General features: G+C 70.2%; 44 protein-coding genes. 18 read left to right on the forward strand and 26 right to left on the reverse strand.

Annotated features, from left to right (window positions below; all coding sequences use genetic code 11):
* Positions 1–147 precede the first annotated feature (147 nt).
* Positions 148–714, reverse strand: a complete 567-nt coding sequence (locus tag U9J66_RS25395; RefSeq protein ID WP_326338980.1) for a GNAT family N-acetyltransferase — start codon at positions 712–714, stop codon at positions 148–150.
* A gap of 149 nt (positions 715–863) precedes the next feature.
* Between U9J66_RS25395 and U9J66_RS25400 the strand changes: the two genes are divergently transcribed.
* Together U9J66_RS25400 and U9J66_RS25405 are read left to right on the forward strand one after the other, a co-directional pair.
* Complete coding sequence (locus U9J66_RS25400) at positions 864–2,501, forward strand: serine hydrolase domain-containing protein (RefSeq protein WP_326338981.1); 1,638 nt, start codon at positions 864–866, stop codon at positions 2,499–2,501.
* 124 nt (positions 2,502–2,625) lie between these two features.
* Positions 2,626–4,230 carry a serine hydrolase domain-containing protein gene (locus U9J66_RS25405; RefSeq protein ID WP_326338983.1) on the forward strand — a complete coding sequence of 535 codons (1,605 nt, stop codon included), beginning with the start codon at positions 2,626–2,628 and terminating at the stop codon, positions 4,228–4,230.
* Between the two features lie 15 nt (positions 4,231–4,245).
* On the opposite strand, the gene U9J66_RS25410 is transcribed toward U9J66_RS25405, so the two are convergent.
* Both U9J66_RS25410 and U9J66_RS25415 read right to left on the reverse strand, forming a co-directional pair.
* The gene (locus tag U9J66_RS25410) at positions 4,246–4,923 is read right to left on the reverse strand and encodes a response regulator transcription factor (RefSeq protein WP_326338985.1); all 678 of its coding nucleotides are present in this window, start codon (positions 4,921–4,923) and stop codon (positions 4,246–4,248) included.
* Complete coding sequence (locus U9J66_RS25415) at positions 4,920–6,206, reverse strand: sensor histidine kinase (RefSeq protein WP_326338987.1); 1,287 nt, start codon at positions 6,204–6,206, stop codon at positions 4,920–4,922. Before U9J66_RS25415 ends, U9J66_RS25410 begins: the two co-directional genes overlap by 4 nt.
* 135 nt (positions 6,207–6,341) lie before the next feature.
* Between U9J66_RS25415 and U9J66_RS25420 the strand changes: the two genes are divergently transcribed.
* Positions 6,342–6,749, forward strand: a complete 408-nt coding sequence (locus U9J66_RS25420) for a thiol-disulfide oxidoreductase DCC family protein (RefSeq protein ID WP_014912584.1) — start codon at positions 6,342–6,344, stop codon at positions 6,747–6,749.
* A gap of 17 nt (positions 6,750–6,766) precedes the next feature.
* Entirely contained in the window at positions 6,767–7,159 is a 393-nt protein-coding gene (locus U9J66_RS25425) for an SdpI family protein (protein WP_042282948.1), read from the forward strand.
* Between the two features lie 4 nt (positions 7,160–7,163).
* On the opposite strand, the gene U9J66_RS25430 is transcribed toward U9J66_RS25425, so the two are convergent.
* Positions 7,164–8,099, reverse strand: a complete 936-nt coding sequence (locus tag U9J66_RS25430; RefSeq protein WP_237450105.1) for a 3-methyladenine DNA glycosylase — start codon at positions 8,097–8,099, stop codon at positions 7,164–7,166.
* A 59-nt stretch (positions 8,100–8,158) separates the two neighbouring features.
* Here U9J66_RS25430 and U9J66_RS25435 point away from each other — a divergent pair, with 59 nt between their 5' ends.
* Positions 8,159–8,755, forward strand: a complete 597-nt coding sequence (locus U9J66_RS25435; protein ID WP_042282945.1) for an HD domain-containing protein — start codon at positions 8,159–8,161, stop codon at positions 8,753–8,755.
* A 7-nt stretch (positions 8,756–8,762) separates the two neighbouring features.
* Here U9J66_RS25435 and U9J66_RS25440 read toward each other — a convergent pair whose 3' ends face one another.
* Positions 8,763–10,535, reverse strand: coding sequence for a hypothetical protein (locus tag U9J66_RS25440; RefSeq protein ID WP_326338988.1), 1,773 nt, complete (start codon positions 10,533–10,535; stop codon positions 8,763–8,765).
* Between the two features lie 136 nt (positions 10,536–10,671).
* Positions 10,672–11,091 carry a hypothetical protein gene (locus tag U9J66_RS25445; RefSeq protein WP_326338990.1) on the reverse strand — a complete coding sequence of 140 codons (420 nt, stop codon included), beginning with the start codon at positions 11,089–11,091 and terminating at the stop codon, positions 10,672–10,674.
* Between the two features lie 161 nt (positions 11,092–11,252).
* Here U9J66_RS25445 and U9J66_RS25450 point away from each other — a divergent pair, with 161 nt between their 5' ends.
* Positions 11,253–12,677: an aldehyde dehydrogenase family protein gene (locus U9J66_RS25450; protein WP_326338992.1), complete on the forward strand. Its 1,425-nt coding sequence runs from the start codon at positions 11,253–11,255 to the stop codon at positions 12,675–12,677.
* A 100-nt stretch (positions 12,678–12,777) separates the two neighbouring features.
* Here U9J66_RS25450 and U9J66_RS25455 read toward each other — a convergent pair whose 3' ends face one another.
* Complete coding sequence (locus U9J66_RS25455; protein WP_326338993.1) at positions 12,778–13,857, reverse strand: trypsin-like serine peptidase; 1,080 nt, start codon at positions 13,855–13,857, stop codon at positions 12,778–12,780.
* A 1,215-nt stretch (positions 13,858–15,072) separates the two neighbouring features.
* Positions 15,073–16,710, reverse strand: coding sequence for a CocE/NonD family hydrolase (locus tag U9J66_RS25460; protein WP_017533613.1), 1,638 nt, complete (start codon positions 16,708–16,710; stop codon positions 15,073–15,075).
* A 274-nt stretch (positions 16,711–16,984) separates the two neighbouring features.
* On the opposite strand from U9J66_RS25460, the gene dxr reads away from it, so the two are divergent.
* The 4 genes from dxr (at position 16,985) to U9J66_RS25480 (ending at position 22,871) form a co-directional block, all read left to right on the forward strand.
* On the forward strand, positions 16,985–18,187 hold the full coding sequence (gene dxr, locus U9J66_RS25465) for a 1-deoxy-D-xylulose-5-phosphate reductoisomerase (RefSeq protein WP_326339009.1): 1,203 nt from the start codon (positions 16,985–16,987) through the stop codon (positions 18,185–18,187).
* Positions 18,188–18,215: 28 nt separating this feature from the next.
* The gene (locus U9J66_RS25470) at positions 18,216–19,574 is read left to right on the forward strand and encodes a M50 family metallopeptidase (RefSeq protein WP_017533615.1); all 1,359 of its coding nucleotides are present in this window, start codon (positions 18,216–18,218) and stop codon (positions 19,572–19,574) included.
* Positions 19,575–19,875: 301 nt separating this feature from the next.
* Complete coding sequence (gene ispG / locus U9J66_RS25475; protein ID WP_014910877.1) at positions 19,876–21,030, forward strand: flavodoxin-dependent (E)-4-hydroxy-3-methylbut-2-enyl-diphosphate synthase; 1,155 nt, start codon at positions 19,876–19,878, stop codon at positions 21,028–21,030.
* 380 nt (positions 21,031–21,410) lie between these two features.
* On the forward strand, positions 21,411–22,871 hold the full coding sequence (locus U9J66_RS25480; RefSeq protein WP_042285008.1) for an amino acid permease: 1,461 nt from the start codon (positions 21,411–21,413) through the stop codon (positions 22,869–22,871).
* A 60-nt stretch (positions 22,872–22,931) separates the two neighbouring features.
* On the opposite strand, the gene U9J66_RS25485 is transcribed toward U9J66_RS25480, so the two are convergent.
* Positions 22,932–24,140, reverse strand: a complete 1,209-nt coding sequence (locus tag U9J66_RS25485; RefSeq protein ID WP_014912946.1) for an FAD-dependent monooxygenase — start codon at positions 24,138–24,140, stop codon at positions 22,932–22,934.
* Positions 24,141–24,218: 78 nt separating this feature from the next.
* On the opposite strand from U9J66_RS25485, the gene U9J66_RS25490 reads away from it, so the two are divergent.
* The 4 genes from U9J66_RS25490 (at position 24,219) to U9J66_RS25505 (ending at position 28,329) form a co-directional block, all read left to right on the forward strand.
* Positions 24,219–24,734, forward strand: a complete 516-nt coding sequence (locus U9J66_RS25490) for a MarR family transcriptional regulator (protein WP_014909924.1) — start codon at positions 24,219–24,221, stop codon at positions 24,732–24,734.
* A gap of 225 nt (positions 24,735–24,959) precedes the next feature.
* Complete coding sequence (locus U9J66_RS25495; protein WP_326338996.1) at positions 24,960–25,757, forward strand: carbon-nitrogen hydrolase family protein; 798 nt, start codon at positions 24,960–24,962, stop codon at positions 25,755–25,757.
* A 62-nt stretch (positions 25,758–25,819) separates the two neighbouring features.
* Positions 25,820–27,529, forward strand: coding sequence for a flavin monoamine oxidase family protein (locus U9J66_RS25500; protein ID WP_014908855.1), 1,710 nt, complete (start codon positions 25,820–25,822; stop codon positions 27,527–27,529).
* Positions 27,530–27,747: 218 nt separating this feature from the next.
* The gene (locus tag U9J66_RS25505; RefSeq protein WP_237449920.1) at positions 27,748–28,329 is read left to right on the forward strand and encodes a hypothetical protein; all 582 of its coding nucleotides are present in this window, start codon (positions 27,748–27,750) and stop codon (positions 28,327–28,329) included.
* A 21-nt stretch (positions 28,330–28,350) separates the two neighbouring features.
* On the opposite strand, the gene U9J66_RS25510 is transcribed toward U9J66_RS25505, so the two are convergent.
* On the reverse strand, positions 28,351–28,815 hold the full coding sequence (locus U9J66_RS25510) for an Lrp/AsnC family transcriptional regulator (protein WP_014910969.1): 465 nt from the start codon (positions 28,813–28,815) through the stop codon (positions 28,351–28,353).
* Positions 28,816–28,961: 146 nt separating this feature from the next.
* Here U9J66_RS25510 and U9J66_RS25515 point away from each other — a divergent pair, with 146 nt between their 5' ends.
* The 3 genes from U9J66_RS25515 to U9J66_RS25525 all read left to right on the forward strand — a co-directional run bounded on the left by U9J66_RS25515 (position 28,962) and on the right by U9J66_RS25525 (position 32,908).
* Positions 28,962–30,635 (forward strand): alpha/beta hydrolase, encoded by a 1,674-nt coding sequence (locus tag U9J66_RS25515; RefSeq protein ID WP_014913121.1) that lies wholly within the window; start codon positions 28,962–28,964, stop codon positions 30,633–30,635.
* Positions 30,636–30,720: 85 nt separating this feature from the next.
* Complete coding sequence (locus U9J66_RS25520; protein ID WP_014909790.1) at positions 30,721–31,560, forward strand: GNAT family N-acetyltransferase; 840 nt, start codon at positions 30,721–30,723, stop codon at positions 31,558–31,560.
* Positions 31,561–31,681: 121 nt separating this feature from the next.
* Positions 31,682–32,908, forward strand: a complete 1,227-nt coding sequence (locus U9J66_RS25525; RefSeq protein WP_326338998.1) for a multidrug effflux MFS transporter — start codon at positions 31,682–31,684, stop codon at positions 32,906–32,908.
* Here U9J66_RS25525 and U9J66_RS25530 read toward each other — a convergent pair.
* From U9J66_RS25530 to U9J66_RS25585, 12 genes are all read right to left on the reverse strand, one after another.
* On the reverse strand, positions 32,875–33,402 hold the full coding sequence (locus U9J66_RS25530) for a Pycsar system effector family protein (RefSeq protein ID WP_326338999.1): 528 nt from the start codon (positions 33,400–33,402) through the stop codon (positions 32,875–32,877). The genes U9J66_RS25525 and U9J66_RS25530 overlap by 34 nt on opposite strands.
* 32 nt (positions 33,403–33,434) lie before the next feature.
* A complete protein-coding gene (locus U9J66_RS25535; protein ID WP_161110486.1) occupies positions 33,435–34,535 on the reverse strand; it encodes a hypothetical protein in 1,101 nt (366 codons plus the stop codon).
* Positions 34,532–35,989: a hypothetical protein gene (locus tag U9J66_RS25540; RefSeq protein WP_161110485.1), complete on the reverse strand. Its 1,458-nt coding sequence runs from the start codon at positions 35,987–35,989 to the stop codon at positions 34,532–34,534. Before U9J66_RS25540 ends, U9J66_RS25535 begins: the two co-directional genes overlap by 4 nt.
* A gap of 7 nt (positions 35,990–35,996) precedes the next feature.
* Positions 35,997–37,298, reverse strand: coding sequence for an OmpA family protein (locus U9J66_RS25545; protein ID WP_326339000.1), 1,302 nt, complete (start codon positions 37,296–37,298; stop codon positions 35,997–35,999).
* A gap of 112 nt (positions 37,299–37,410) precedes the next feature.
* Positions 37,411–38,361 (reverse strand): hypothetical protein, encoded by a 951-nt coding sequence (locus tag U9J66_RS25550; protein ID WP_326339001.1) that lies wholly within the window; start codon positions 38,359–38,361, stop codon positions 37,411–37,413.
* Between the two features lie 101 nt (positions 38,362–38,462).
* Positions 38,463–41,102, reverse strand: a complete 2,640-nt coding sequence (locus tag U9J66_RS25555; protein WP_326339002.1) for a hypothetical protein — start codon at positions 41,100–41,102, stop codon at positions 38,463–38,465.
* Between the two features lie 24 nt (positions 41,103–41,126).
* The gene (locus tag U9J66_RS25560; protein ID WP_161110481.1) at positions 41,127–41,855 is read right to left on the reverse strand and encodes a hypothetical protein; all 729 of its coding nucleotides are present in this window, start codon (positions 41,853–41,855) and stop codon (positions 41,127–41,129) included.
* Positions 41,856–41,950: 95 nt separating this feature from the next.
* Positions 41,951–42,664, reverse strand: coding sequence for a Crp/Fnr family transcriptional regulator (locus U9J66_RS25565; protein WP_161110480.1), 714 nt, complete (start codon positions 42,662–42,664; stop codon positions 41,951–41,953).
* A gap of 282 nt (positions 42,665–42,946) precedes the next feature.
* The gene (locus tag U9J66_RS25570) at positions 42,947–44,614 is read right to left on the reverse strand and encodes an ABC transporter ATP-binding protein (protein ID WP_014913413.1); all 1,668 of its coding nucleotides are present in this window, start codon (positions 44,612–44,614) and stop codon (positions 42,947–42,949) included.
* Positions 44,611–45,495: an ABC transporter permease gene (locus tag U9J66_RS25575; protein ID WP_014910384.1), complete on the reverse strand. Its 885-nt coding sequence runs from the start codon at positions 45,493–45,495 to the stop codon at positions 44,611–44,613. The genes U9J66_RS25570 and U9J66_RS25575 overlap by 4 nt, the downstream gene beginning before the upstream one ends.
* Positions 45,492–46,427: an ABC transporter permease gene (locus U9J66_RS25580; RefSeq protein ID WP_014913593.1), complete on the reverse strand. Its 936-nt coding sequence runs from the start codon at positions 46,425–46,427 to the stop codon at positions 45,492–45,494. Before U9J66_RS25580 ends, U9J66_RS25575 begins: the two co-directional genes overlap by 4 nt.
* A gap of 192 nt (positions 46,428–46,619) precedes the next feature.
* On the reverse strand, positions 46,620–48,227 hold the full coding sequence (locus U9J66_RS25585) for an ABC transporter substrate-binding protein (protein WP_014912561.1): 1,608 nt from the start codon (positions 48,225–48,227) through the stop codon (positions 46,620–46,622).
* A gap of 709 nt (positions 48,228–48,936) precedes the next feature.
* Here U9J66_RS25585 and U9J66_RS25590 point away from each other — a divergent pair.
* Entirely contained in the window at positions 48,937–49,464 is a 528-nt protein-coding gene (locus tag U9J66_RS25590) for an ATP-binding protein (protein ID WP_014912178.1), read from the forward strand.
* Positions 49,465–49,525: 61 nt separating this feature from the next.
* Here U9J66_RS25590 and U9J66_RS25595 read toward each other — a convergent pair whose 3' ends face one another.
* The 4 genes from U9J66_RS25595 to hisS form a co-directional block, all read right to left on the reverse strand.
* Positions 49,526–50,368, reverse strand: a complete 843-nt coding sequence (locus U9J66_RS25595) for an AMP-binding protein (RefSeq protein WP_014909407.1) — start codon at positions 50,366–50,368, stop codon at positions 49,526–49,528.
* 408 nt (positions 50,369–50,776) lie between these two features.
* Positions 50,777–53,305 carry a LuxR C-terminal-related transcriptional regulator gene (locus U9J66_RS25600; protein WP_161112334.1) on the reverse strand — a complete coding sequence of 843 codons (2,529 nt, stop codon included), beginning with the start codon at positions 53,303–53,305 and terminating at the stop codon, positions 50,777–50,779.
* Between the two features lie 165 nt (positions 53,306–53,470).
* Complete coding sequence (locus tag U9J66_RS25605) at positions 53,471–55,927, reverse strand: ATP-binding protein (RefSeq protein WP_326339005.1); 2,457 nt, start codon at positions 55,925–55,927, stop codon at positions 53,471–53,473.
* A 209-nt stretch (positions 55,928–56,136) separates the two neighbouring features.
* Positions 56,137–57,453, reverse strand: a complete 1,317-nt coding sequence (gene hisS, locus U9J66_RS25610; protein ID WP_017533625.1) for a histidine--tRNA ligase — start codon at positions 57,451–57,453, stop codon at positions 56,137–56,139.
* Positions 57,454–57,671: the final 218 nt, after the last annotated feature.

Genomic DNA, 57,671 nt, shown 5'->3' on the forward strand with positions numbered 1-57,671 from the left:
CATATCGGGTCGCGGCTCCTTGGGTGTCTTCTCCGCACGCGCGGGTACGGCCTCTACCGGATTTTGAAGTGTCGGGGTTGGGGGGGTGGGGGGGGGGGGGGGGGGGGGGGGGCCCCCCGCGCCCCCGTCGTTCCCGGGCCACCCCGCTCAGGAGGGCGGGTCGACCGGGCGGGTGAACCGACGGCATACGTGGACCCGGCGGAACCTCGCGCGCATCCGTGCCTCGTCGGCCAGGTCGGCGTGCACGAGGGCCCCGGCCACCGAGAACCCCACCGACGGGCTCGCCGCGTGTCCGGCCTCCTCACGGTCGGCGATCACGTGCAGGTAGTGGTCGTGGTCGGTGAAGCCCATCGCCCGGTACCAGGCCAGGGTGCCGGGATCGTCCCGGGTCCAGGCGTCGATCGTGTGCGCCCCGGCCTCACGCGACCGGTCCCGCAGGGCCTGGAACAGGAGGCGGCCCACACCGCGCCCCTGGTGATCGGGGTGGACGGCGATGGTGTCGATCGTGGCGACGCCGCTCTCGATCTCCGCGCCGAGAACACCCACCAGGACGTCGTCGACGGTGGCGACCAGTTCCACGGAGGGCTCGCGCAACGTCGGCCTGACCGGATCCACGTCGTCGAAATAGGCGGTGTAGAGGAAGGACAGGGCTCGGCAGCGCAGCCACGGGTCCTCGTCCTCGGGACGGTAGGGGCGGATCTCGATAGGGTCCATCGGGCCATTCTCCGCACCGGCACTCGCGCCCACCACCGGTTTCTCCGGGGATATGACGGTTGTCATCGTGGAGGTGGGGAGGAACGCACGGCGTCGTCGATGACAGCGGCGACTGGCCCGGGGCGGCGCCTCTCCACCACCCTGGGAGCATGACGTCCTCCGACACCCTCACCGCGCCACCATCGCCCCCTTCGGGCTCTCCCCGGAGCCGGGGCAAGAGCCCGGCCGCACCCGGACGGATCTGGCTGCTCGCCCTGGTCGTGGGTGTGATCGCCGCGGTCCTCGCCCACCTGTTCGCCCCCGCCCGGGCCACCCCGGCCACCGGGATCGAGGGTGACGAGACGCTGGCCGCCGACGTCGAACGGATCCTCGGCGACCGGATCGTCGAGGTGCAGGGGCTGTCCGTGGCCCGCTTCGACCTCGACGACCCCGAAGCGGTCGAATGGGCCTCCGGCGGCACCGCCGACGGATCCACCCCGGTGGGCCCCGACACCCCCTTCGAGACGGGGTCGGTGATGAAGGTGATCACCGGGATGCTGCTGGCCGAGATGGTCGAGCGGGGCGACACCTCCCTGGATCGCACCCTCGCCGAGATCTTCCCCGACATCGACTTCGACGACCCCGAGGTCGCCTCCATCACCCTGGAGGAGATGGCCACCCACCACTCCGGGCTGGGAGCCGTCCCCACCGGGGACGAGAACACCGTGCTCCTCGACTCCCTGCTCCTGATCGGCCCCTACGAGAGCGCCACCCCGCCGGTGGAGGGGCTGGTCCACAGCACGGCCGGTTCCAAGGAGCACTACCTCTACTCCAACCACGCCTTCGCGGTCCTGGGCCACGCCCTGGCCGCGGAGGCCGACAGCACCTACCCCGAACTGGTGCGCGAACGGATCCTCGACCCGCTGGGCATGGACGACACCGAGGTATCCGCCGAGCGTCCCGAGGGCGGGGTCCTGCCCTACTTCGAACCGGGTGTGCGGGTGGCCCCCTGGACCGCCGTCGACTACGCCCCGGCGGGTGTCGCCACCTGGAGTACCGTCTCCGACCTGGTCACCCTGGCCGCGGCCGTCGACGACGGCACCGCCCCGGGAGCCTCGTCGGTCGAGGTTCTGCGGGAGGCGGTGACCACGGCCGGGGAGGTCTCCGAGGAGGAGCCGGCCGGAGGCGGGGACGAGGAGACGGTCATGTCCCTCGGGATGGCCTGGCATCACCTGCGGTTCCCCGACGGCCGTGAGGTCACCTTCCACAACGGCAAGGTCTACGGCTCCTCCACGACGGTGATGTTCGACGACGAACACGCCGTGGTCCTCATGGGCAACTCCTACACGCTCCAGGAGACCGGACTGGCCCTGGGCCTGCTCGAGGGAGAGTCGGGAGAGCCCCTGACCGAACCCTCGACCGCCGTACCGTTCGTCCTCGGCATGACCGTGTTCCTCCTGGTCGTCCCGCCGGTCCTGCTGCTCGCCCTGATGATCGGCCGCCGTACCCTCATCACCCGGCGTCCCCTGGACCGGATGCGGATCGTCTCGTTGAGCCTGGGCAACCTGGCCTGGATGGTCTACCTCCAGCGCGGCGGGGTCTGGACCGATCTGCCCTCGGTGGCGTTCCCGCTCGCCTTCGGCGCGGTGGCCGCCGCCATCACCGTCGGGGTCTGGCACTGGCGCCGGGTCCCGGTGGAGGCGGGCCGGTTCCGGTGGCTGCACGTCACGGTGTTCGTGCTCTCGACACTGTTCTCGCTGACCCTGCTCGGCACGATGGCCTACGCCCTGGCCGTCGCCTACGTCTGACGATCGTTCCCCGGCCGTGGACGGGTCGGGGAACGACACGTGACATCGGGCATCGTCGAAGACGTGACACCGGCATGACGTCCGTGACTGGTGGGGGAGGGGCACGCCTCGGAAGGATCGAGGCATGTCCTTCCCCGCATCGCCCCCGGTACCGGCCGATACCCCGCCGACCTCCGCGCCCCGGCGGCGCCCCCGTGCCCCCGCCGCCCCCCGACGTGTACTGCTCATCGCCCTGGCGGCGGGGGTGGCCGTCGCCCTCCTGACACTTCTGCTCCTGCCCCTCCTGCCCCACCGCTCCGCGACCGGTGCCTCGGTCGAGGGGGATCCGGGGCTCGCGGCGGACGTCGAGGCCGCCCTCGATCCCGCCCAGGTCCAAGGGCTGGCCGTGGCCCGCTTCGACAACGACGATCCCGACGCGGCGGAGTGGGTCTTCGCGGGGACCGCCGACGGGTCGACCCAGGTCGGCCCCGACACCCCCTTCGAGACCGCGTCCGTGGTCAAGGTCCTCACCGGGATGCTGCTGGCCGACATGGTCGAACGGGGCGAGACGTCCCCGGACCGGACCCTGGCCGAGGTCTTCCCCGACATGGACTTCGCCGACCCCGAGGTCGCCTCGATCACCCTGGAGGAGCTGGCGACCCACCACGCGGGCCTGGTCACCGAGACCGAGACGGGGGCGGGTTCTCTCCTGGCCGTGGTGCAGGCCGACATGTACCGGTGGGCCCGGGACCCGCTGGAGTTCGTCGCCGGTACGACCTCGTTCGGGCGGGGCTCCTACCAGTACAGCAACGCCGGATACGCGGTGCTCGGCGAGGCGCTGGCCGCCGAGGCCGGGATCGACCGCGCGGATCTGCTCCGGGAGCGGATCCTGGAACCGCTGGGCATGGACTCCACCGTCGCCCTCGCCGACGGGGTCCCCGAGGGCGGCGCGGGACCGCACGGCGAGGCGGGCGCCCGTATCCAGGACTGGCGCAACACCGACTACGCCGCCGCCGGGATCGCGGTGTGGTCCACCCCCGAGGACCTGACCCGGCTCATGGCCGCCGTCGCCCGCGAGGAGGCGCCCGGTCTCGCCTCCCTCGATCCGGTCCGTGAGCGGGTCGACTCCGCCCTGCCCGGCGCGGCCCCCGAGGGCCTCGGTATGGGGCTGGGCTGGCACCTTCTGGAGGTGCCCGACGTCGGCGAGGTGTCCTGGCACAGCGGGGGCACCCTGGGCAGCCGCTCCATGATCGCCACCGACGGCGAACGCTCCGTCGTGATCATGGCCAACAGCTTCGGAGTGGAGGCCCCGGCGCTCGGCTTCGCGCTGCTGGGCGAGGACCCGGAACCCGTTCCCTCGGTCCGGACGGCGCCCGTGCAGCTCGTGCTCACGGTGTCCTTGTCCCTGCTCGCCCCCACCCTGCTGTTCGCCTTGGCCCTGCGTCGCCGCACCCTGATCACGCAGCGTCCCCTGGACCGGTTGCGGATCGTCTCGCTGGGGCTGGGCTCCCTGGCCTGGCTCCTGTACATCCTGCGCAACGGCGCCTGGAGCGCGGTACCTCCGGCGGTGTGGGCCGCGGGGGTCGCCTTGGCCGTCGCCGGACTCGCGCTGGGCGTGTGGCACTGGCGTCGGGTCCCGGTGGAGGCGGGCCGGTTCCGGTGGCTGCACGTGACGGTCTTCGTGTTCTCGACGCTGTTCTCGCTGACCCTGGCCGGCCTCTCCGGCTGGTCGCTCCTGACCACTTGGTGACCGGAGCCGTCGGGCTCAGGAGCGTTCGGCGTGCCAGAGCGCGAGGGCGGTGCGGTCGCGCAGGTCGAGTTTGCGCAGGATGTTCGTGACGTGGTTGCGGACCGTGCCCTCGGACAGGTGCAGCGTTCGGGCGATCTCCCGATTGGTGGAGCCCCCGCCGACGAGACGGGCCACGTCCGTCTCCCGTTCGGTGAGCCCGTGGCGGGCCGGAGGCGAAAGAGCGGCCTCCGGCCCCGCCGACGGGGAGGACGGGGACGGCGCCAGGGTGGCGATCAGCCGTTCGGCGGCGTGCCCGAAGAGCACGCTCTCCCCACGGGCCGCGCGCCGGACGGACTCCGCGACCTCCTCCGGCTCGGCGTCCTTGAGCAGGTAGCCCCGGGCGCCGGCGCCCAGACAGGCCAGAAGGTGTTCGTCCTCGGCCAGCCCGGTCAGGACCACGACGGACGTCCCCGGGTACTCGACGGCCAGCCGCCGGACCAGCTCGGTGCCGTCCATCCGGGGCATGTGCACGTCCACCAGGGCCACGTCGGGGAGACCCTCGGGCGCGGTGTCGGCGAGCAGTTCCAGGGCCTCCACGCCGTCGGCGGCCTCACCGACCACCTCGATGTCGCCCTCCGCCGCCAACAGCCGGGCCAGGCCGCGCCGCACGATCCGATGGTCGTCCACCAACAGGACCCGTACCCGCTCGCTCACCGCGCCGCCTCCGTCCGTCGTTCGTGTGCCGCGGTCGGGATCCGGGCCCGCAGCCGGAACCCGCCCTCCTCGCCCGGGCCGACCTCCAGTGTCCCCTCCAAGGCGCCGATCCGTTCACGCAGGGCGGTCAGCCCGAACCCGGGAACCCGGTCGCCGGGCCCCCGCCCGTCGTCCGAGACGGTGATGTCGAGCTCTTCAGGGAGGGCGCGCACCAGGACCTCGGCCCGATCGGCGTCGGAGTGGCGCAGCACGTTGGTCAGGGCCTCCTGCACACACCGGAAGGCGATCAGGTCGGCCTCCCCGTCCGTCCCCTCGGGCCAGACGCCGGTGGTGGTGAAGGAGGTCGCCACACCCAGCAGGCCGAACGACTCGGTGAGCGAGCGCAGCGCCTCGGGGCCCGAACGTTCGGTGAGGGAGAGCGGTTTGAGCGCCCGGACCCAACGGCGGGTGTCGGCCAGCGCCTCCTTGGTGAGCCCACGTGCCTGCGAGACGTCGGTGCGCAGCTCCTCACGCAGCTCGTGGGGGACCTGATCGGGCAGTTCCTCCAAGGCCCGTTCGGCGTTGGCCAGGCACAGATGGACGGCGCTGAGGTGGTGTCCGGTGCTGTCGTGCATCTCGCGGGCCATACGGGCGCGCTCGTCGTCGATGGCGCGTTCCCGATCCCGAGCGGCGTGCCGGCGCAGCAGTTCGTGCGCGTGTTCCAGTTCGGAGAGGAGTTCGCGGGTGCGACGCGCCCGCTCGGCGGAGCGCACGAGCAGCACGACCGCGGCGACCGCGCAGAGGCCGTAACCCATCATGATGGCGCCGTTGACCAGCGCGTACCCGTTGGGCAGGGCGGGGTGGGACAGTCCGAACAGGGCGTTGACCGCGCCCACGAGCGCGGCCTGGAACAGTCCTCCGCGCACCCCGAAGGCACAGGCCGCCATGGCCACGGAGATCGCCACGAGCGCGTTGCCGCCGAAGCCCATGATCGGAAAGACCGGGATCGCCAGGACGAGGAAGAACGCGGTGGCGGCCCGGCGCCGGGCGGGGGCCTCGGGACTCCACCCCGTGAACGGCCACAGAAGGCACAGGGGTACCACGCAGAGCATCATGCCCACGTAGAACGCGTCGGGGTAGGGCAGGCCCGGTGGGACCACCACCCCGATGAAGAGGGAGTCCAACACGCGGACCAGGGCGGAGAGGAACACCGTGACGACGAACGCCACGTGCGCCACCGGGTGGGGGCGAGGGCCCCGGGGGTCGAGCCCGGGCCCGGTGAGCCGTCGGAGGAGGGCAGCCATACCGTCCACTCTCCCAAATCCGACGGAACGCGCGTCCCGCCCATGACGGAGGTCCCATGACATCCGTGACCTACCCCTCGTTCCCGTTCGGCGGGAGAATGGGCGACGGACCCCGGCCCCGGGTAGGAAGGGGGTATGGGACATTCTCGCGAGACACCCCACATCCCCTCCGCCGGCCTGTTCCTCTACGACGAGGACTGCGGGTTCTGCCGGCGTTCGGTGGACTTCGCCCGTGAGCGGGTGCGCACCCGCACCGCGTTCGCGGCCTGGCAGGACGTCGACCTCTCGGCCTTCGGGCTCACCCCCGAACAGGCGGACGAGCAGGCCTGGCTGATCCGGAGCGACGGAGACCCGGTCGCCGGGGGAGACGCGATCGCCGGCGTGCTGGCGCACGGTCGGTTCCCCTACCGGACGTTGGGCCGTCTCCTCGCGCTGCCCGGGGTCCGCGTGGTCACCCGCCTCGCCTATCGGGCGGTGGCCGCCAACCGGTACCGCCTGCCCGGCGGCACCGCCGCCTGCGCCCTGCCTCCCAGAGGCGCCTGAACACGGAAGGGGACCGCGTGATCGCGAGCCTCCCGCTCCGGGCCGCCGAAGAGACCATCCCCCTCGGCCCGCTCGTCCTGTTGACGCTGACCACGGCGGGCGGAGCGCTCCTGCTGATCGTGATGGGGGTCATGGGGGCACGCCGGAGGATCCGGCCCAACGATTTCTTCGGGATCCGGACCGCCTACACCAGGTCGAGCGAGGACGCCTGGTACGCGGTCCACGAGGCCTCCGCGCGCTGGACGGTCGTGGCGGGTCTGCTCTTCCTGCCCGCCGCGATCCTGCCCCCGCTGATCCCCGACCCGAGAGGTCAGATCGCCGCCGTCCTGGTGCCGATGGGCGTGGGCGTCGTCCTGCTGCTGGTGGGCTCCTGGCGGGGACACCGCGTCGCCCGGCGGCGTCGGCCCTGAGGGGTCAGACGGAGGCGTGGGCGCGCAGGGAACGGCACACGTCGAGCAGCCGTTCCCGCAGCACCGCGCCGCGCTCGGCGAAGTCGCGCTGGTACTCCATGTAGGCGGCCTTGCCCTCGGCGGTCTCGATCCGCACCGGCTCGTATCCCCACGCGAGAAGGTCGTAGGGGGAGGCCCGCATGTCCAGCTCTCGGATCTCCCGGGACAGGTCGAAACAGTCCATGACCAGCTCGGAGGGGACCGCCGGGGCGAGCTTGTACGCCCACTTGTACAGGTCCATGTTGGCGTGCAGACAGCCCGGCTGGTCCAGATCGGCCTGGGCCTCCCTGGTGGGTCGGAGCGTGTTGAGGGGGCGCGCCGGTTCGGTGAAGAACCGGAAGGCGTCGAAGTGCGAGCACCGGATCCGGTGCGACTCCACCACCCGGTCGGTGCCCTCGTGCCCCAACCGCAGCGGCACCTGGCCGTGCCGCACCTCGGAGGTGCGGTAGACCATCGCCCACTCGTGCAACCCGAAACAGCCCAGATGCGCCGGGCGGGAGGCCACCGACGACAGCAGCCGTTCCACGAAGTCCAGGATCGGACGGGCCGCCAGGAAGGCGGGCACGTCCAGCCCCACACCGCCGTCGGCGCCGCGCGGTTCGGTGTAGAAGCGCTCCGAGAGCCGATCCCGGGCGGCCTCGCCGGCCAGGAGCGTGCCCGCACCCGGATGCCACTGGCGCAGCCGGGCGGGCTTGAGGTTGTAGTAGGTGAACAGGAAGTCCTCGACCGGATGGCGCTCGCCCGCGCTCCGGCGTCGCAGATGCTCGGAGGTGGCCGCGTCCACGCGCGCGGCGTGGCGTTCGGCGCGTTCCCGCCACTCCGCCTCGGCCAGCACGGTCGTGGCGGTGGCGTTCTCGGTCGGCACGGTCTCCGTCCCGGTGGTCGCGGTCGTCGTTCCCATCACGGCCCCAGGGTACGCGCGGTCGCCGGAGCCGCGGCCGTGCGTCTAGGCTTCCGAGAGTGCTGATCCCCACCGATGACCAGATCCGGGCCCTCCACGAGAAGTACGCCCCCACCGCCGAGGCCTTCGAGCGCGTGTACACGCACTGCCGTGCGGTGTGCGCGGTGGCCGAACGGCTCCTGGACCGCCCCGACCCGGGGGTCGACGTCGCCCTGGTCCGGGCCGGCTGCCTCCTGCACGACATCGGCGTCTACCGGCTGATCGACGCCTCCGGGAACATCGACTCCTCCCGCTACGTCGCCCACGGGGTGCTCGGTCACGAACTCCTGGCCGGCGAGGGGCTGCCCGAGACCCTGTGCCGGTTCTGTTCGCATCACACGGGTGTCGGGGTCACCAGCGGCGACGTCCGCGAACAGGGGCTCCCCGTCCCGGTCGCCGACTACCTCGCCGAGACCGCCGAGGAGGAGCTGGTCATGTACGCCGACAAGTTCCACAGCAAGACCGACCCGCCGACCTTCCTCACCGTCGACACCTACGCGGCCAAGGTCCGCCGGTTCGGCGCCGACAAGGAGATCCGCTTCAAGGAGATGGTGGAACGCCACGGGGCGCCCGACCTGGACCCGATCGCCCGCCTCTTCGGCCACGAGGTGATCTGACCGGCGCTCAGTTGGACTGCTGGACCGGCAGATGCCGGCCCAGGTAGCCGACGTAGACCCGGTTGGTGGTGTCCGGACCCAGGTCGGGATAGAAGTACAGCCTGGGGCAGATCCCGTACTCGATGTCCAGCTTGATGTGCGCGTACATCGGGACCCGACCGGTCGGATCCACCTCGGTCGGCACCCGGAAGAGACGTTTCTCGTTGAGCTTGCCCCGATTGCGCACGTGGTCCGACTCCTGCGAGGCCAACCGCTTGACCGGGATCACCCGATAGCCGTCGGGCTGATCGCGCAGGTAGGAGTGGAAGCCCAGACCGCTCCCCGGGTTGTCGAACTGGTAGCGGGCGTAGTCGTTCAGGGCGGTCAGGGCCTCCCAGGCCCGGGTCACCCACAGACTCTCCTTACGGCTGTCGGCCAGCTCGTACACCGTGTGGTCCTCGATGGTGAAGAACAGGTGCGGCAGCGCCGTGTCGTCGGTGATCCGCTCCAACAACTCGGGCACGCCCGTGGGCGGTCGCCGCTCGGGGTCGCGCGGCGCGGGCGAGGCCGCCAACCGGAACAGCCCCTCCTCCCGGATCCGCTCGCGCAGCCACCGCGCCTCGTAGCGGGCCAGCCGCGCGTTCTCGCGTTCGGTGTCCAGCTCCTCGGTCAGGTCGGCGGTCTCGGCGAGCAGATGGTGGTGCTCCTCCGCCAGCTCGGCGAGCCGCGCGTTGAGTCTGCGGACCTCCTCGCGCAGTCTTCGCGCCTGTCTCTCCCGGGCCACCGCCTCGGCCTGCTCCGGCACCGGCGGAGACTCCGTATCCGGGCTCTGGAGTCGGACGGGGGAGGGGGCGGGCGGAAGCGAGGCACGGGATCGACGCAGATCGTCGGTCTCCTCGCTCAACAGGGCGTCGATCGCCCGGAGCGGCCCCGGAAGCCGTTGGGACAGGGCGCTGTCGCGCACGCCTCGGGCCAGGGTCGCCCCCACCCAGTTGCGGACCCGGGGCCCCTGCCGGGCGGTGTCCAGCGTGGCCGGACCCATCCGAGGGTGGCGTGAGGCGTCCTCCTCGTCGTCGGGGTCCACCCCCGGCAGGAAGGTGCGCATCCCGCCGTCCGGGATGTCCAGCCCGGGAGGGAGCAGCCGCTCCATCCGTTCCAGGGCGGCCGCGTCCAGCACGTATCCGGCGCACATACCGGTACATCGGGCCAGGGCCCCGGCCATGGAGTCGCGCCAGTCGGCGACGGTCACGTCCGGGGGAGCCCCGGTCGCCACGATCGCCGCCCGCCGAAGGGGATCGAGCACGGAGGCGTGCAGCGCGGCCACGTCGGCCTCGTCACGACCGCGCACGATGCGCGGCACGGACGGCATCGGGCACGCGCCGTCGTGGGCGTCGACCGCGTCCAACAGCATGCGCGCCGCCTCGGGAGGCATCACGTCCAACCGGGAGATCTCCGAGGGCGTGCCGGGGTCCGGGTCGACCGTCATGTCCAGCCACAGGTGCCGTTTCGGGGACAGGGCCGGGTCGACCACCACGGTGATCAGGGTGCGCCACAGCCCGTCGGGTTTCTCGGATTCGGTGGTCAGACGCAGGAAGGTGAGGCCTTCGTCGGCGTTGTCGTGCCGTACCACCAGAGCGCGGGAACGGTTGCTGAGATCGTGCCGCCCCGAGACGTCGAAACCCACGCGCGCGCCGGAACTACCGCGCTTGCTCAACCACCGTGAGAGGACGGAGGAGGTGACGGCGACCAGGTCTCCGTCGTCCCCCGGGACGGTGACGAGCGTGCGGTGGACCAGCGGCAATGGGCACTCCCGGGTTTCCCGTCGACTGCGGTGGACCCGAGGGTCCGACCGAACACCTCGACGGGACCCTCACCCACCACTGTCCACCAAGGATCGCCCGGACGCCAGCGGTTGACCGAAGATCATCGCCCGACGCTCACATCTTCGCCTCCAGGACGTAGCGTCCCTCGACCCAGGGGACGTCCAGGTCGTCGACGTGCACCCGCCACTCCGCGTCGGGCAGGGCCTCGCGGAGCCGGGTGAGGGCGGCCAGGTAGTGGCGGACCTGCGCCATCAGCGTCTCGAACCCCGCGCGTGGCGAGGAGAGTCTGCTCGACCCGGCGAACAGCTCGCGAGGACGCTCACCGATCGAGTACGGGGCCAGGGGTTCGAAGATCTCCCCGGGGTCGACGAGGTCCTCGGGGACCTCACCGCTCTCCCGCCACTCCGCGAGCCTGTGGCGGGCCTCCTCCAACAGGGCCCGTTCTCCCTCGTCCACGATCCTCGTCAGGACGGCGTGCTCGTCGTCGGACAGCGGGGTGTCGCGATGGGCGGTGTAGTAGAGGCCGACGCTCATCCTGTGGGTCCCTCCCCGGGTCGTGGACGGCCATCATGCCGCCGAGCACCGACGATCCGGCCTCGGAGACCGGCCACTACTCCACTGTGGCCAAGAGCGGGCCCTCGTTTGGCAAGGGTGGACAAGGCGGGCCGGCCTGAGCGGCGGTTAGCGTCGCCGACATGACCACGCACCCGTTCTGGCTGGCCGGCACCGCCGCGACCGGCGACACCGAGATGACCGTTCTCAACCCCTACACCGGCGAGGCCGCGGGCACCGTCTCCGTGCCCACCCCGGAGCAGGTCGAGGAGGCCGTGGCCGCCGCCCACGCGGTCGCCGCCGAGGCCGCGGCCCTGCCCGCGCACGTGCGGGCCTCCGCCCTGGACCACATCCAGCGGCGGATCGGCGAACGCGCCGAGGAGATCGCCCAGGTGATCACCGCCGAGAGCGGCAAGCCCATCAAGTGGGCCCGCGCCGAGGCCGGACGCGCCGTGTCGGTCTTCCGCTGGGCCGCCGAGGAGGCCCGCCGGGACAGTGGAGAGCTCCAGCGTCTGGACACCGACGCCGGCGGCGTCGGCCGCATGGCCCTGATCCGGCGCGTGCCCAAGGGCCCGATCCTGGGCATCTCGCCGTTCAACTTCCCGATCAACCTGGTCGCGCACAAGATCGCCCCCGCCATCGCCGTGGGCGCCCCCATCATCCTCAAGCCGGCGCCCGCCACCCCGATGACCGCGCTCATCCTCGGCGAGATCATCGCCGAGACCGACCTGCCCCGCGGCATGGTCTCGGTGCTGCCCATGCCCAACGAGTCGGCCGCCTCCCTGATCGTCGACGAGCGGCTGCCCGTGGTCTCCTTCACCGGTGGCGCCTTCGGGTGGGAGATCCAGCGACGCGCCCCGCACAAGCACGTCACCCTCGAACTGGGCGGTAACGCCGCCGCCGTGGTGCTGGACGACGCCGACCTGGAGCACGCCGCCAAGCGCATCGCGCTGTTCGGCAACAACCAGGCCGGGCAGGTGTGCATCGGCGTACAGCGCGTCGTGGTCACCGACGCCGTCCACGACGACTTCGTGGCGCGCCTGGTCGCCGAGGTGGAGACGCTCGGGACCGGCGACCCCGCCGACCCCAAGACCGACGTCGGCCCGCTGATCGACGAGGCCTCCGCCGAGCGCGTCGTCTCCTGGGTCGAGGAGGCGGTCGCCGGAGGCGCCCGCGTGCTCACCGGAGGTGCCCGCGACGGGGTGACCGTCGCCCCCACCGTCGTGGCCGACGCCCCCGCCGACGCCAAGGTGGTGCGTCAGGAGGTCTTCGGGCCGGTCCTGGTCGTCCAGCGCGTCGCCGACACCGACGCCGCCTTCGCCGCCGTCAACGACAGCGACTACGGCCTCCAGGCCGGGGTGTTCACCCGCGACCTGCCCACCGCCTTCCGGGCCCACCGCGAGCTGGAGGTGGGCGGCGTGGTCATCGGCGACGTGCCGACCTTCCGCGCCGACCAGATGCCCTACGGCGGCATCAAGGGTTCGGGCGTGGGCAAGGAGGGCGTGCGCTCCGCGATGACCGACCTCACCGACGAGCGCGTCATGGTCCTCACCGGTATCGACCTGTAGGGGCGATCCGGCCCGCGGGGGCGGACGACGAACGGCCGGCGGTCACCCGGGAGAACGGGTGGCCGCCGGCCGTGTTCGCGAGGTTCGGGAGGAGGGCGGTTCAGACCCCGCTCGCGTGCTCGAACAGCTGCCGGGCCTCCGCTCCCAGACGGGGACCGTACTGGGTGTTGCGGTCGTCGGCGTACTTGAAGCTCACCACCGAGGAGATGGTGCCCTGCCCGGTGGCCGGGTCGAAGTCGGAGAACCAGGGGCCGCCGCTGGAACCCTGCGTCATGGTGCAGCGCACGCCGTTGGCGGTGGTGCCGCCGGTGTCCGGCACGGTCCGGCCCGAGCAGTAGTGCAGCGAGCTGCCGTCGAACGGAGAGGCCGAGGGGTATCCGAAGGTGTACACCTGGACCCCCTGTCGGGCGCGCTCGTCGGTCCAGGTGTCGAAGGAGATCCGCTGCGCGCCGACCTCGTCCTGCACCGCTGTGGAACCGTTCTTGTTCAGCACGACCATCGCGAAGTCGTAGCTGTCGTCGGCCTTGTCGGCCCACCGCGGCGGGACCATCAGGTCACGGGCGGTGTACTTGCCGTAGGGGCTCTCCCCGTCGGCGTAGCCGGGCACGAAGGTCCAGTTGCGGGCCCAGGATCCGCGGCCGTCCTTGGCGCAGTGGCCGGCGGTGACCAGCGTGCTCTTGTTGGCCGAGTCCACCACCGAGGCCGAACACGTGAAGTCGCGTCCGTCCATGGTCAGGTACACCTTGCCGGTGGTGCGGGTGACCAGACCGCCGTCGTTCCAGCGCTCGCCGTCGCTGTCGGGGCGGGAGGCCTGCGGTTCGGTCTCGGTGGCGCCGCCCGGAGAGGCCAGGTCGAGGGTGGAGTCGAGCAGGCTGGTGATCGGCTGGGCCGACGCCATCCGCTCGCTGGTCCAGTAGTCGAGGACGCGGGTGTTCTGGGCCTCGGTGAGGGCCCCGGTCTGGTGGGCGACCCCGTCCACACGAGTGGCGGCGGCCTGGGGGGAACGGGCCGGATCGTCGGAGGGGTCCGAGGATTCGGTCGGGGTTTCGGACGAGGTGTAGAGGGCCTGTGTGACGGCCGATGCGGGCTCGGGGAGCCGGTCGATCATCGCCAGCCCCCCGAGGGCCACCGCGGCCGCGGCCAACGGGGCGAGGATCTTGTATGTGGTGGACGAGGTCATGCCCACGATCTTTCCATACCCGGAGTAACCCTTTAGCTACTTCGGGTTTGTGTCGCAGGTTTTTCGGGCACCCGAGTGTCCGGTTTTGGCCCGGCCGTGTTCGTTCTGGCTCTTCCCTTGAACGAGGGCCCTCGAGGGGGTGAGGTAGGAGGGCAGGTACCCCGTCACCCCCTGTGGTCGGGGTGGGAGGGCGTGTCACCCTTACACCCTGCTGGGGTCGGGGCCCGAGAGTGTTTGCTTTGGCCCTCCGCCGGCGCTTCGGGCACTCCCTGGAGTTGGTGTAGGAGGACACGTACCGGTTGCACCCCCCGTGTCTGAGGCAGGAGACCGTGTGCCGGTTACACCCTGCTTCGGTTGATGCCCGAAAGTGTTTGCTTTGGCCCTCCGCTGGCGCTTCGGGCCGTGTTCGGGCGCCCTAGGAGGGAGCGTTCTTCATCCTCGTCTACGCCTGGCTCGTTCCTCGCGGGCGGCTTGACTCGTCTTGCAGAACACTCCCGGCGCCCGAACGGGCAACCCCCTATGGCCGTTGTGGGAGACCGCGTGTACCGACCCCCTGGGGTGTCGGAGGGTGCGGGGTCCTACCTTCACCCCTGGGGTGTGACCCGCCGCTCGATCTCCTACCCCGACCACAGGGGGTGTGACGGCCACCCGATCTCCTACCTTCACCCCTGGGGTGTGACCCGCCGCTCGATCTCCTACCCCGACCACAGGGGGTGTGACGGCCACCCGATCTCCTACCTTCACCCCTGGGGTGGGACCGACACTCGGTCTCCTACATCGGCCCCGGGGGGTTGCCCGTTCGGGCGCCGGCGGGGTTCTGGAGGTGCCGCAGGTGGGGTCGCGAGGAACGAGTGACCACACCGAAGGTGCCGAAGGTTCCCGCCTCCCCTGGCGCCCGAACACGGCCCGAAGCGCCAGCGGAGGGCCAAAGCAAACACTTTCGGACCCTGACCCAGGCAGGGTGTAAGGGTGACACGCCTTCCTACCTCAACCTCCTGGGGTGTAACGGCCACACACCCTCCCACCTCTACCCCCTGGGGTGTCACGGTCACGTGCTCTCCTACCTCGACCCCCTGTGGTGACCGGTGCACGGTCTCCTACAGCAACCCCAGGGGGTGTGACGGCCACCCGCTCTCCTATCTCAACCCCCCAGGGGGTGTGACGGCCACCCACCCTCCTACCTCACCACGAGGGGGTGGGTGGCCGAAGCGAACACTAAAGAGACAGGGGAATGGAGACGCGGGTGGGGTTCTCCTCGGGGGAGGTCACCTCGACGCGGTGGCCGACGGTGCTCTCGGAGAGGTAGCGGGCGTCGCGGCTGTCGACCACGACCGCCAGCCGGTGTCCGGCGGGGACGTCCCACACCACCGACGACAGTTCGGTCTCCACCGTCACGGGGGTGCCGGGGGTGCCGTCGCGCAGGGTGTAGGGGGCGTGGCTCAGCAGCGAGCCCACTCCCCGGGAGTCGATCGCGTACAGGTACACGAACACCGACTGGTCCACGGCGGTCGGGGTGAACGTGAACGTCACCTCGGGGGTGCCGGCGACCCGGGCGCCGTCCGGATAGGCGGGGCTGGTCCACACGGCCGCCCGGTACCGGTCCACGGTGGGCAGCAGGACCCCGGTGGGCACGTCGAAGAACTGCTGGAGCGCGCCCGACAGGATCACCGTGCCGCTGCGCGCGGTCGTGCCGATCCCGGTCCGGAAGTCGTAGTCCCAGCCGGTCGCCGGTTCCGTCTCCATGGCGCCGGAGCTCTGCCAGCGCAGCCAGTCCTTGCTCGGCTCGCCGAGGTAGTACTCGTCGGTCCCGGTGGTCACCGAAGCCCAGTCGGGGTGCGAGGTCCATCCGCCGCGACCGTTGTTGGGCTTGACGCGCACGGGGTCCTCGGAGCCGATCCCGTTGTCCTCGCCCTTGAGGTGGTGGTCGAACCAGCGGGCCAGGTCCTCCCAGACCTCGTTGGGCAGCCCCACGGCGCCGAAGGCCTCGGGGGTGGCGTGGTCTCCGGGGGTGAGCATCAGCCGTTTGGGGCCCGAGAGTCGTTCGTAGAAGTCGGTGATGTGCCCGACCGGGAACATCCCGTCGTTCCAGCCGTGCGCGATCATCACGGCGGTCCCGTTCTCGTTGATCCGGTCCACCTTGGTGGCGGCGGAACGGTCCGGGGACAGGTCGAGGGCGGGCTGGATGTTGCCGCGCCGGTATTCGCGTTCGATCTCCTCCAAAGCCGCCCCGGGGCGCCCGAGCAGGTTGCCGGCCAGGAGCAGGAGTTCGGCGGACTGCACGTCGACGGTCTCGCCGGGGTAGAGGGAGGCGCCCAGGTCGGCCCAGCCGCTCATGGAGGCGACCGCTCCGATCCGGTCGTCCTCGGCGGCGGTCAGCAGACTGATGCCGCCGCCGTAGGAGATGCCGGCCATGCCGATCCGCTCGGGGTCGGCCTCGGTGTGCTCCAGGGCCCAGTCGATGACGGCGCTCGCGTCGGCGCGGTCCTCGGGGCCGGCGACCTCGATGCCGCCCTCGGAGTCCCAGAAGCCCCGGGAGGTGTAGGCGACCACCTGGTAGCCGGACTCCTCGGCCAGCTTCTTGGCGGCGCCGACGTAGAGGATGTGCGGGGTGCCCCAGGCGGAGGGCATGACCAGGAGCGGGTGCGGGCCCTCGACACCGGTCGGGGTGATGACCTTGGCCCTCAGCTCGGTGCCGCCGTGGCCGGCGATGGTCTCGTAGGTGATGGTGGAGCCCACGCTCTGGGCGGCGGCGGGGGCCGGGGACAGGAACGCGGCGACGAGTACGGTCGTCACCGCCAGGGCGAGTACACGGGGGAGCGTGCCGACGCGGGCACGGGTTCTGACGGGGATCATGGCGAAACCTCGTTCGGGGCGGGGGAGAGGTTCCGATGGGTCGTCGCGCCTCACCATCGGGGGGAGGGCCGGCGTTCGGTCGGACCGGCCGTGTTCGGCGTCTCACTTTACTGTGAGGTAACTTACTCAGTGGTCAAGTTAAGCGATACGCGCCCGCCTGTAAACCTCCCGTGACGCCACGATGTCGCCCGGGTCGAGGAACCCCGAAGCACGGCGGAGCCCCGTGCCGGTGGGCGACAATGGGACGGTGCGAGAAGAACAGCAGCGAACAGTAGTGATCCTCGGGTCCACCGGATCCATCGGGACCCAGGCCATCGACATCGTCCTGCGCAACCCCGGACGTTTCCGGGTGGTGGGGCTGGCCGCGGGCGGCGGACGCGTGGATCTGCTCGCCGAGCAGGCGGCACGGCTCGGCGTCGAGCGGGTGGCGGTGGCCGACCCCGAACGGGCGGCCGATCTCGCCCGTCCGCTGAAGGAGCGGGGGGCCTCACCGGAGGTGCTGACCGGGGCCGAGGGCGTGGCCGAGCTGGCCGGCTCCCCCTGCGACGTCGTCCTCAACGGGATCACCGGGGCCCTGGGACTGGAGTCCACCCTCGCCACGCTGCGCGCCGGGACCACCCTGGCCCTGGCGAACAAGGAGTCCCTCATCATCGGCGGCCCGCTGGTGCGCGACCTGGCCGCCCCCGGGCAGATCGTCCCGGTCGACTCCGAGCACTACGCCCTCGCCCAGTGCTTCCCGTATCTGCCCGAGGGCGAGCTGGCCAGCCCGGCCCAGGGGCTGGTGCACGCCCGCCGCGACGAGGTGCGCCGTCTCGTCATCACCGCCAGCGGCGGCCCCTTCCGCGGCCGTAAGCGCGAGGACCTGGCCGAGGTCACCCCGGCCGAGGCGCTCGACCACCCGACCTGGAGCATGGGCCCGGTCATCACCGTCAACTCCGCGACCCTGGTCAACAAGGGTCTGGAGGTCATCGAGGCCAGCCTGCTGTTCGACATCCCCTTCGAGCGGATCGACGTGGTCGTCCACCCCCAGTCGATCGTCCACTCCATGGTCGAGTACGTGGACGGCACCACCCTGGCCAAGGCCAGCCCGCCGAGCATGATGATCCCGATCTCCTACGGCCTCGGCGCGCCCGAACGGGTGCCGGACGCCGCCCCGGGCATGGACTGGACCAAGGCCCAGAGCTGGACCTTCGAGCCCCTGGACGAGGAGGCCTTCCCCGCCGTGCGGATCGCCGCCGAGGTCGGCGCCGAGGGCGGCACCGCCCCGGCCGTCTACAACGCGGCCAACGAAGAGGCCGTCGACGCCTTTCTCGGTGGAAGGCTCGCGTTCCCGGCGATCATGGACACCGTCTCCCAGGTAGTCTCTGAACACCAGCGGACGGACCGCCCGGGAGCCTCGACCCTGACCCTGGACGACGTGTACGCCGCCGACACCTGGGCCCGAACCCGCGCGCGCGAGCTGCTGGCGCGCGGCTGAGGACCGATTCTGGCTTGAGGAGAGATACATGGTCGTGCTGCTGACCGTGGTCGGGATCATCCTGCTCGTCCTGGGACTGCTGCTCTCGATCGCCTGGCACGAACTCGGCCACATGGCCACGGCCAAGATGTTCGGCATCAAGTGCACCGAGTTCATGGTCGGCTTCGGCAAGACCCTGTGGTCGACGAAGCGCGGCGAGACCGAGTACGGCGTCAAGGCGGTGCCGTTGGGCGGTTTCGTGCGGATGGTGGGCATGCTCCCGCCGTCCCGTCGCGAGGCGGATCAGAGCGCGAAGAAGATGTCCCGGTGGCGGGCCATGGCCGAGGACGCCCGTGAGGCCTCCTACGTCGAGTTGAGCCCCGAGGACGAGGACCGGCAGTTCTATCAGCGCTCCCCCTGGAAGCGTCTGATCGTCATGTTCGCCGGTCCCGCGATGAACCTGATCCTGGGCGTCGCCCTGCTGGGCGTGCTCTTCATGGGCATCGGCGTCTACAAGGACACCACCGAGATCGGCCTGGTCACCGAGTGTGTGGCCCCCATGGGCAGTACCGCCACCGAGTGCACCGACGACCTGCCGCCGACCCCGTCGGCGGAGGCGGGGCTGCTGCCCGGCGACGTGATCGTCTCCGTGGGCGGCACCGAGACCCCCGAGTGGGTCGACGCCAACCGGGAGATCCGGGCGGCCGACGGCCCGACCGAGTTCGGTGTCGAGCGGGACGGGGAGCGTTTCACCACCACCGTCGACATCATCCAGAGCGAACTGCCCGCCCGTGACGCCCAGGGCGATTTCATCTACGAGACCGATGAGAAGGGCGACCACGTCTACGACGAGCAGGGCCGTCGTGTCCTGGAGAGCGAGACGGTCGGCTTCCTGGGCATCGTCTTCGCCAAGGAGCGGGAGACCCTCACGGTCGCCGAGTCCGCCTCCGAGACGGGCGACATGCTGGTCAACGTCGGCCAGGCGATCATCGCCCTGCCGAGCAAGGTGCCCGAGGTGTTCGGCGCCGCCTTCCTGGGGGAACAGCGCACCGAGGACTCACCGGTCGGGATCGTCGGCATCTCCCGCATCGGCGGCGAGATCATGTCGCAGGGGCTGCCGGTCGCGGACACCGCCGCGCTGATGATCAGCATCCTGGCGGGCGTCAACCTCTTCCTGTTCGCCTTCAACCTGGTGCCGATCCTGCCGCTGGACGGCGGGCACATGGCCGGGGCGATCTGGGAGTCGATCAAGCGCGGGGCCGCGCGCCTGTTCCGACGCCCCGACCCGGGGCCGGTGGACATCGCGATGCTCACCCCCGTGGCCTATGTGGTGGTGGCCTGCTTCCTGGTGTTCAGCGTCATCCTGCTCGTGGCCGATCTGTTCAACCCGGTCCTGTTGTTCGGCTGATCGATCCGGCCGGGCCGAAAGACCACCGAGGGGCACGGAACATCCGTGCCCCTCGGCGCGTCTCGGGGCGGATGCGGGGGTGAACAGGGGACGAACCGGTGTGAGTGCCGCCACGAGGGGCGGAGCGGTGCTTCGGAGGCGGGTAACCTTGGGTGCGCGTTCCGGGAACGACGGCACGGCCCATCGGCCGACCGAACGGTGCACCCGAACGCGGAGCCGGCGCCGCTTCGGCGCCCCTCGCTCCCACGAACCGCGACATCAAGTGCCGCCCCCCTCCGGCGGCAGACGAGGTGAATCAAGCGTGACCGTCGATCTCGGTATCCCCGAAACTCCGCCGCGCCCGCTGGCGACCCGGCGCAAGACGCGGCAGATCATGGTCGGGAACGTTCCCGTGGGCGGTGACGCCCCGGTGTCCGTGCAGTCGATGACGACGACCCGCACCTCCGACATCAACGCGACCCTCCAGCAGATCGCCGAGCTCACGGCCACGGGGTGTCAGATCGTCCGGGTGGCCGTGCCCACCAACGACGACGCCGACGCGCTGCCGATCATCGCGAAGAAGTCGCAGATCCCGGTGATCGCCGACATCCACTTCCAGCCCAAGTACGTGTTCGCGGCCATCGAGGCCGGTTGCGCGGCCGTGCGCGTCAACCCGGGCAACATCAAGAAGTTCGACGACAAGGTCGCCGAGATCGCCAAGGCCGCGGGTGAGGCGGGCACCCCGATCCGGATCGGCGTCAACGCCGGTTCTCTCGACAAGCGTCTGCTGGCCAAGTACGGCAAGGCCACCCCCGAGGCGCTGGTGGAGTCCGCGCTGTGGGAGTGCTCGCTGTTCGAGGAGCACGGCTTCCGGGACATCAAGATCTCGGTCAAGCACAACGACCCGGTCGTGATGGTCAACGCCTACCGTCTGCTGTCGCAGGCCTGCGACTACCCGCTGCACCTGGGCGTCACCGAGGCGGGCCCGGCCTTCCAGGGCACGATCAAGTCCTCGGTGGCCTTCGGCGCCCTGCTCTCGGAGGGCATCGGCGACACCATCCGCGTCTCCCTGTCGGCCCCGCCGGCGGAGGAGGTCAAGGTCGGCGCCCAGATCCTGGAGTCGCTGGGCATGCGCGAGCGCGGCCTGGAGATCGTCTCCTGCCCGAGCTGCGGCCGCGCCCAGGTGGACGTCTACACGCTCGCCGAGGAGGTCACCGCCGGTCTGGAGGGCCTGGAGGTGCCGCTGCGCGTGGCCGTCATGGGTTGCGTCGTCAACGGTCCCGGTGAGGCGCGTGACGCCGACCTGGGTGTGGCCTCGGGTAACGGCAAGGGTCAGATCTTCGTCAAGGGCGAGGTCATCAAGACCGTGCCCGAGTCCAAGATCGTCGAGACCCTCATCGAGGAGGCCATGCGCATCGCCGAGGAGATGGGCGAGGCCGGGGCCGAGGGTGAGCCCAGTGTCTCGGTGACCGGTTGATCCCACGCTCGGCCCCGCGGGGATCGAGCGTTCGTGAGGGGGAGTGCGGCGTGGGCCGTGCTCCCCCTCACTCGTTTCCGGGGGAGGGAACAGCCCGCACGGTGGCGCTTACAGGTGCCGGTGGGTGTCGAGTGGTGTCGTCGCAGGTCAGAAAAGCGCTGTTACCCAGGGTATCCATCTGTGGCAAGTGTCACGTTCGGTGACGTTTTCTTGCGCGGATACGCACGAACAAGGCGACTGAACACGACAAACGCAACGAATGTGGGTCATGTTACTCAGGCAACAGCATTAATGTTGCCTGGGGCACATTTGGGATTCCGTTGGTCTGATGCGGCGTTATCCCCTCCGTGTCCACCCGCAGAACATCGAGGAGTCGATTCGTGGTTGACCAGAAGACACCCGCCAAGGGGGACACGGTCGCGCCCACACTCGGTCGGCGTCTGAGCAGACGCAAGCCGGTCGAGAAGCTGGTGGCCGAGACCGAGAGCGACAGCGGTCTACGCCGCACCATGGGATTCTGGCAACTGTCGATGATTGGTATCGGGGCCACCCTGGGCACCGGTGTCTTCGTGGTCCTGGGCGAGGCCGTGCCCATCGCCGGCCCCGCCGTCATCGTGGCGTTCGTCCTGGCCGGCATCACCGCCCTGTTCTCCGCGCTGGCCTACGCCGAGATGGCCGGGATGATCCCCGCCTCCGGTTCGGCCTACTCCTACTCCTACGCCACCATGGGCGAGTTCATGGCCTGGGTGTGCGGATGGTGTCTGATGCTCACCTACGGCGTCTCCATCGCCGCGGTCGGTGTCGGCTGGGGGCAGTACATCAACGAGCTGCTCCACCTGACCACCGGACTGGCGCTTCCCCCCGCGCTGCTGGCCGGCCCCCTGGAGGGCGGCGTGGTCAACGTGCCCGCCGCGGTCGTCATCCTCCTGTCGATGTTCGCCCTGCTCGCCGGGGTGCGCGAGAGCACCCGGGTCAACGCCGTCATGGTCGCGATCAAGGTCCTCATCCTGGTCATGTTCGTGGCCATCGCGATCACCGCCGTCCAGCGGGGCAACTTCGCGCCCTTCATGCCGATGGGCATGGCCGGGGTCTCCGCGGCCGGAGCCACCCTGTTCTTCTCCTACATCGGCTTCGACTCGGCCTCCACCGCCAGCGAGGAGGCCAAGAACCCGCAGCGCGACCTTCCGCGCGCGATCATGTTCTCCATGATCCTGGTGACGGCGATCTACTGCCTGGTGGCCTTCAGCGCCGTGGGCGCCCTCGACTGGAACGACTTCGCGGACGGCGAGACCACGCTGGCCGGGATCCTGACCATGGTCACCGGAACCCCGATCTGGGCGGTCGTCTTCGCCGCCGGCGCCGTCCTGGCGCTGGCCAGCGTGGTTCTGGTCGTCCTCTACAGCCAGACCCGCATCCTCTACGCGATGTCGCGCGACGGCCTCATCCCGAAGGCCTTCTCCAAGGTCGACGCCAAGGGCACCCCGCGCGCCAACACCGTCATCACCTCGGTGTTCATCGCCGCCCTGGCCGCCTTCATCCCGCTCGGCCCGCTCGCCGACGCCACCGCGATCGGCACGCTGTTCGCCTTCGCCCTGGTCAACGTCGCCGTCCTGGTGCTGCGCAGGACCCGCTCCGACCTCGAGCGCTCCTTCCGTATGCCGGGCGCCCCGGTCACCCCGGTCCTGGGCGTGCTCTCCTGCGCCTACCTGATGTTCAGCATGTCGCTGAGCGTATGGATCGCCTTCGGCGCCTGGCTCGTGGTCGGTCTGATCATCTACTTCGGCTACAGCATGCGCCGTTCGGCGCTGGAGGACGAGCCCGAGGTGGACGTCCGCGTCTGACGCGGACCGCTCGAACGGGTACGGGGCGGCGGGGAGAGGAGATCTCCCCGCCGCCCCGTCTCATGTGGCCACGGGCGCGTCGAAGTCGACCCTGTGGTCGAAGATCGGGGAGTGGCCGCCGGCCCCGGCCGCCCGGCGGAACACCAGGGGCAGCAGCAACCGGTCGCGGAGGAAGACCCCCACGGGATGGGTGACGAGCTTCAGGTCGCCCCTCCGGGTGCCCTCCTCGATGATCGCCTCCACCCGCCCCCGGCGGATCCGCTCGTAGGCGGCCAGACCGCGCTCCGGGGTGTCGGAGTCCCGTAGGCACATGGCCAGGACCAGCGCGTCCTCCATCGCCATCGACGCCCCCTGGCCGCTGGAGTTGGGCAGCGCGTGGGCGGCGTCGCCCAGGAGCGCGACCCGGCCTCGGTGCCAGTGCGGCAGGGTGGGGATGGTGTACACACCGCGCGGTCGGAACAGGCGCGGTTCGGAGGCCCGCAGCACGGTGTCGAGGTCGCCGGTCCGGTCGATCGCCAGGTCGAGGGCGAAACGTTTCCACTCCGAGTCCGGGCGTGCGGCGATCTCCTCCCGGGTGAGCTCGGGATGCGGAACGTTGACGAACCAGTAGGCGTCCCCGTCCGGCGCGGTCTGGTAGCCGGCGAAGGCGCGACGTCCCCAGATCAGCCGGGAGGTGTCCGACGGGGTGGGCGGGGCGCCCGCGTTCGGGGTCCGTCCGCCCAGGTCGAGGAGGCCGGTGTAGGTCGGCGCGGGGGCGTCGGGGAACAGGGAGCGGCGCACGACGGAGTGGATCCCGTCGGCCCCGACGAGGACGTCGCCCCTCTCGACGGACCCGTCGGCGAACTCCGCGATCACCTCGCTCCCGGTGTCGGTGTGGCGGACCAGGCGGCGACCGTACTCGACGGTGGTGCCCAGGTCGGCGGCGGTCTCGGCCAGGACCGTCTGGAGCACGCCCCGTCGTGCGCTCACACTGCGCAGTTCCGGTTCGAGTTCGGTGGATCCGTCGGACAGGCGTCCCATGATCCGTCCCCGGCCGTCGCGGAACTCGATCCTGGAGGAGGGCAGGGTCCCGGGTGCCTCCAGGACCGGGCGCAGCAGATCGAGTGAGCGCAGCACCGCCAGGCCGTTGGGGGCCAGCCCGAGGTGGGCGCCGAGGTTCGTGCCGGGGCCGTCGTGGGCCTCGAAGACGGTGGCGTCGATCCCCGCGCGGCGCAGGGCGGTCGCCGCCACCGGGCCGCCGATTCCGGAGCCGATGATCAGAACACGCATGAGAACCACCTCGGGTAGTCTGGTGTCGCCCAGTTATTTCTTTCGCTCGAACGAAATATTAAGAAGGAGTGGCGATCGATGTCAACACCCGACGAGGAGAACGTCGAACACGAGCGCCTCGAGCGGGCGCGGGCCCGGGTCTCGGAGGCCGGGCGGCACCAGAGCAACGCGGCCGTCATGTTCCACACCGCGCTGGGCGATCGGCTCGGTATCGGCGTGACCGACTGGAAGATCCTCGGTCTGTTGGAGGAGAACGGCCCGCTCACCGCGGGAGAGCTCGTGCGACTGTGCGGTCTGGCCCCCGCCTCGGTGACCGGGGTCGCCGACCGCCTCGAACGGCGCGGCTACGTCCGTCGACGCAAGGACGAACGGGACGGTCGGCGGGTCCTGGTCGAGCTCGGCCCCGACCTCCCCGGCGACGTCCAACGGCTGTTCGCCGGCTTCCTCCGGCGCCTCGACGGACTCCTGGAGCGCTACGACGCGCGTGAGCTGGAGGCCTTCGCCGACCTCCTCGAAGAGGTCGCCCGGATCCAGACCGAATCCGCCGCCGAACTGACCGAGGAGGGGGAGCAGGGGGCAGGGGCGCGACGGTGAACGGGCGGGGGCGGGAATCCTCCGGAGCGCCCCCGTGTTCTCCTCCAGGACGGTAACCGGCGTGGACGTGCGTCACCGCGCAACGAACCGGCGTCGGAGCGCGCGAACTCGCAACAGGTCGATGCTCCGGCACACGCTTCCGACGCCCTCGTCCACCTAGAGTGGGAGCGGCCTTCGGGAACGTCCTCGAACGGTCCCATCAGCGACGATACGGAGGAAAGAGCGATGCCCGCACCACTGCGCGTGGCCCTGGACCAGGGCACCGGACGTAGCGGCGACACCGCCTCCTCCCTGAGCCGTCTCGCCGATCGGGCCCGCGAGGCCGCGGCCGAGGGCGCCGCCCTCCTCGTCGGTCCCGAGATGTCGCTGTCCGGCTACAACATCGGCCCCCGGGTGCGGGAACTGGCCGAGCCGGCCGACGGCCCTCTCTTCGAGGAGGTCGCCCGCATCGCCGCCGACACCGGCGTGGCGATCGTCTACGGCTTCCCCGAACTCGCCGACGGGAACGTGTACAACGCGGTACGGCTCGTGGACGCCACGGGGGCCTCCCTCGCGCTCTACCGCAAGACCCATCTGTTCGGCGACCTGGACCGGAGCCTGTTCTCCCCGGGGGCGGAGCCGATCGTCCAGGCCGACCTGGGCGGACACCGTATCGGCCTCCTCGTCTGCTACGACGTGGAGTTCCCCGAGATGGTGCGGGCGCACGCCCTGGCCGGTACCACCCTCCTGGTCGTGCCCACCGGCCTGATGGCGCCCACCACCTCGGTGGCCACCCTCCTCGTGCCCGCCCGGGCCATGGAGAACCAGATCCACCTGGCCTACGTGAACCGCTGCGACACCGAGGGCGATCTCGACTACGTCGGGCTGAGCACCCTGGTCGGCCCCGATGGCGGCGAACTGCTGCGCGCCGGCCCCGACGAGGAACTGCTGTTCGGCGACGTCGATCCGGCCGCCGTCGCGGAGGTCCGGGCCGAACAGTCCTACATGGACGATCGTCGAGCGGACCTGTACGGCCACCGCTGACCGATCACCGCCACACCCACCACCGCCACACCCACGATCCAGCCCCAGTGAAGGAGGGCCCCATGACGTCTGCCGTGCCCACGGCCGCCGGAACCGCTTCCCAGGGTGAACCTCCCCTGAACATGTGCGGGCCGGACTTCCCGTTCGCCTACGACTCCTACCTGGCGCACCCCGCCGGGCTGGGCCAGGTGCCCGCCGAACACCACGGCACCGAGGTCGCGGTGATCGGCGGTGGCCTGTCCGGCATCGTCACCGCCTACGAGCTCATGAAGATGGGCCTGAAGCCGGTCGTGTACGAGGCCGACCGGATCGGCGGACGTCTGCGCACCGAGCGGATGAAGGGCTGCCCCGACGACGTCGTCGCCGAGATGGGCGCCATGCGCTTCCCGCCGTCCTCCACCGCCTTCTGGCACTACGTGGACCGGGTCGGCCTGCGCACCACGCCCTTCCCCAACCCGCTGGCCTCCTCGACCCCGAGCACCGTCGTCGACCTCAAGGGCGAGTCGCACTACGCCACGGAACTCGACGACCTTCCCGAGGTCTACCGCGAGGTCGCGCGGGCCTGGGACCGGACCCTGGAGAGCGTCGAGCACACCCGCATGCAGCGGGCCATCCGCGAACGCGACGTCGCCACCCAGAAGGAGATCTGGAACCGCCTGGTCGAAAGGCTCGACAACCAGACCTTCTACGGCTTCCTGTGCGACTCCCCGGCCTTCTCCTCCTTCCGTCACCGGGAGATCTTCGGCCAGGTGGGCTTCGGCACCGGCGGCTGGGACACCGACTTCCCCAACTCCATTCTGGAGATCCTGCGGGTCACCTACACCGGCGCGGACGACGACCACATGGGCATCGTCGGCGGCGTCGACCGGCTCCCACTGCGTCTGTGGGAGGACGCCCCGGACAAGCTCGTGTACTGGGCGCAGGGCACCTCCCTCGCCTCGCTGCACGACGGCGAGCCGCGTCCGGCCGTGACCGCGCTGCGGCGCACCGCGGCCAAGGGGCGTCCCGAGGGCAACATCACGGTCACCGACGCCTCCGGCTCCACCCGGACCTTCCCGACCGCGGTCTTCACCGGCCAGGCCTGGATGCTGCTGTCCAAGATCGACTGCGACGACGACCTGCTGCCCATCGACCACTGGACCGCGATCGAGCGCACCCACTACATGGAGTCCTCGAAGCTCTTCGTTCCGGTGGACCGCGCCTTCTGGCGGGACAAGGACCCCGAGACCGGCCGTGACGTCATGAGCATGACGCTCACCGACCGTATGACCCGCGGCACCTACCTGCTGGAGGGGGAGGACCCGGACGCGCCCGCCGCGATCTGCATGTCCTACACCTGGTGCGACGACTCGCTCAAGTGGCTGCCGCTGTCGGCCGGCGAGCGGCTGGAGGTCATGCTGGCCTCGCTGGGCAAGATCTACCCGGGCGTGGACATCCGTTCGCACATCACCGGCGACCCGGTCACGATCTCCTGGGAGGACGAGCCCTACTTCATGGGCGCGTTCAAGGCCAACCTGCCCGGCCACTACCGGTACCAGCGCCGCCTGTTCACCCACTTCCGCCAGGACGACCTGGAGGAGCGTCACCGCGGCCTGTTCCTGGCGGGCGACGACATCTCCTGGACCGCCGGCTGGGCCGAGGGCGCGGTGCAGACCGCGCTGAACGCGGTGTGGGGCGTCATGCACCACTTCGGTGGCGAGACGGACGCGACCAACCCCGGCCCGGGCGACCTGTTCGACGAGATGGCCCCGGTCGCCCTCCCCGAGGACTGATCCGAGAGCGCGCGCTCCCTCGCGTATCCGGCCCCGGCCCGCGTTCCGACGTGGGCCGGGGCCCTTCTCACGCGGGGAAGGGTCCTTCGGTCCGGGCCCCGTGCGGGGTGGCCGCTTTCGGCCCGCGGGTGCGCGTGTTCCGTCGGTCCCCGCGGGTATCGATCCGGTGCCCCTCCCGGTTCCCGCTCCGGGCCCGGACCTCCCGACGGGATTCCCCCATGCGTACCCCCGCGCGCGACCCCCTCCGCAGTGTCCACTGGTCACCGGTGACGGCCATGTCCGCGCCCATCGTTCTCTTCGCCTGTTCCGCGGTGCTCATCGATACCGGTGAGGCGGCGTGGGAGATCTCCCCGTGGTTCGGCGTCGGGGGCCATGTCATCGTCTTCCTCCTCTTGTGGGCCTGGTGCGCGAGCGCCTTCGGCTACGTGACCCTGATGCGGGAGGACGGGCTCCTCACGGGGGGTTTCCGGACCGTCACCCGGGTCCGGTGGGTCGATGTGGAGAGCGTGCGGGTCACCGAGGACGCCCGGATCGAGATCCGCACGAGGAACGAGGGGCTCGTGGTGGTCCGGACCTACTGGCGTTCCCAGCCCACCATGTTCCTCGGCACCGGCCCGGCCGAACGGTTGGCGGAGCGGATCTCCGCGCGGGTGGAGGAGATCCGGGAGGATCGGGTGTGGCACGACGACGGCCTGTCCCGGATGCGCCGTTCTTGGTCACCGGTGCCCGTGCTGGTGGCCCCCGTGGCCTTCGGCCTCACCTGGGCGGGGGCGTTCCTGGCCGCCCACTGGTACCTCTAGCCGTCGCCGCCCTCGGCGGTCCTAGGAGAGGTCGGCGGAGCCGGCGAGGACGGGGCGATCGATCAGTCGGGACAGCACCAGGGTGCTCTTGGTGCGCACCACGAAGGGTTCGGCGCCTATGCGCTCGATGACCTCCTCCAGGTGGCGTGTGTCGCGGGCGCGGACCTGTACCACGGCGTCGGCGTCCCCGGTGACGGTGCAGGCCGAGGTGACCTCGGCGTAGCCGGCCAGTCCGGTGCGGATCTCCCCGGGGGAGGTGCGGGCCCGGCAGTAGAGTTCGATGAAGGCCTCGGTGGTCCATCCGATCGCCTCGGGTTCGACCACGACGGTGAAGCCGCGCACGGCGCCGGATTCGACCAGCCGATCCACACGGCGTTTGACCGCCGAGGGGCTGAGGCCGACCTCGCCCCCGATCTCGGCGAAGCTCATCCTCGCGTCCGCGCCGAGTATCGCGATGATCCGCTCATCGACACGATCCAGCCGCATTGCGCCCCTTTTGTCCACGTCTGATCTGACCAGGGCACATGTTACCGCCGAAGACCCCGAATGGGGCCCGTGTCGTTTCCTCTCGTCACGCTCCGTGATGGAAAGAATGCAGTGGACGATTCGACCGGAACGCGGAGGATGGACCAGTGCGAGCACGAACCGGTACACCATGGGTCGCCTTCTGCGGCGGAGGGGCCCTTCTCGCATCCCTGGTGGCGATGCCCCCCGCCCAGGCCGCCCCGCAGGGGCTCGCCCCGGAGGCCGCGGCCCCCGTCACCCGGGTCGACCAGCGCTCCCTGGACTGGCGGCCCTGCGAGGACCTCGAACCGGTCGAGAACGAGACACTCGAATGCGCGACCCTCACCGTGCCCCTGGCCCGTGACGTCGCCCCCGCAGACACCCGGGACCTCGCCGAGACCGTGGACATCGCACTCTCACGAGTGCCCGCCACCGGTACCGCCGAGCACACGATGCTGGTCAACCCGGGCGGCCCCGGCAGCGCCGGACGCCGCTGGGCCTCCCACACCCACCTGCGCATGCCCGAGGAGCTACGCGAGATCTACGACGTGGTCGCCTTCGACCCGAGGGGCATGGGCGCCTCCACCCCTTCCGTCTCCTGTGACCCCGCGTTCTTCGCCCCGGTCCGCAAGGACACCGTCCCCGCCGACGAGCGGGAGGAGGCGGCCCTGCGCGCCGACGCCGAGGCCTACGCCCGCGCCTGCGCCGAGAACACCGGACCGATCCTGGACCACATGCGCACCGAGGACACCGCCCACGACATGGACGCCATCCGGGCGGCCCTGGGCCTCGACCGCATCGACTACCTGGGCTACTCCTACGGCAGCTACCTCGGCACCGTCTACAGCGCGCTCTACCCCGACCGGGTCCGCGCCCTGGTGCTGGACAGCGTCGTCGACCCGGACCGGCCCTGGTACGAGAGCAATCACGTGCAGAGCCGCTCGCTGGACCGCGCCGCCCGGAACTTCTTCGACTGGGTCGCCCGCCACGACGACGTCTACGGCCTCGGGACCGACGGCGAGACCGTCGCCCGCGCCTACTACGACCTGCGGTCCGAACTGCGCGCCACCCCGGCCGAGGGTACGGTCGGCCCCACCGAACTGGAGGGGGCCGTGATCGTGGTGGCCTACAGCGGCGGAACCTGGCCCGACGTGGCCCGGGCCCTGTCCGCCCGGATCCGCGAGGGCGACTCCGCCCCGCTACTGGAACTGCACGAGGACTACGGCGACGACGCCGGCAGCGACCCCGCCTACGGCGGCTACCTCGCGGTCCAGTGCACCGACGCCGTGTGGCCGAGGGAATGGGGGACCTGGTCCGCCGACGCGCGCGGGGTCGACGCGGACGCCCCCTTCATGGGGTGGCATAACACCTGGTACAACGCTCCGTGCGCCACCTGGAGCGCCGAGTCCGAGCCCTGGTTCCAGGTCGGCGACGGCCCCGGCGAACACCCCGCCTACGACGGCCCCGCGCTCATCGTGCACGCCACCCACGACGGCGCCACCCCGGTGGAGGGCTCTCTGGCCCTGCGCGAGCGCCTGCCCGGTTCCTCGCTGGTGATCGAGGACGGCGGCATCACCCACGGAGTCTCGCTCACCGGCAACACCTGTGTGGACGAGACCGTCGTCGCCTACCTCCGCGAGGGACGCCTGCCCGAACGCGGAGAGGGCGGGGCCGACCTCACCTGTGACGGGCGGCCCGAACCGGAGCCCCGCACCTCGCAGAGCTCCTCGCACACCCCGGTGGACCGACTCGGACCGATCGGTCTCGAATACCCGGGTGAGAGCGAAGCGTCGGTCGAATAGGCTGGGTTCGGCGCTCATTCGTCGTGGCACCGCGGACCGTTCCGGATACCGGTCCGGCGGGTCCACGGGAAGATGGGGAGATGCGATGCTGCGGACCGCACCGGTTCGGATTCTGGGCGAACGCCATCGGGAGGCCGTGTACGCGCTCCTGGACGCCGACCCCGTGGGCAACGTCTTCGTGGCCTCGCGCCTGAGCACCACCGGGATCTCCGGTGGCGGCGGCGCCGAGGTGTGGGGACACGTCGAGCGGGGTCGGCTCACCGCCCTGTGCTACTCCGGGGCCAACCTCGTCCCGGTCAACGCCGGACCGGCAGCCATCCGCAGCTTCGCCGACCACGCCCGCTGGCGAGGACGACGCTGTTCGTCGATCGTCGGCCCGGTCGAGGCCGTCGGCGACTTCTGGGAACAGATCGAACCGGCCTGGGGCCCCGCCCGCGCCATCCGCGCCAGCCAGCCGGTCCTGGAGATCGACGGCCCGCCGGCGGTACCCGCCGACCCCCTCGTACGTCGCGTCCGTATCAGTGAACTCGACGCCCTCGTGCCCGCCTGCGTGGCCATGTTCACCGAGGAGGTCGGGGTCCCGCCGGACTCCGGCGACGGCGGAGCGCTCTACCGGGCCCGGGTCGAGGAGCTGGTCCGCACCGGCCGCGCCTTCGCCCGCATCGAGGACGGGCGGGTGGTCTTCAAGGCCGAGATCGGCGCCGTCACCCCGCAGGTCTGCCAGATCCAGGGCGTGTGGGTCCACCCCGACCTGCGCGGCCGAGGCCACTCCACCGCCGGCATGGCCGCCGTGGTCTCCTACGCCCTCGCCGAGTTCGCGCCCCGGGTGACCCTCTACGTCAACGACTTCAACACCGCGGCCCGCGCCACCTACCGGAGGGTCGGCTTCCGCCAGGTCGGCGAGGTCATGTCCGTCCTGTTCTGACCCCGCCCCGCCCGTTTCCGACGTTTCCCCGTCAGGTTCGCCCCGCTCCACGGACGCCGCGAGGACCCCCGGGTAGCGTGGAGGGACCCCGCCCCCGTTCTCCCGCGTCCGAGGAAGACCGATGCTCCGTAACCCGACCGGGCGCGACCGGCTGGGCCTGGCCCTCCTGCTCGCCATGCTCACGGTGTTGGGCCCGCTCAACATCGACATGTACCTTCCGGCCTTCCCGGAGATCTCGGCCGACCTCGGCGCCTCCGCGTCCCAGGTCCAGGCGAGCCTCACCTCCTGCCTGATCGGGCTCGCGGTGGGACAGGTCGTCATCGGTTCGGTCAGCGACGCGCGCGGACGGCGAGGACCCCTCCTGGTCTGCGGCGTCCTCTTCGTCCTGGCCTCCGCGCTGTGCGCGCTGGCCCCCGGAACCCTCGTCCTGATCCTGGGCCGTTTCCTCCAGGGGTTCACCGCCGGGGCCGGGGTGGTCCTCTCGCGGGCCGTGGTGCGCGACGTCTTCGACGGGGCGGCGCTCACCCGCTTCTTCGCCCTGATCATGGTGGTCGTGGCGGTCGCCCCGATGGTCGCGCCGATCCTGGGCGGCGGTGTCCTGTGGCTGCCCTTCACGGACTGGCGGAGCGTCTTCTGGTCGCTGGCACTTCTGGGCGTGGTGATCGTCCTGGTGGTGGCGGCGCGTCTCCCCGAGACCCTCCCCGCGGAACGGCGCATCCCCGCCACTCTGGGCGGGAGCCTGCGCGCCATGGGAGCCCTCCTCCGGGACCGCCGCTACCTGGGGTACACCCTCGTCGTGGGGCTTTTGCACGGCGGCAGCTTCGCCTACGTGGCCGGCACCCCCTTCGTCTACCAGGACCTGTACGGGGTCTCCCCACAGGTGTTCGGCCTGCTGTTCGGGGTCAACGGCGTCGCGATCATCCTGGGCAGCGCGGCGGTGGGCCGGCTCGGCGAGAGCGTGGGGGAACGCCCCCTGCTCCGCCTCGCGGTCGTCACCGCCCTGGCGGCCACGACGGTGGTGCTCGGAACCGCGCTCCTCCAAGGGCCGCTGATCCTCCTGGTCGTCCCCATCTTCGTCTACATGACCTGCATGGGCGTGATCCTCACCGGATCCTTCGCCCTGGCGATGGAGGACCAGGAGAGCCGGGCGGGCAGCGCCGGATCTCTCCTGGGCGCCCTCCCGATGCTGATCGGCGCCGTCGTGGCGCCCCTGGTCGGAGTGGACGAGACCACGGCCGTCCCCATGGGGATCCTCCTGTGCGCGACCTCGGCCCTGGGTCTCCTCGCCCTGGTCACGATGACCGGTCCCCCGTCTCAGAAGCGCAGCGCGACGAGTACCACCGCGTGACACAGCACCGCCACACCGAACAACACGATCCCCGCGCGGAGCAGCCGGTATTTGTACACCACGATGCGGGCCACCTCGCGTAGCTGGGACACCAGGCGGTCCGGCTCTCGGGCTGCGGACGCCTCCAGCGCCCGACGCAGTGTGGCGTCGTCCCGATAGGAGGCCACGTCTCCGTAGTACCCCACCACCTCACTGCGTCCGCCCGTGTTGTGGACCCGTGGGAAGACCGCACAACCGAAGCAGGCGACTCCCAACAGGGTGATCGCGGTCCCCACCCACCACAGGGCGCGGGTCAGGGCGCCCAACTCCTCGGGTGGGGCCTCTCCCGGCAGTAGAGAGGCCAACAGGGCGCCGACCAGCACTCCTCCGGCGGCGAGCAGGATCGCCGCCTTCTGGTCGGCACGGACCAGTTCCTCGCGGGAGTCCGCCAGAAGGGCCGACACGTGGTCTTGGACTCGTTCCGCCGCCTTCGACGCTTCTCCGGTCGAAGTCACGGAGCGACGTGACAGGAAACGGGGCCGATCGCTCATGCGCCGTACCCCTTGGCCGGATCGTTGCTCCGCCGCAACCGTTCGATCAATCGATCCGGATGGTGGTTGGTCAGACCGTGCACGGCCACCTCCATACTGCCGACCAACGGCGCGACACCGGGAGCGTTGTCGGAATCACCGGGAAGCTCGCGCCCGAACATGCCGCCACGTAGAACGAGCAGGGCCTCGGCCAACTGTCGAGCCTGGGAGTTCCCCAGGTCCACCTCCAGGTGGCAACGGTGGTGCACGGCCTGCCAGGCCTCGGTATGGGAACGGATGGCGGCCCTGGCCCGTCCACGGAGCCGACGCCACCGCCGGACCGTGCGCCGATCCGTTCGTCGGCCGCGGACCGTCCTGGAACGCTCCATCACCGCCCCCAACAGGAGCCCGGGCGGCACCCAGGACAAAGGTTCTGGAGCATACGGTGGTATCTGGGCGAGTAGGGCCACGACACCGACCGCCGCCACCAGACCGACAAGCGAGGGGGTCCCGGTCCACCACAGAGCCGAAAGACCGAGGACGCTCGCCGTGACCACGGTTCCGCAGACGAACACCGATATCGCCGGGACGGACCAGCGGGGGGTCCGCCTCGGTGCGGGGCCGAAACGGGGTGAGGGCGTCTCACTTCTGCGCAAACTCACCGCCGCTCCCGAAGTGGCCAGGGCGACCAGAGCTCCGGGGAACCACAGGAGAGCCCATGCGTCGCCGATCATGTCCGGTGCCATCGAGTACCGAAGCAATAGTGCTCCGGCCCAACCGGTGAGGGCGGCCGTTCCGAGTGCAAGAAGGATCCTGGCCACCGTGCCCCAGGACAGAGGGGGCGGGCTCTTCGGGGCGGGCTCCTTCCACTCCTCCTCATCCTCTTCGAAGGTCGATGGCATCGGATCGGGAGGCGCCACCATGGAGTCGTCCCGGTCGAGTCTCGAGAGTTCGGACCTGGGAGGCGGGTCGGCCTCGTCCAAGGCGTCCAGCGCCTCCTCCGCCTTGGAGAAACTTCGGGCCAGAGCGCGGGCCTGGTCCGCGATCTCCCACAGACGTGCCCTGTCGTCGGTTCCACCGGTCGTCCCCGGCCCCTCACGTACGTCGGTCTCGGTCATCCTGTCTCCTCAGGGGCCGGAACATTCGGGGCTCGGTTCGGTGCGAGCCGCTCGACCAACACCTCGAACTCCTTCCTGAGCGCGACCGGGTCGCACTCGGACAGCCGGTGGTCGGCTGTACTCACCGGCCCCAGAGCCGGGGGCGGGACCGGTACGCCATCGAAGGTGCGGAAGAACGCCTCGATCTCCCGGTCGTCGGGCACTCGGCTGAGCCGATGAACGCCTTGGCCGATCCGTTCCAACGGAGCCGGATCCGGTGCGGCCGCACCGGACCGGCCCGAGCGGTGTCTAGAGGGCAGGATCGCGGTGTTCCAGGCTCGATCCATCTCGATTCGAGCCAGCCCCATGGCCTCGTCACGACGGCGCCGGAGCCCGTCCGAGTACTGGGTGAGCTCGCTCAGAGCCACGGTGACCTCCTTGGACGCGGCCCTGGCCCTGCGTCGGGCACGTGATACTCCGTGTCGAGCGGAAGCCACCGCGTCCGCGAAGGGGTTCTGAGCGATCGCCTCCAAGAGCATCGCGCCCAGACCCAGGGTCACGATCAGCCCGGCCACGGACACGTTCGGCACGTGGGTGAGGTCGTCCATGGCCCGGTAATAGCCGAAGACACCGACCACGGCCAGGGTCCAGACGCCCAGAAGCACGGCCGAGAGCGGCAGAAGTCCGACCCGCGCGGCACGACGCAACCGCCACCAGCCTCCTTGTGCCGCCCGGGCGTACCAGGAACGGGGGCGCCCGTCCGGACGCGTGGTGCCGGGGCGTTCGGGCGAGCCGGCGAGGTCGGCCCGCAAGTACCAGATCCGAGTGCCGAGCAGCCGCCCCGATACCCACACGAGTAGCGCCACGAGCAGGCCGAGCAGTGGGCCGAAGAGCCGGATCTGCCATAGCTCGGTCTCGGTGGACAACTTCCAGAAGGTAGCGACGAATTTGTGGAAGAACCACATGTCCAAGAGGGCGAACGAGACGATGGCGGCCGTCACCACGGCTCGAAATCCGGCCCTCGGCGGTAATCTGCGTTCGGGAGGTACATGCGCGAAGCGCTCCTCCAACTCCTTGATCCGCGCGAGGCCGCGGGACTCCACGTCTCGGTTTCGCAGGGCGGCCTCGCGGAATCGGTCCAGCGCCGCCCGCGCCCTGTAGAAGGAGGCGGTGAGGGAGTTGGTCATCGCGCCCAACTCGGGGCCTTGATCGATCAGGACCTGGGTGGCGTTGGACCTGCCCTTGAGGAGACAGGCCATCTCGCCGGGCTCGATGAGGTCCGCGTCCCCCTCGGGGTCGGGGGCACCCCGGCCGCCCGCCAGATCGTCCACAGTGTAGGCACCGATCGGTCCGACCGGGTGCGGATGGTAACGACGGTCGACGCCGTACGGGTAGTCCTCCGGGTCGCTCCGTTCATGACCGAACCCGTCGTCCTCGGGATCGTCCCGCCTGTCGTCGTTGTGCGCATCGTGCACGACCCGATCACCCTTCCCCGACAGTGAAGTCCACGACCACGCGCCGGTTGGCCGCTGGACAGGGATCGTCGACGTCGTCGTTGCCGTCGTAATCGCCCGGGCAGACCGGCTCACGCGCACCCGAACCCGAGGCGGTCACATCGGTGAATCCATGCTCCCGCAGTCGGTCGGCGACGAATTCGGCCCGCCTGAGGGACAGGTCGTCGTTATAGTCGTGGTCACCCTGGGAGTCGGTGTGACCGGTGACCGCCACCGGGCCGTCGGCGCACTCCCGGTTGTGCTCGGCCAGTTCGGTCAACAGCTCCACCGCTTCCGGACGGGCCGTGGACGAGTCGTGGGGGAACAACAGGTCACCCGGTAGTTCTTGGATCTCGCACGGTTCCTGCCACGCGGGCACGAACACCGGAGGATCCTCGGGAAACCCCTTCGGTGGGCCGCCGTCCGTGACCCGGGCCTCACGGTCCACGCTCCGTGGCGGGGAGACCGAACAGGTGGCGGAAGAGGCCTCGCACAGGCCGAGCCACAGATCGCTCAACCAGGAATGGCTCTCGCGGCTGTCCCCCTCCTGCGCGTTGGTGAGCAGATGGAGGTCGACGTCGACGCCGGCCAGATCATCGGCGGGCCATTCGCCGGTGCTCCGGCAGACATCGCTCGTGCTCTCGGCCACCTCGTCCGCGGGAGCCCATTCCTCGGTGAGCTCCGTCAGGTCTACACAGCCGGTGTTGGAACGCCCATCGGTCACCACGACCAGCTGGCGCACGGTGTCGGGCCCGGTGCCTCGGACGAAGCCCGCCTCGCCGTCGGAGATCCCTCCCATCACGTCGCTGCCCGGTGCCAGTGGCCCGGCTTCGAGGGCGGCGGGCAGGTACTCCTTCTCGACACAGGAACGGAAGTCCTCGATGTCCAGTGCGACCACGTCGTCCACGCGGTCCGAGGGCGGCAGTTCCCACACGGTGTAGGCGCTCGGTACAGAGCCTCCGTCGAAGACTCCGAGCGTTACCAGGCGAGTACCCGGCAACCGGTGGAAGTCCTCGTCGACGATCAGCTCCGCCAGCCGATCGGAGAGGTCGAGAGATCCCTCTTCGGTCCGCCATAAGGAGGCCGATAGATCGAGCATCACCACACGTTCCGCGTCCACCCGCTCGGGGTCCGACACGGTGCTCTCATGCTCACAGGGTGTCGGTTCGGGCTCCGGGAACAGGGTCGCGCAGCCGCTCAGGACCATGGACAACGTCATCACCAGAATCGGTGACGTCGGTGGGCGGGTCCGAGAACCCGTGGTGCGGGGCGAGGTCTCTGCGGGGGACATGACGTTCTCCAGATAGGACGCGGATCGCTTCTTCCAGTGCGGGGCCTTCATCACCAGTGCACCGCCCGGGGTGGAACCGAACCCCCCACCAGTAGGGGGTTCGGGTTTTTCGTCACGGATCCGTGCCCTCCTCGGCCAGCCCATCGGCCCGGGTCTCAGCCAGGTCGGGTACCCCGAGGCTGTCCAGGATGCGGGTCAGCGCGGCGTCCGAGCCCAAAGCGAAGTCCATGGTCCGTACCCGCCCGTCGGAGCCGTTGGCGGCCCATAGGTATTCGGACAGCTCCGAATGCAGGCGTGTGGCCTGGCCGTGCCGCTCCATGATCTGTTCCACGATCACCTGCGCGGTCTGCTCCGGCTCGTTGCTCTGCGCCAACTGGAGGGCCAACAGTTCGGTCCAGCGTGCCTGGTTCGAGTCGCGCACGCCCATCGAGTTCAGCAGGGTGGTCAGGACGTCCTTCCAAGCGCGTTGAAGGGCTTCACGTTCGCGCAGACGCTGGTGTTGAAGGGTGCCCTCGCCCGCCGCGATGGTCACACTGGTCCAGATCTGCTGCTGGAGACTCCGGATCTCGGGCGAGGAGTTCACCCAGAGGAACACCTCCATCCGGTAGCCGTCGCTGGTGGGCACGTGGATGCCCCGTGTGCGATATCCGTCCACGCGTCCCTCGGAGGAGTCGGCGTTGGTCGGTTTGGGTACGCCCATCCGCACCTTCAGGAGATCGGGGATCACTCGGAACAGGTGCTCCTCCAGTTCGGCCGCCTGGAAGGGCGCGTAGGTCCTGGCGATGGGCCGGACGGCGGTCATCAATTCCTGACGAATGGTGGCCCGGCGCTCTTCGACGGCCTTCTCCACCCGCTCTCGGGACAGACGGACACGGCGGTCGCTATCGTCACCGACATTGGCGATCCAGACGACGTTGGCCTGGATCTCGAAGGTGAAGCCATCACCCTTGGCCGGAGTGGAGAAGGGTTTCAACGTGGGGGCGGGGACGACGAACGATTCGAACTTCGTGGGAGACGGTTCGGGTGGGGCGATGGTGCGAGGCTTCTTTTCGAACAGGCTCACGAACCATGCCCAGCGTCGGCGCCACGCGGGGGCCGACCACCACTCGCTCCACCGGCGCCGAAGTGACCGGTGGTGCCCAGAAGGGTCGGGGGAGGTGCTCTTCATCGGGGGTCTCCCTGAGGTTCCGGGAACTCCTCGGGCGCGATGCGCGTACGTAGGAGGTAGTACTTGTCGAGGCGCGCGTGAAGGTGGCGCAACCTCGGCTGGGTGTAGATCTCCTCGAACAGATCGGTGAGGAACTCACGAAGAGGCGGGACAGGGGCTCCTTCGTTCACCAGGACAGGGGCGCTCGGAAGGCCTGCGGCGGTGGGTAGAGCGGCCTGGAGGTCCCATCGGAAGAGGCGGCTCCAGGCCTTCTGGGCCGTGTCCGGGTGGCTCAGTGCCGCGATCCAGAGCGCTCGGACCCCGTTCCTGCCGCTCTCCGACAGCCCTTCGGCGCCAGTGGACAACCACAGCAGAAGGTCATAGGGCCGGTCATCTCTGTTCACCTCGGTGATCGAACCGGCTCGCTTCCGGTTCTCGGAGTCCTCCGCGCGGATCTCCGCGATGCTGAGCAGTGTGTGACACGCCAACAGGAGCAGATCCGGTGAGCCCTCCGTGGACCACCTCGCCAGTTCCCGGATGACCGGGACCCTGGCGCCGTCCTGGTAGGCGTCCGTCGCGGTGATGATCAGGACCTCGGTGTAGACCTCCGCGAGGGTGACCAGGAACGGACCGAGTTCTTCGGCGGAGTAGAGGAATGCGAATCTGCGGGTCCGCATGGCCAGATCGGCGGCGGCACGCAGAGCGGTGGTGGACTCGGAGCGGATCGGTGGGACTCGTCCGGCGTAGGTGCCATAGGTGACCATGGCCGTCATCCACCTGGGGAAGTGAGTGGAGATCGCGCCGTGGTCGTCGTCCGTATCCGTGAGTGTCGGAGATATCTGCGCGGCGTTCAGAGCCGAGGTGTCCGCCCACCGCCGAAGGCGACGCGCCACGGAGGCCACGACCCGCACACGAGGGTCGTCGGGGGGTGCCGAGGTCAGTGCTTCCGGATGAGGGGACTGGTTGAAGACCAATTTCTCCATCAACCAGGCGGCGGCCCACACACACTGCTGAGGTGAGTCGGCGCGGTTCCAGTCGCTCCACACGTCGACGGTCCGTTCGAGCACCATGTCCGGTACGTATCCGGCGATCTGGGCCAAGGCCTGCGCCGCCGACAGAACCACCGATAGCCCGTGCTCCTCGCTCTCGCACAGGAGGGCGAGCCACTCCAACAGCGGCTGCTGGGTACGCGAGTACTCATGCCAGGTCACGTGCAGTAGCGCGTCGCCGAGTTCCGGCTGAGCCAGCTCCAGGACCGATGTCCCCTCCGAGGTCTCTCGGATCGACATGTGGCGTAGCCTGCGCTCGACCGGCTCGGTGAAGAACGACGTCGCGTCCTCCGTAGCGGAGGAGTCGCCGCGCAGGATCCGCACCAGTCGTTCCGCGGCCCAACTGATCACGGCACCGGGCATCCCGCTCAAAACCGCCCCGGCCAGCACGTACGCCTGGTCTGAGGGAGAACGCTTCGGGTCGGTCGGCGCCAGGAGTTCCCTGGCCCGCCGATCCAACCAGAAGCGACGCCGGGCGCCGGCCGCCTCCCCGAGTGACGTACCGGACTCACCCCGGTCCCAACGATCGATGGTGGTGGCCAATAGCGCGGCCTCCTCCGGACACGACATCGCCGCCATCCACGAGGCCGCCGGGGAGGGGGCGAACCTTCCACGGTCCGCAGCCTCGGCCTCGGAGAGGAGCCTCTCGGCGTGCTCTCGCGGCGCCGCGTAACGTGAGGCGACGAGGTCGGTCAGATGGGCCAGCAACAGTTCCCTGGTGGCCGGTGGTTCGTGATCGATGAGTACCGCGCTCAGGTGTCGTGAGGGGGCGGGTTCGTCCACCAAGACGACCAGGCGCCGGTTCGATGCGGAGAAGGAACCGAAGGCCGTCCTGAACTCGGTGTCGGTCACGGTGCGCGGCCAGGCGTGGCCCGTAGCGTCCAAAAGGAAACACGGACCGCGTTCGGAGTCCTTGAGGTACCGGCTCACCGAGGCCAGGTCCTCACCGGGAGAGAGGATGTCGACCCGGTACGACTGTTCGGAGAGAGCGGAGCGCAACTGGTCGTCGAGACAGTACAGGGCCGTGGTGCGCCGCCCGCTCTGAGCGCGGGCCCGCAGCACCACCACATGGCGCTCTCTCAGAAGCTCGCTGATCCTCGCCTCACCGCCGGTGGGGGCGTACCGCCGACGGATGGCGATGAGGTCCTGCTCGGTGTAGTGGCCCGTGGGAGGTGCGTGCTCGGTGCCGAAGTTCAGGAAGGTGTTGTTGATGTCCCGGCCGACATGGCCGAAGTTGGCACCACGTGAACCTGAGGCGTCCGTTCGTCCGTGGGTATGGTGGCTCGCTCCGTAACCGAGATTCTGCCCGTCATGGGACATGCCCTCGCCACGTGGCTCCTGTGTGGCCCGGTTATTGAGCCACTGCCGTCTATCCAGCTCTGGAGAGCGTCGTCGACGCTGATCGGAGGGGGCCTTCTTGGATTCCTTGGGGGTTTCGGGGGTGTCCGGGAATTGCTGGGGCCCCTGCCAGAGGGGGAGTCGCCGTTCCGGACGCGGTGGCTCCGGAGGACCGGGGTCCGGCTTCTCGTCGTGGTCGGATCGCGGAGGTCGGGCGGCCGGGAGTTCCGGCGGGCCGTTCTCGGGGCTCTGCTCGTCCTTCTCGCTCATGTGGCGTGTCCCTTCGTGACCCGTTCACCCGAAGTGGTTGTTGAAGTCGCCTCCGACCCGGCCGAGGTTGGCCCCTTGAGAGTCACGGAGGTCGACCTCGGTGAAGGAGAAACCGTCCGTCGTGGGGGCGACCGGGCTTTTCCCAGGAGAGGCGCCGCGCCCGCGCTCGTCCTCTCGTACTTCGGGTACGTGTAGCCAGACGGGAGCGCTGAAGTTCTTCGCCTCGGCCGTCCTCCGGGTGAACTCCCACCGGTAGAGCTCGTGTTCGCCGTGAGCGACGACGTCGGTGTAGACGGAGTCGGAGACCGCCACCACCAGGTCGGCTTCGGGGTTATGGGCCAAGGCGTCGCGGAGCAGGTCCGAGTCGCGTACTCGGCAGGCCGCGACCACCGCGTTGCCCACGAACCCGTTGTCGCCGACCGCGATGTTCCCTTGGTCGAAGGAGACCCTGAGCCGCAGGCGGTAGGCCTCGTTACGCGAGCGGTTGTGGTGGTGCAGGGCGCTGTACAGGCCGCCTATGAAGTCCGAGATGGCCTCGGCCTCGACCGTCCCCGGCGGCAGTACGGCCAGGATCGCGTCTCCCTGGGGTTGGCGGTCCCATTCCAGGCTCCGCAGACGCTGCTCGGGGTCGGCCGCTCGCATGACCTCGGTGATCCCGGTCTGGACGTCTCGTTGTCCGTCGTGATCGCGGTGGCTGTAGCGTTCGGCATCGAAGGTGACGACAAGACGGCGCAGCGGCCGGTGCTCGATCATCTATGTCCCTGTCCCTTGCTGGGTAGACCGTCTCGGTGCGGATCCGTGAGGCGCACGTGTCTGCCATGGTTCGGGAGTCCTGCGGGAGAGATCTCCTACGAGTAGGGGATTCGGCGGGATTTCGGGGGGAACCCCGCCTGCTCCATGAGAGCGGGGACGTCGGTCACCGTGAACCTTCGGTAGCCTGTGGCGACGACGCCTCTTCCGCGCAGGTCGGTGAGCGCCTTGCTCACGGCCGCCTCGGAAGCGCTGATGATCGAGGCCAGTTCGGGCTGCGACACCCGGATTCCCAGAGCCAGGCCCTCCGGTGTCCGAACACCGTGGTCATGGAGTAGGCGGACCAGGACCCTGGCCACTCGCGCGGGGACGTCGTGACTGCTGTAGTCCAGGATGCGTTCGGTGGCCAGACGCAGTTTGGCGGCGACGGAACCTGTGATGGTGCGCGCGGCACCGGGATTGGTCTCGAGGAACGAATGGAACTCCGAGGAGGTCAGAGCCCGCGCGCTGACGGGCCCGGCCGTCTGAACGGTCGCCATGCGCGGGCTGAGGTCCAGGCCCGCGAGTTCTCCGACCAGGTCGCCTCGGGAACGCAGGGCCAGGAGAACGGTCTTGCCGTTGTAGGAGGTCGTGACGACCTTGACGTGTCCGTCCAAGAGGATCAATACGTGTGTGCTGTGTTCACCCTGACGCATGAGCGTGGTGTCCGGTGCGTAGTCCACGTGCCTTCCGAGGGCGACCAGATCTGCGCGTGCCGCTTCGCTGAAGCGGGCCAGAGGTGAACGAGCGGGCCAGGAACGTCCGCGGCTCACGTCCAATGGGTTCCCCTTCACCGAGACCGGTGGAGCGGGGCCCGGGGGTCGGTCTTCCCGCCAGCCGATCCCTCCGACTGTCACACCCAGCCTGCACAGGACCGACCGTCCATAAACGGACTATCCGGAATATGCGTATCGGTCTTCTGAGAATGGCCTGGTGGCGGGCTTTTGAGTTAGAGGATTGTAACTCTCCGGATAGGGCTCTATCACCCTGAAGACGAACGCCGAGGCAGGGCACGTGTCGGTGCCCGGCCTCGGCGTTCGTGGAATGGATCGGAGCTAGGCCTCGCGGACCTCGTCGCTCTCGGCGTCCATACCGAGACGCTCGGGGGCGCCGGGGAAGGACAGCTCGAAGTCGGGGGTGTCGGCGATCAGGGCGCGCGTGTACTCGTGCTCGGGGGACGACATCACCGTGCCGACCGGACCGTACTCCACGATCTCGCCCTTGTTGAGGATCGCCACCCGGTCGGCGATGTTGGACACCAACGCGATGTTGTGGGTGACGAACAGCAGGGCCATGCCCTCGTCCTGCAACGAACGCAGCAGCTTGACGATCTCCGCCTGCACCGAGACGTCCAGCGCCGAGGTGATCTCGTCGCACACCAGCAGGTCGGGGCGGGTCGCCACGGCGCGCGCGATGCACACGCGCTGACGCTCACCGCCGCTGAGCTGCTCGGGGAAACGATCGGCGTAGGAGGCGGGCAACGCCGCACGCTCCAGCGCCTCGGCCACGACCCGGTCGGGGGAGTCGGGGCGGCCCACCAGGTGGCGGTAGGGGCCCAGGATCTGCTCGCGGACCCGCTTGCGCGGGTTCAGCGCCTCGTACGGGTTCTGGAACACGTACTGGATCCGTCGACGCTGGTCGGCGGTGCGCCGGTAGCTGCTGGTCGCCAGCGGCGAGCCGTCGAAGAGCATCTCCCCGGAGAACTGGTGGTGCAGACCCGCCACCGAACGCGACAGGGTCGTCTTTCCCGACCCGGACTCGCCGAGCAGGGCCACGCACTCGCCGGCGGAGACCGACAGGTCGATCCCCTCCAGCACCCGGGTGCGTCCGTACCCCGCGGACAGATCGCCGATCCGCAGCAGCGGCTCGTCCGTACGGGCCTCGGGTTCCTCGTGGCCCGACGTCCGCAGCAGGGGCACCGCCATCAGCAGACGGCGCGTGTACTCGTGTCGAGGGTCGGACAGGACCTCGGTGGTACGGCCGTGCTCGACCAGCTCGCCCCGGTACATGACGGCGACGTCGTCGGCCAGGTCCGCGACCACCGCCATGTCGTGGCTGATGTACACACCGGCGGTCCCGTAGTCGCGGGTCATCGACCGGATGGTCTCCAGCACGTGCGCCTGGGTGGTCACGTCCAGACCCGTGGTCGGCTCGTCCATCACGATCAGGTCGGGACGTCCCACGAACGCCATCGCGATCGCCACGCGCTGCTGCTGTCCACCGGACAGCTGGTGCGGGTAGCGGCGCAGGAAGGCGTCGTCGTCGGGCAGCGCCACCTCGCGGAGGACCTCGCGCACCCGCTCCATCACCTGGTCCCGGCCCAGTGAGGCGTCGTGCAGGGCCTCGGAGAGCTGGACGCCCAGGCGCAGCGCGGGGTTGAGCGCCGAGGCCGGCGACTGCGGGATGTAGGCCACGGCGCGGCCTCGCAGCCGTCGCACCTGTCGCTCGGACAGCGCCGCCAGGTCGTGCTCGCCGACCCGCACCCGGCCCCGGACGATCTCCGTGGCTCGCTTGAGGTGGGCCAGCAGCGACAGGCCCAGGGTGGTCTTGCCCGACCCCGACTCGCCCACCAGACCGAGGATCTCGCCCCGGTTCACGGTCAGGGACACGTCGCTGATGATCTCGACGTCCGAGGGACGGCCGATCACCGTGATCCCGTCGACCTCCAGGACGACACCGTTCCGGGTCTCCGGTCCGGTGTTCTTCTCCGTCTGCTCCGTCACTTCTCGACCCCCCGGTCGATACCGATCGCCGCGCGGGAGAGCCCGTCGGTGATGAGGTTGGCGCCCACGGTCAGGATGGCGATCGCCGTCACGGGCAGTGCCACCGCCCACGGCTGGACCGCCATGCCCTGCCGGTTCTCGTTGATCATCAGCCCCCAGTCGGCGGTGGGCGGTTGCAGACCCATGCCGAGGAAGCCCAGCACGGCCACCACGCCGATGGAGTAGGTCAGACGCAGGCCCAGCTCCACCAGGAGCGGGCTGGTCACGTTCGGGAGGATCTCCACGACCATGATCCGCCAACGGGGCAGACCGATCGCCTCGGCCGCCTTCACGTAGTCCTGTTCGATCACCTTGCGGGTCGCCTCGCGGATCACCCGGGCCACACGCGGCATGTGCGAGACCGCGATGACGGCCACGATCAGCCAGACCTTCGGGCCGATGATCGACATCACCAGCAGCGCGGCGATGAGCTGCGGGAAGGCCAGCAGCACGTCGTTGGTCCGCATGAGGACGTCGTCCACCCAACCGCGACGGTAACCGGCGACGATGCCGACCACCGTTCCGGCGGCCACACCGATGCCCGCGGCCGCGCCGGCCAGCAGGAGCAGGGTCCATCCACCCCACAGGAAGCGGGTCAGGACGTCACGGCCGCGGTTGTCGCCGCCGAACATGGCGCCGGCGGCGTCCGCCTCGAACGGCCTGGCCACGAACTCGGTCGGGGTGTAGGGGGCGATGAAGGGGCCCACCACGGCGATCAGGACGATCAGGCCGGTCAGGACCACACCCACCTTGGTGCGGCCGAAACGCCACGCGGTGCGGAACAGACCCGGACGACGCCGGGCCGGAGCCTCGGGGACGGTGTTCGTCGAAGACGCGTTCATCGGTTCGCGACCCTCACCTTCGGGTTGGCCGCCAGCCCGATCACGTCGGCGATCAGGTTGACCAGGATGTAGATCCCCGCGATGAGCAGGACCACGGCCTGGATCAGCGGAACATCACGGTTCTCGATGGCGTCCATGAGGATCTTGCCGATACCGGGGAAGTTGAACAGGAACTCGATGGCCACCACGCCACCGGCCAGCCAGGCGAGCTGGAGGGCGACGACCTGGGCCACGGGGCCGATCGCGTTGGGGGCGGCGTGACGCCACAGCACCGTGCGCTCGGACATGCCCTTGAGTCGCGCCTGCTGCACGTACTCGCTCTCCAGGACCTCGATCATCGTCGCCCGCATCATGCGGACGATCGGCGGGGCCACGGCCAGGGCCAGGGTCAGGACGGGCAGCACCCACTGCTCGGGGCCGCCGTCACGGGCGTAGACGGACGGGAACAGGCCCAGTCCGCCGGGGCCCAGGAGGAGGATCGCCAGGATGCCGATGACGAACTCGGGGATGGAGGCGACGACCAGCGTGCCCATGGAGGAGGCGTGGTCGAAGCCGCGGTCCCGGCGCAGCGCGCTGAAGGCGCCGACGAACAGGGCGATGGGGGTCGCCACGAGGGCGGACAGTCCCATCAGGGTCATCGAGCTGCGGATGGGGTCGGCCAGGTATTCGGCGACGGGCAGCCTGTTGGAGAAGGAGGTGCCCAGGTCCCCCTGGAGGATCCCCTGGAGCCACTGGAGGTACTGCACGGCCACCGGCTGATCCAGATTGAGCTGGTCGCGGAGGGCCGCCAGACGCTCGGGGGTGGCGTCCCGGCCCAGGATGAGCTGGGCCGCGTCACCCGGCAGTGCCTGCGTGGCCGCGAAGACCACGAGCGACACCGCCCAGAGCGTCAGTGCGCCGAAGAACAGGCGGACGACGATGAGTCGAGTCATGGTGAACTTTCGGTAGCGGGCCCGAGGAGTTCCGCCGGGGGAGAGAGGAGGCGCGGGCCCGAGAGGACGGGGGTCGAAGGGAACGCTTCGGAAAGCGCGTACCCGGGGCCGGCGCCGGCCGGCCCTCTCGGGGCGCCCGCGCGCCTCCCCGAGATGGGGGAGGGCACGGGCGAACGCTCCGAAGGAGGCGACCTAGTCCTGTTCCATCCACATGGTGTGGAAGGCGTAGGAGCCCAGCGGGTGGCCGGAGACGGCGGGGGACAGGCCGTGCACCCGGACCGAGTGGGCGTCGAGCAGGTTCACGAAGCCCCACACGATGTAGCCGCCCTCTTCGTACTCGATCTCCTGGGCCTTGCGGATGAGCTCGTTGCGCTCGTCCTCGTCGGGGGTGCTACGGGCCTTCTCCAGGTACTCCAGCCACTCCTCGTGCTCGCCCCACATGGTCTCGTTGTAGGGGGCGCCCACGACGGAGCCCTGGGTGGTCTGGGTGATGTAGTTGCGGGCGCTCCAGAAGTCCTGGCCGAAGGGGTAGGGGAAGCCCTCCTCCGGGTTCCAGTAGTCGCTGGGGTTGACCCGGCGCAGGGTCACGTTCACCCCGGCCTCACGGGCCTGCTCCTGGAAGACCTCGGCGGCGGCGACCACACCGGCGCTGATGTCGGAGGTGACCAGTTCGACGTCCAGGCCGTTCTCGTGACCGGCGTCGGCCAGCAGACGCTTGGCCTCGGCGATGTCCTGCTCGCGCTGATCGAAGTCCTCGGGGTAGGACGGGTCCATGCGGGCGTACATGTCGTTGCCGATCTGGCCGTACCCGGCCAGCGCCTGGTCGACCATCTGCTGGCGGTCCACGATGAGGCGGAAGGCCTGCCGGACGCGCACGTCGTCGAAGGGCTTCTCCTCGACGTTCATGGTGAACGGCAGCCACATGCCGGTCTCGGACTCCATGATCGTCATGTTCGGGTCGCCCTCGATGATGGCGACCTGGGTGTGCGGCACCTGGCTGATGACGTGGACGTTGCCGCTGTTGAGGGCGTTGACGCGCGCGTCGTCGTCGGGGAAGTCGATGATCTCCAGCTCGTCGACGTACGGAAGGCCCTCCATATGGAAGCCCTCGTGCCGCTCGAAGACGCTGTACTCGCCGACCCGGAACTCGGCGAACTTGAAGGGGCCACAGCCGATCGGGTTCTCCGGGTCGTAGTCCACGGGGACGACGCAGTTGTAGTACTCGGCGAGAGCCTCGGGGAGGGTGACCAGCGGTTCGTCGACGTGGATGATCACGGTCCGCTCGTCGACGATCTCCAGCTTCTCGGGGTCGACGCCGGGCATGTCGCCCTTGCCGCGCTGGGGGTCGTCCGGGTCGAGGATGCGCTTGAGGGAGTAGACGACCGCCTCGGAGTCGACGGGGGAGTCGTCGTGGAAGGTCAGCCCCTCCTTGAGGACCAGGGTCCACTCGGTGGCGTCCTCGTTGGGCTCCAGGGACTCGGCCAGGTACGGCTCGATGGTGCCGTCGTTGTCGTAGCGCATCAACGCCGCGTAGAGCGCGAAGTTACGCGCGATGTCGACGTTGTCGGTGGGGTCGTGCGCGTCCAGGGTGTCGTTGGCGCCGCCGCCCGCCACACCGATCTTGAGTCGGCCGCCACGCTGGGGCTCGCCCTCCGCGCCACCGCCCGAACCGGAGTCCGATCCGCCGCAGGCGGCCAGGACCGGGGCGAGGGCCGCTCCGGCCGCTGAGGCCTTGAGGAGGCTGCGGCGGCTGGTGAGCATCTTGGACGCGGGGGTGGACTCTTCGGACAGGGACGGCACGTGGCACCTCAAAGGGACGGGGAACATCGGTCGGCCGACACGTCGATGACACGCGGTGACTGGGGGGCTGCCCCCGGGTGGTGCGGGATGCCGGCATCAAGATCCTTGTTCGCCCTACATCAAGCGTCAAACGATGCCCAGAGACCTTCGGGGTGCTCTTCGGGGAGATCCGGTGAGCGTGTCGACGCGGAGTGGGGTTCTCGCCGAAACCCGTTGTGATCAGGGCGTTCTCGCGTGGGGGAGAGGTGACTTTGCGTGTTCGGTTCTGTGCGGTCGATGAGCCGTGGTAGTGGGCTTTGGTGCCCTTGGGGCGCCCGGTGTTGTTTCACCATCGTTGTCCCCAGGAAGCGAAAACGTGGTGTTTAAGAGAGTTTTTTTCGTCTTTGCCAGGGGGTCGATCACTCTGGGTAGTTCTCCCGAGTTCAGGGGGGAGGGCTATCGCATACCCTTCGGGGGGTCGGGGGGTTCCGGCGGTCCCCATGGGGAGGATTGTGACAGCGCATTGCCAACGTGTTGCACCTCACAGGCATCTCTTCAGGGGCCGGACTGTTTCCTTTGTGCACATCGGGGAGGACACGGGAGGGGCTTTTGTGGCCAATACCCGGCGCCACGAACGCGGGTGTGCTGTTCTGGACTCGGTACACCCTTGTCTAAGGTGAGTGCGGACGGCGCGACCCGCGCGCCCGACGCGGGTGATTGGAGTGACCGGATGGCTGAGGCGAGGCAACTCCGGGACTATGTGCCCGCGGAGGCTCCGGAGGCCGCGTCATCGACGGCGCCGACGATCGACGTCGGCGATCTGACGGGTGGGGTCACCGACCACACCGTGTGGAGTTGCGCGGGGAACCTGACCGCCGTGCGTTCCATCCGCGCCCGCGTTCGTGAGTTCCTCACCCGCACCGGACACTCCGAGGGCGCTCTGGACGACGCCGAGTTGGCCGTGAGCGAGCTGGCGACCAACGCCCTGCTGCACTCCCGCTCCGGGCAGAGCGGCGGTGTCATGACCCTGTTCATCCGCTCCGACGAGCAGCGCCTGAGGGTGGCCGTCGCCGACCAGGGCGCGCGTGAGCCCGAGGGCGTGGCGGACGAGCACACCCGTGAGGACGGCGACGACTACGGTCGCGGCAAGCTCATCGTGGACAACTGCGCCACGCGCAGCGGCGAGTACTGGAGCGACGCCACGCACGTGGCCTGGTTCGAGATCGACGACGAGGGATCGGCCGCGCGGGACTCCTGAGTCCGGGCGCGAGGGTGGGCCCTCGACCCCCCCTCTCATCACCGCGCGGGGCGGCCTCCCGCTACCGCGGACGGTCGGGCCGGGAGATCCTGGTGGGCTCGGGCGAGCACTCGACCGTGACGCTCCGTCCCTCGGGGGGCGGGCAGTCGTCCCCGGCCACCACGCAGGCGCCGGTCCACAGGGCCAGCGCGACCAGGGCGTGCCGGGTGGCCTCGTCCCCGCGCCGATCGACCCCGACGACGTCGTCGGGGGTCAGCGCCAGCTCCTCGCGCAGTTCGGCGAAGCGGGCCAGCAGGTCGTGGTGGGTGTACAGGGTGGTGAACATACCGTCGCCGGTGTTCTCGTAACCCAGGAGACCGTTGTCGAAGAGCCCGCGGGCCGGGCTGTAGCCGTTCCCGTCGGGGCTCGGCAGCAGGAGTTCGGCGAAGGGCGTGGTGCCCAGCGCCGAACCGAAGGTGATGATCTGCCGTACCCGGGAGCGCTCGGCCAGTTCGAGCCCGCGTTCGGCCATGTCCTCGCTGACGAACAGGAGCCGGGCGTCGGTCTCGGCCAGCGCCGAGCACTGTGTCTCGGGGTCCGATTCGGGAAGCACGGTCAGGGCGCGCCCGCCGACCGCCATCACGGTGTAGGAGGCCAGGAAACGGTCGGGGGAGACCGGGGCGAGAACGCCCACCACGTCTCCCAGGCACAGCCCGCGACGGCTCAGCCCCGCCGCCGCCTGTTCGATGGTCGCGGCGAAGGCCAGTGCGTCGGTGCGTCCCGAGCCGCCCCTGATCGTCCCCCCTCGACCGGAGCGCAGTCGTAGCCGCTCGCAAAGGCCTCCGGTGAGGGAGCCGATCGGGTCGTCCCGGCGCGGAAGGTGCCGGCCCGGTCGTCCGGTTCCAGAAGACAGCCCTACCCCCATGCGTTCCCCCAGTCGGCGTCGTATGCGCGGGTGCGCCCCGGGCTCGTCACGCCCCCTCCGCGTGGCGAGCCCGGAGGCGCCGTGCCGGTGTCTCGCGGCGAGGTCCCTCCCCAGGTTCTCCCTCGCGCCGGCACGGTCACCCACCGATCCCGAGGGCCACCTCGAGACCGAAGGCCGGTCGGAACGCCGGTGTGCGGCCCGGTCTCCGACGGCCGGTAGGGGAACACGCCCCCGCTCGCCCGGGCGATGTCGTGAGTGTGTTCTCCCATGGCTGGAAGCCTAGCGCTTTCACAGTCAAATGCACATGCATCTTGCCATGCATGTGCATATGTAGATTCTGGGCAGGAGTGGTCTACACAGCCCTCGTACGAGGGAGTGCGGACGCGTCTCGGGGCGTCCACGAGAGGCTCAACCGGCCTGGTGGAGCTCCACCCACGCGGTGATCTGCGTGCGGGAATGGAACCCCATCTTGCGGTTGATGTTGGCGACGTGCCGCGCGGCCGTCGACGGGGTGATGAACAGCGTTCGGGCGATCTCCGGGTTGCTCTTGCCGGTACTGACCAGACGCGCGATCTCCAGCTCCCGCTTGGTGAGGCTCTCCTGGGGGCTGGTCGTCTCCGGAGAATGCGTCGGACCGGTCGGCCGACGGGCGGCCCGCTTCCGAGGACGGGAGGGCTCGGGCTCCTCGGTCCGGCGCCGGGGCGCCATGGGCGCGCGCCGTCCCTCCTCGGCGAGTCGCTCGGCCTCGGCGACCACCTCGGTCTGTCCGAGGAGACGTCCCTGCTCCCACCACGCCACCAACTGCCGTCGACGGCGACGGACCCGCTCCACGTCGACGAACGGCCACGGGGCGCCGTGGGCGGGCAGCCCCACCCGCTCGCGCAGGGCGACCGCGGCCCCGGCCAGCCGGCAGGCGGGCTCGCGCAGCCCGTTCTCGAACGCCAGACGGGCGATGGAGAGCAGACTTCGGGCGGCCTCCGCCCGCTGGCCGCTCTGATGGCTGAGCAGGAGCCCCTCGCTCAGGTAGTCATAGGCCTGACCGATCGATCCCTGGGCGTGCGCCACCCGGCCGATCCCCGACAGGCACCGCGCCTCCTCCGCCGTCGCGCCGATCAGTCGCTGGGTGTCCAGGGCCTCCCGGTAACAACGGTCGGCGGTCATCAGATCGCCGTTGGCCTCGGCGGCCCGGGCCTGCCCGATCAGGATCACCCCGACACCCCAGCGGTGGTCGATCCCCCGCAGCAGCGTCAACGCGGCGTTGTAGTGGTGGTCGGCGGTCGGGTAGTCACCCTGACGGGCCACCAGGACCGCCCGGGTGCCCAGGGCGATCGCCTCGCCCCACAGGTCACCGGACTCCCGGCACAGCCGCAAGGCCTCCTCCACCCGCACCGAGGCCCGGTCGGTCCGGTGCTCGCGGACCTCCACCAGGGCCAGCAGGTTCAGCGAGGTGCGGACGAACGTGTCGTCGCCGTTCTCCCGGCACAGCCGGAGCCCCTCCTCACCCAGGGACAGGGCCAGGTCGTGGTCGCGACGGACCCGGGCCAGTTGGGCCCGGCCCACCAGTGCCCGCGCCCGAGAGGGGGCCTTGTCGGCCTCCTCCAGCGCCAGCAGCCGGTCCATCCAGTGGGCGCCCTCCGAGTAGTTGTTGTGACTCACCCAGTGCGCCACCAGACTCACGCACAGCCGTAGACCCGACTCCGCCGCGCCGCGCTGGTGCGACCGGCGCAACAGGGAACGCAGGGTGTCGTACTCGGCGATCACCCGCTGACGGCCGGAGTCCCGCTCGGACCAGGACATCGAACGGCTCGACTCCAGCTTGCGCCCCAGGTCCTCCACCAGGAGCAGCATCCGCTCCAGAAGACGGTCCTGGAAGGTGTCGGACTCGCCCGCGGCGATGAGCCGTTCCTCGGCGAACCTGCGCACGGCCTCGGGCAGCCGGTAGCGCACCCGCCCCTCGAACTCGCCGGTCACCGTGATGAGAGAACGGTCCAACAGGGAGGTGAGCAGATCCAGGATGTCCGTCTCGGGCAGGTCCTCGTCGGAGCACACCTGTTCGGCCAGCTCCAGATCCCACCCGCGGAACACCGACAGACGCCGCAGCAGCACCCGCTCGGGCTCCGGAAGGCCCAGGTAGACGTAGTCCAACACCAACGGCAGCACCTGATTGCGGGTGACCGCCTGCCCCGGCCCGGGCAGCGCCTCGGGGGAGGAGAGGTGGTCGTGCACCCCGCGGAACAGCTCGTACACACCCCGCTCCGGCGCGGCCGCGCCGAGCACCTCGATCCCCAACGGCATCCCGCCGGCCAGGGCGCACAGGGCCGCCACCGTCTCCGACTCCGCCGGAGAAACGGTGAACCGGGGGTCTCGCGCACGCGCGCGGTCCATGAACAGCCGCACCGGTTCGGCCGTGGTCGGGTCGGGCGGCGGCGCGTTGCGCGCGGTCGGCGGCAGGGACATCGGCGGGACCATCCACACCGTTCCGCCCGAGAGCCGCACCGGCTGTTCACTGGTGAGCAGTAACGTCACCGAGGGGCAGGACTCCAACAGGGCCTCGCCGACCTCGGTCACCTCGGCGGCCACGTGCTCGCACGAGTCCAGGATCAGCAGCAGACGCCGGTCGCGCAGGGCCTCGGTCACGGTGATGGCCAGAGGCTGCCCCGGTTCCTCGACCACGCCCACCGCCTCGGCGATCCGGGCGTGGACCTCCAGCCCTGTTCGGACATCGGTGAGATCGGCGAACCACACCCCGTCCGGGAAGGACACGGTGGACTGTTCGGCCACGCGCAGGGCCAGCCGCGTCTTGCCGATGCCGTCGACACCGCGGATGTTCACCGAGCGGCCGGTACCGAGCAGGTGGAGCAGATCGCTCAGATCCGGTTCCCTGCCAACGAAGCCGGTGCCCGGCCGGGGGAGGTTGTGCCGCGCCGGCGCGGTCAAAGGTGCCATGGCCTTCACATGTAGGGGCTGTCGGGGGTCGGCCGCACCGCCGATGACCGGGTGATCGAGGGGTGGGCGTCATCGAGAGGGGCGGTGCTGCTTGGGCTTTCTGGTTTAGCGGGTGCACGCGCACTGTGCAAGTGCCCCGGCGTGTTCTCGGCGGGTTCACCCGGGTTCGCGGGGTGCGGCCCAGCCGGTCAACTGCGTCCGGGACGAAATCGAAAGTTTTCTGAAGATGTTCGCGATATGGCGGGCCGCGGTGGCCTGGCTGATGGTCAGCTCCTCGGCGATCTCACGGTTGGACAGACCCCGTTCTGCCAGGGTGGCGATCTCGCGTTCGCGCGGGGTCAGGGAGTCGGGCCCGCTCGGCCGCGCGCCCTGGGGGCGGGGGAAGGCCAGGGCCCGATCACGGATCTGTTCCAGAGGCAGTGACCGCCAGGCGTCCCAGGCCTGGGCGGCCGGACCCGCGCCCACCCTGCGTTCCACCGCGGAACGCAGCCGGACGGTCTCGGCCGAGGGCCGGTCCAACGAGGTGCGCAGGTCGGCGGCCACACCGGCGAGCGCGGCGGCGCGGCTGGACTCCTCCTCGGCCAGGGCGAGCTCGGCCAGGGCCTCCAAGGCCCGGGCCACCGCGATCCGACGACCGGAGGTGAAACCGACCCGTAGACAGCGGGCCAGCGGGGCGCGCGCGGAGAGGGGATCGTGCCTGGCCAGGTGGAGCCGGCCCAGGTCGGCCGCGCAGTGCGCGAACGCCAGGTCCGAGGGCATGTCGCCGAAGATCTCCAAAGCCTCCGACAGCAGGGCCTCGGCGCCCTCGTGGTCGCCGGCCTCGACCGCGATCGAACCCAGCTCGTGCAGACAGCGGGCCTGGCTCCAGTGATCGTTCAGCCGGCGGGCCTTCTCCAGACCCTCCTCCAGATGGCCGACGGCCTCCTCCGGGCAACCCCGGCGCCGCGCCAGACGGGCCAGGACCCTCAGGGCGATGCCCTCGGTCAGATGGTCGCCGGCCTCGGCCACCCACTCCAGGGAACGACGGGCCCGGCGTTCCCCCTCCTCCAGGGCACCGGTGCGCAGAGACAGCGCGGCCAGGGTCGCCAGCGCGGAGGCGGCGGCCGCGGCGTCGCGACAGGCACGGGCCGCCTCCAACGCGCACAGGGCGAGGGTGGCGACCCGAGGGGCCGGGTCCACGTCCAGGCGCAGCTCGGCGCGCAGGGCCAGGGCGCGGGCCCGCAGCGGCGGCGACTGGGAGTCGGGGTCGCGCTCCAGGGCCTGTTCCAGCAGTCGGCTGCCCTCGGCGGTCAGGTCCCGCACCAGCCAGTAGGAGCGCAGCGCCACGCACACGCGCAGCGCGTCGTCCGAGCGCCCCTTGGCCAGGGCCCACAGGACCACCCGGGCGTGGTTCTCACGGTGGTGGTCCTGCATGCGCAGCCGGCCCAGCCGCTCGGACCATTCCAGAGGGCCCTCGCCGGTCTTGGCGGCCCGCTCCAGACGGTCGATGGTGAAGGCCAGGTAGCGGCTCCAACGCTCCTCGCCGTCCCCGTTCTCCACCAGACGTTCGGCGGCGTAGGCGCGCACGGTCTCGGTCAGCCGGTAGTGGGCGGTCCCGTCGATCTCGGCGTCCATCACCACCAGCGACTTGTCCAACAGGGAGAAGTGCAGCGGCAGGATGTCGGTGGCCTCCACGCCCTCGCCGGAGCAGACCTCCTCCGCCATCTCCAGGTACCAACTGGAGAAGACCGACAACCGGTGCAGGAGGGCGCGCTCGGCGTCGGTGAGCATGCCGTGACTCCACTCCAGCACGGCGCGCAGGGTGCGCTGACGTTCCGGGAGGTGTCCGGCGCCGTCGCCGCTCAGGAGCCGGAAGCGGTCGTCCAGGCGGCGCAGGATCTGTTGCACGGACAGGACCCGGACCCGGGCGGCGGCCAGCTCGATGGCCAAGGGCATGCCGTCGAGCATCCGGCAGATCTCCGCGATGTAGCCGGAGTTCTCCCGGGTCATCTCGAAACCGGAGCGGGCGGCGTGCGCGCGGGTCAGGAACAGCCGCACCGACTCGTAGCGCTGGGCGTCGCGCCGGGGGATGGGCACCGGGACGGCGGCGTAGGGGTCGGTGGGCGTGGGCCGTGAGGGCAGCGAGAGCGGGGGGACCCGCCAGATGTTCTCCTCGGGCACGTGCAGCGGCTGGCGACTGGTCGCCAGGATGCGCACCCTCGGACAGTCGCGCAGCACGGCCCGGCACAGCTCCGCCATCGGACCCACCGCGTGCTCGCAGGTGTCCAGGAGCAGCAGCAGGTGCTGGGTCCGCAGGGCCGTGATGATCCCGTCCAACAGGGTCGCCGAGTCGCCCTGGACCGCGTTCAGGCCCGCGGCGACCGTGCGCAGCGCCTGCTCGTGGGTGGAGGCCTCGCTCAGATCGATGAACCGCACACCGTCGGGGAAACGACGCAGTACACGCTCGGCCAGGTGGAGGGCGAGCCTGGTCTTGCCGATCCCCCCGGTGCCGGTCAGGGTGACCATCCGGGCGGTATCGAGCAGACGACCCAGGTCGACGATGTCGCGTTCACGGCCGACGAATCGGATGAACTCACCGGCGGACAGGGGAAGGTTGTGGCGAGGTGGAGACATGGCCTCGATTACTAGGACACCGAAGTCGGTCGCCCACGGGCGGGGTGCGGTCGCGGGGCGGCCCGTCCCAGTCTGGCACCCGGTACCCGGGACTGTCTCGGGAATGGCCGGTTCCGGCACGGACGGTGGAAAACCGCCCATGCCGGTCCGCGACCTGCTAGGGGGCGGAGGGGAGGGGGCGGCGACGCCCCCTCCGAGGGTTCACGGGATCAGCGGGGGGACCAGGTGGTCGGATCGGCCGTGACCTGCTCGCCTCCGTCCATGTCCTTGACCTCGTGGTCGCCGCCCTCCTCGAAGGGCGGGAACCACACGAAGGGGATGCCCTTCTTGGACGCGTACTGGATCTGCTTGCCGACCTTGCTCGTGGAGTGGAAGACCTCGGTGTTGAGGCCCCGCGCGCGCAGCAGTTCACCGGTGCGCAGCGCCTCCGCGCGCCGTTCGGCGTTGGGGACCACCACCATCACGTCGGTGGGGCACACCCGGCCGCCCTCGATGCGCCCCTCGGCGACGAGCTTGGCGAAGATGCGGGTCAGCCCGATGGAGATGCCCACCCCGGGGAGCCGGCGGCGGATGAACTGCCCGGCGAGGTTCTCGTAGCGCCCTCCCGCGCAGATGCTGCCGTAACCGGGGTCGTCGTCGAAGGAGGCCTCGTAGACGGTGCCGGTGTAGTAGTCCAGGCCGCGTGCGATGGACAGGTCGGCGACCACGTCGCCCCGGGGCAGGTCGGCCAGGTCGTTCATGACGAACGCCAGCTCCTCCAGCCCCTCGTCGAGCAGCTCCGAGCGCACCCCGAGCTCTCGCACCTTGGCCACCACGTCGGGGCCGTCGCCCTTGAGACGGGCCAAGGCCAGACAGGGCTCGATCCGCTCGTCGGTCAGTCCCTCGGCGGACAGGATCTCCCGCACGCCCTCGTCCCCGATCTTGTGGAGCTTGTCCACCGCGCGGATGACCGCGATCGGGTCCTCGATGCCCAGCCCCTCGTAGAAGCCCTGGAGCACCTTGCGGTTGTTGACGTTGAGCGTCCAGGCGGGGATGTCGAGACCGCTGAGCACCCGGTGCACGATGCGCGGGAGCTCGGCGTCGAAGTGCAGTGGGACCGAGTCGACGTTGATGACGTCGATGTCGCACTGGGTGAACTCGCGGAACCGGCCCTCCTGCGGACGCTCGCCGCGCCACACACGCTGCATCTGGTAGCGCTTGAACGGGAAGGTCAGCTCGTTGAAGTGCTGGGCGACGTAGCGGGCGAAGGGCACGGTCAGGTCGAAGTGCAGCCCGAGCCTGGCGTCGGAGTCGTCCTTGGCGTCGGCCTGGAGACGGTGCAGGGTGTAGACCTCCTGGGAGGTCTCGCCCTTGGCCATCAACACGTCCAGGTTCTCCACGGAGGGCGTCTCGACGGAGGCGAAGCCGAAGGACTCGAACCCGGCGCGGATATGGTCCAGCCAGCGCTGCTCCACGGCCCGGACCTGTGGGGTCCACTCGGGGAAACCGCTGATGGGAGTGGGGCGGACGACGCGCTGCTCGGACATGTGGGGTTCTCGGCTCCCTCGGGAGTGGTGTGGCTGGTCTGATCGCCGCCCGGCGCCCGCCCCGGTGTCGCGCGCGTGCGCGATGAGGACCGGTCGGGGAGGGGGCGGCGCGTCCATCCTACGCATTGGGGCGCGAAGGGGTGGCGGAGAAGAGGGAGCGGGAGGCGGGCCGCCACCGGCCCACGTGGACGGTTGTGGGCCGGTGGGGCTCTGAACGC

The organism is Nocardiopsis sp. LDBS1602 (assembly GCF_035818715.1).
In the GTDB taxonomy this organism is placed as follows: Bacteria; Actinomycetota; Actinomycetes; order Streptosporangiales; family Streptosporangiaceae; genus Nocardiopsis; species Nocardiopsis alba.

Coding starts and splice junctions, on each gene's coding strand:
- U9J66_RS25395 (WP_326338980.1), bottom strand. CDS start 714: ATGGACCCTATCGAGATCCGCCCCTACCGTCCCGAGGACGAGGACCCG.
- U9J66_RS25400 (WP_326338981.1), top strand. CDS start 864: ATGACGTCCTCCGACACCCTCACCGCGCCACCATCGCCCCCTTCGGGC.
- U9J66_RS25405 (WP_326338983.1), top strand. CDS start 2,626: ATGTCCTTCCCCGCATCGCCCCCGGTACCGGCCGATACCCCGCCGACC.
- U9J66_RS25415 (WP_326338987.1), bottom strand. CDS start 6,206: ATGGCTGCCCTCCTCCGACGGCTCACCGGGCCCGGGCTCGACCCCCGG.
- U9J66_RS25420 (WP_014912584.1), top strand. CDS start 6,342: ATGGGACATTCTCGCGAGACACCCCACATCCCCTCCGCCGGCCTGTTC.
- U9J66_RS25430 (WP_237450105.1), bottom strand. CDS start 8,099: ATGGGAACGACGACCGCGACCACCGGGACGGAGACCGTGCCGACCGAG.
- U9J66_RS25445 (WP_326338990.1), bottom strand. CDS start 11,091: ATGAGCGTCGGCCTCTACTACACCGCCCATCGCGACACCCCGCTGTCC.
- U9J66_RS25450 (WP_326338992.1), top strand. CDS start 11,253: ATGACCACGCACCCGTTCTGGCTGGCCGGCACCGCCGCGACCGGCGAC.
- U9J66_RS25455 (WP_326338993.1), bottom strand. CDS start 13,857: ATGACCTCGTCCACCACATACAAGATCCTCGCCCCGTTGGCCGCGGCC.
- U9J66_RS25460 (WP_017533613.1), bottom strand. CDS start 16,710: ATGATCCCCGTCAGAACCCGTGCCCGCGTCGGCACGCTCCCCCGTGTA.
- U9J66_RS25470 (WP_017533615.1), top strand. CDS start 18,216: ATGGTCGTGCTGCTGACCGTGGTCGGGATCATCCTGCTCGTCCTGGGA.
- U9J66_RS25485 (WP_014912946.1), bottom strand. CDS start 24,140: ATGCGTGTTCTGATCATCGGCTCCGGAATCGGCGGCCCGGTGGCGGCG.
- U9J66_RS25490 (WP_014909924.1), top strand. CDS start 24,219: ATGTCAACACCCGACGAGGAGAACGTCGAACACGAGCGCCTCGAGCGG.
- U9J66_RS25495 (WP_326338996.1), top strand. CDS start 24,960: ATGCCCGCACCACTGCGCGTGGCCCTGGACCAGGGCACCGGACGTAGC.
- U9J66_RS25500 (WP_014908855.1), top strand. CDS start 25,820: ATGACGTCTGCCGTGCCCACGGCCGCCGGAACCGCTTCCCAGGGTGAA.
- U9J66_RS25505 (WP_237449920.1), top strand. CDS start 27,748: ATGCGTACCCCCGCGCGCGACCCCCTCCGCAGTGTCCACTGGTCACCG.
- U9J66_RS25510 (WP_014910969.1), bottom strand. CDS start 28,815: ATGCGGCTGGATCGTGTCGATGAGCGGATCATCGCGATACTCGGCGCG.
- U9J66_RS25520 (WP_014909790.1), top strand. CDS start 30,721: ATGCTGCGGACCGCACCGGTTCGGATTCTGGGCGAACGCCATCGGGAG.
- U9J66_RS25525 (WP_326338998.1), top strand. CDS start 31,682: ATGCTCCGTAACCCGACCGGGCGCGACCGGCTGGGCCTGGCCCTCCTG.
- U9J66_RS25535 (WP_161110486.1), bottom strand. CDS start 34,535: ATGACCGAGACCGACGTACGTGAGGGGCCGGGGACGACCGGTGGAACC.
- U9J66_RS25545 (WP_326339000.1), bottom strand. CDS start 37,298: ATGTCCCCCGCAGAGACCTCGCCCCGCACCACGGGTTCTCGGACCCGC.
- U9J66_RS25555 (WP_326339002.1), bottom strand. CDS start 41,102: ATGAGCGAGAAGGACGAGCAGAGCCCCGAGAACGGCCCGCCGGAACTC.
- U9J66_RS25560 (WP_161110481.1), bottom strand. CDS start 41,855: ATGATCGAGCACCGGCCGCTGCGCCGTCTTGTCGTCACCTTCGATGCC.
- U9J66_RS25575 (WP_014910384.1), bottom strand. CDS start 45,495: ATGAACGCGTCTTCGACGAACACCGTCCCCGAGGCTCCGGCCCGGCGT.
- U9J66_RS25580 (WP_014913593.1), bottom strand. CDS start 46,427: ATGACTCGACTCATCGTCGTCCGCCTGTTCTTCGGCGCACTGACGCTC.
- U9J66_RS25590 (WP_014912178.1), top strand. CDS start 48,937: ATGGCTGAGGCGAGGCAACTCCGGGACTATGTGCCCGCGGAGGCTCCG.
- U9J66_RS25595 (WP_014909407.1), bottom strand. CDS start 50,368: ATGGGGGTAGGGCTGTCTTCTGGAACCGGACGACCGGGCCGGCACCTT.
- U9J66_RS25605 (WP_326339005.1), bottom strand. CDS start 55,927: ATGTCTCCACCTCGCCACAACCTTCCCCTGTCCGCCGGTGAGTTCATC.
- hisS (WP_017533625.1), bottom strand. CDS start 57,453: ATGTCCGAGCAGCGCGTCGTCCGCCCCACTCCCATCAGCGGTTTCCCC.